This is a genomic window from Hydrogenophaga sp. GW823-FHT04C09, assembly GCF_058796355.1.
The window spans coordinates 1-54,459 of record NZ_JBXAIO010000003.1 but is presented as its reverse complement, the minus strand read 5'-3'; the positions used below and the strand labels follow the sequence as shown (position 1 = coordinate 54,459).

Here is a 54,459-nt window from a genome sequence, read left to right as displayed (position 1 = left end):
GCGGACACGCCCGGCTTCCGGGCCGACGTGGCCTTCAGCACCGCGCTCGCGACCCCCGGCTACGGCTACGACGACCGCCACATGAGCCAGCTCAACGCCGACGGCGTGAGCGCGCGCCACGGTGTGCTCAAGTCCACCGGCCGCGAGCTGGACGTGGCCGTCACGGGCGAGGGCTACTTCGCGGTGCAGCACCGTGGCGCGCAGGAGGCCTACACCCGTTCGGGCCAGTTCACCGTGGATGCCGACGGCACGCTGACGGTGAACGGGCGCCCCGTCGTCGGCGATGGCGGCCCTATCGTGTTGCCGGCCTTCACGCGCGTGGACATCGCGGGCGACGGCACGGTCTCGATCCAGCCGCCGGGCCAGGAGGACTTGCAGCCGGTGGACCGCATCAAGACCGTGCGGCCGCTGGGCGGCGAGGTCACGAAGAACGAAGCCGGCCTGATCGTGGCGCGCGACGGCCAGCCATTGCCGGCCGACGACACCGTGACCATGCGCTCGGGCCACCTGGAGGGCAGCAACGTGTCCGCCGTCGAGGAGATGGTGGCCACCATGACACTGAGCCGCGATTTCGAGGTGCAGATGAAGCTGTTCGGCTCGGCCGAGCGCATGTCCGAGGCGGGCAACCGCCTGCTGCGCGGCTGAGCCGGCCGCGCCCCCCCCCCGTTCAACCAACCAGGAAACACACCATGAATCCCGCCATGTGGGTCAGCAAGACCGGCGTGCAGGCGCAGGACGCCAAGCTGCAGGCCATCGCCAACAACCTCGCCAACGTCAACACCGTGGGCTTCAAGCGCGACCGCGTGATGTTCGAAGACCTGTTCTACCAGGTGGAGCGCCAGCCCGGCGCCGCGCGCGACGAGAACACCAACGCGCCCACCGGCGTGCAGCTGGGCAATGGCACGCGCGTGGTCGGCACGCAGAAGGTCTTCACCACCGGCAGCCTGCAGACCACCGGCCAGCAGCTGGACGTGGCCATCGTCGGCCAGGGTTTCCTGCAGGTGGAGCTGGCCAACGGCGACACCGCCTACACGCGCGCCGGCCAATTGCAGCCCAGCCCCGAAGGCCGGCTCGTGACCGCGCAGGGCTACCCCATCGTGCCGGACATCACCATCCCGGCCAACGCGCAGTCCATCGTCATCGGCGAAAACGGCGTGGTCAGCGCCAAGATCGCGGGCGAGACCGAACTCACCGAACTGGGCCAGATCACGCTCGCGGGCTTCGTGAACCCGGCCGGCCTGGTGGCGCTGGGCGACAACCTGTTCCAGGAAACCACCGCCAGCGGCGTGCCCACCGAAGGCGTGCCCGGCGAAGAGGCCTTCGGCAAGCTCAAGCAGGGCGCGCTGGAAGGCTCCAACGTGCAGGTGGTCGAGGAAATGGTGGAAATGATCTCGGCCCAGCGCACCTACGAGATGAACACCAAGGTGCTGTCCGCCGCCGACGGCATGCTGCAGAACCTGGCCCAGGCGGTGCGCTGATGCGCGCGCTGGCCGTCCTCACCCTGGCGGCGGCCACCGGGCTCGGTGGCTGCGCGGCCATCGTGCCGCCGGTGGCGCCGCCGCTGACCGACGCGCCCATGCCCCCGGTGCAGCCCATGGCGCGCAAGGGCCAGTCGGGTGGCTTGTTCAACCCCCAGTCCGCCTGGGTGCTGACCAACGACAGCCGCGCCTTCCGCTCCGGCGACGTGCTCACGGTGATCCTGGCCGAGACCACGCAGGCCAGCAAGCGCTCGGGCACCAGTCTGGACAAGCGCAGCAGCGCGAGCGTGCAGCCCCTGACCATCGCCGGCAAGGTGCTCGACACCAGCGTGGGCCTCTCGGCCGACCGCGAGTTCTCCGGCGGCTCCAGCAGCACGCAGCAGAACGCGCTGGAAGGCGCGATCACCGTGGTGGTGCACGAGGTGATGGCCAACGGCCTGCTGCGCGTCTCGGGCGAGAAGAGCCTGTGGCTCAACCAGGGCGAGGAGTTCATCCGTCTCAGCGGCTTCGTGCGCGCCGAGGACATCGACGCTACCAACCGCGTGTCGTCCCAGCGCATCGCGAACGCGCGCATCGCCTATTCCGGCACCGGCACGCTGGCCGATGCCAACAGCCCGGGCTGGCTCACCCGCTTCTTCACCAGCCCCTGGATGCCTTTCTGAGATGCCTGCCATGAACCTTGCCCCGATCCGCGCGCGCTGCTGCGCCGCCCTGGCCCTGGGCGCCGCCCTGCTGGCCCTCGCGCTGCCGGCGCAGGCGCAGGCGCCGGGCGCGCCGGCCCGGCCGCTGCACAGCCTGGTCGACGTCGAAGGCATGCGCGAGAACCAGCTGATCGGCTACGGCCTGGTGGTAGGCCTGCAGGGGTCGGGCGACAGCAGCCAGATCCGCTTCTCGGGCCAGACGGTGGAGAACATGCTCAAGCAGTTCGGCGTCAAGCTGCCCGAACGCAGCAACACCAAGGCGCGCAACGTGGCGACCGTGATGGTCAGCGCGGTGTTCCCGCCGGGTTACCGCAAGGGCCAGAGCATCGACGTGACCGTGTCCTCGATGGGCGATGCCAAGAGCCTGCGCGGCGGCGTGCTGCTGCTCTCGCCCCTGCGCGGTGCGGATGGCGAGGTCTACGCGCTGGCCCAGGGCAATGTGGTGGTGGGCGGCCTCTCGGCGCAGGGCGCCAGCGGGTCCAGCGTCACCGTGAACACGCCCACCGCCGGCCGCGTGCCCAACGGCGCCACGGTGGAGCGCGAGATCGAAAGCGACTTCGACACCCGAGAGACCGTCACGCTGAGCCTCAAGCGCCCGCACTTCCAGACCGCCACCAACATCGTCGAGGCCATCAACCGCAAGTTCGGCACGCTCGCCACCACGCGCAACGCCACCAGCGTGGACGTGGTCGCCCCCGCGAACCCGACCCAGCGCGTGGCCTTCGTGGCCATGCTGCAGGCGCTGCCGGTGGCCGTGGGCACGGAAACGCCCAAGGTGGTCTTCAACTCGCGCACCGGCACCGTGGTGATCGCCGACGGCGTGCGCGTGCGGCCGGCGGCGGTGTCGCACGGCTCGCTCAAGGTGGTGATCGGCGAACAACCCCTGGTGAGCCAGCCCGCGCCTTTCGGCCGTGGCGAGACCAAGGTGGTGCCGCAATCGAGCGTGGCGGTGGAGCAGGGCAGCGGCCGCATGTTCAGCTGGCCGCCGGGCACCAGCCTCAAAGGCATCATCGACACCATCAACAGCACCGGCGCTTCGCCCGACGACATCATGGCCATCCTGCAGGCGCTGGACCAGGCCGGTGCCATCGACGGCGAACTCGTCGTCATCTGAGGCGAGCCCACCATGCAAGCCATTGGACCTTCGGCCCCCGGCGCCGGGCAGCCGGCCGACATCGACCCGGTGCTGCGCGCCAAGGCGGTCGATGCCGCGGAAAAATTCGAGGCCTTCTTCATCGCGCAGAACCTCAAGGCCATGCGCCGCTCCACGCAGGCCCTGGCGAGCGAAGACAGCCCGTTCAACAACAAGATCAACCAGGACATGCTGGACCTGGCCGACAACGTGGTGGCCGACACCATGGCCCGCCAGCGCGCCTTCGGCATCGCCGACGTGATCCTGCGCCAGCTGTTGCCCGCGCCCGCCGTGCTTAAGCAAACGCCCGCTTCGGTCGCTATCCACGAGAAGACCCCGACCGTGCGCGGGGCCGCCACACCGCCGGAGCCCTGACCCATGACCATCCACTACACCGCGCTGACCGGCGCACTCGCCGCCCAGGCCGCGCTGGCCGCGGCCAGCCACAACATCGCCAACGTGATGACGCCGGGCTTCACCCGGCAGGGCGCGCTGTTCGCGGCGGTCGGCCCGTTCAAGGGCGGTGTGGCCGCCACCGGTGGCGGCGTCTCGGTGCCCGCGCTGCTGCGCTTCAGCGACGGCTACAAGAGCATGCAGATGTGGCAGGCCAATTCCGAACTGGGCCGCTACAACACCTCGCAGCCCTACATGCGCCAGCTCGAGCAGGTGATGGGCGACGACGGCTCCAGCCTCAACAGCGGGCTGGACCTGTTCTTCAACGCCCTCAACGCCGCCAGCGTCGACCCCACCTCCGCGCCCCTGCGCCAGCAGGTGATCACCTCGGCCGAGGCGCTGGCGCAGCGCTTCAACAACCTCAACCAGGTGCTCAACAACCAGCGCGCCTCGGTCGCGCAGCAGCGCACCGCCTCGGTGGCGCAGGTGAATTCGCTGAGTGCGGAGATCGCTGACCTCAACGAGAAGATCGCGGCCACGCGCGCCACCGGCATCAACCCCTCCAGCCTGATGGACGCGCGCGACCTCAAGATCGACGCGCTGTCCAACCTGGTGGGCCTGCAGGTGGTCGAGCAGGCCGACGGCAGCGCCAGCGTGTCCCTGCGCAGCGGCGTGCCGCTGGTGGCCGGCTCCCTGGCCGCCACGCTCTCCACCGTCAACAACCCCGACGGCTCGCAGACCCTGAAACTGGCCTTCGCCAGCGAGTCCTTCACCGTCACCAGCGGCAACCTCGGCGGCCAGCTCGGTGGGCTGGACGAATTCGAGCGCACGGTGCTCAAGCCGGTGATCGATGACGTGGCCGCGCTGGCCGAAGCCATTGCCACGCGGGTGAACACCCAGATGGCCGCCGGCTTCGCCATGGACGGCACGCCGGGCACCGACCTGTTCCAGTTCGACGCCGCCTCCACCGGCCTGCTCAAGGTGGTCGACGGCCTGCTGGGCGAAGACCTGGCGTTTTCCTCGGACCCGACCAAACCCGGCAACAGCGACAACCTGCAGGCCCTCATCGGCCTGCGCGACCAGCCGCTGACGGTGCCTTCGCTGGGCACGGTGCGCCTGGGCGACATCTACACCCAGATCGTCGGGCGCCTGGGCACGCAGAACCAGCAGGCGCGCGCGGCCCACGACACCGCCAAGACGGTGCGCAACCAGGCCGAGGAAAGCTGGAAGTCCACCAGCGGTGTGAACACCGACGAGGAGGCGATCAACATCGTGCAGTACCAGCAGATGTATCAGGCCAACATGAAGGTGCTGGCCGTCTCCAACGAGCTGTTCGACACCACGCTGGCCATGTTCGGCTGAAGGAGAAGAGACCATGCGCATCGCCAGTACCCAGTACCACACCACCATGAACACCTCGCTGCAGATGGCGTCGTTCAAGGTCGAGCAACTCATGCAGCAGATGGCCACCGGCGAGCGCCTGCTGGTGCCCTCGGACGACCCCATCGCCAGCGTGCGGCTGGGCCGGCTCGCGCGCGAGCAGGCCGCGCTGGACCAGTACCGCGACAACATCGGCGCCCTGGGCGGGCGCCTGCGGCACAGCGAGGTGCTGCTCGACAGCATGAGCCGCGACATGCTGCAGATGCGCGACCTGCAGATCTGGGCCGCCGACGGCACCAACACCTCCGAAGACGTGCGGGCCATGGCCACGCAGCTCATCTCGCTGCGCGACAGCATCTTCGCCACCGCCAACACCCGCGACCAGGAAGGCCGCTACCTGTTTTCGGGCACCGCCTCGAACACGGCCTCCATCACGCACGACCCGGCCGCCGCGCCCGGCGCGCGCTACAGCTTCACCGGCAACACCGACCTGCAACAGGTGGTGGTGGGCAACGGCATCACGCAGGCGGCCAACGTGCCGCTGGACGAGATGGCCGCCTTCCTGAACCAGCTCGACCTCACCATCCAGGACTTCCAGACGCCGGGCGTCACCGTCAACGACCCGGCCGTGCGGGCCCGCCTCAAGGCCACCACGGACCTGCTCGACACCACCTTCAACAGCGTGAGCTCGCGCATCGCGCGCATCGGCGGCGCGCTCACCACGCTGGACTCGCAGGACACCTCGCTGGCCAACGTGAGCCTGTCCAACGACCACGCCGTGCTCGCGCTGGGCAAGCTCGACTACGCCGAGGCCGCCGTGCACCTTACCGGCTACACCACCGCGCTGCAGGCCACGCAGAAGGCCTACGCCAAGGTGTCGGCGCTTTCGCTGTTCAACGTGCTCTGATCGACCGCTCACCCATGCAGGTCAACACGCTCCCGGCCCTTCGATCCACGGGCGGCAACGAACGCGCCTCCGGCACCGCGCTCGCGATCGGCCGGCCGGCGGCGGGTGCCACGGCCCCGGCCGCAGCGGTGCCCGGAGCGGCCAGCGCTCGTCCCCTGCGCGCCACGACCGGCGAGGCGGCGAAATCAGCGTCCGCCTTCAGCCCCTGGGACGGCGAACGGCATGGGCAGGTGGCCGCGGCCCAGATGGCCAAGGCCTACCTCGGCCAGTTGTCCGCCGGCCTGCACACCCTCAAGTCCGGCTACAGCGAGAACCTGGCCGACCCAGCCACGGCCCACCAGCGCGAGGGCGAACTCGCCTCGGCGCGACAAGGCCTGCAGACACTCTGGCGCCAGCGCGCCGTGGCCACCAGCGCCGCCATCGACCCGCAACTGCAGTACCAGGGCCATGGCGCGGCGCGCCAGGCGTTTCGCATCCGGGGCATCGACGCGGCCGCGCTGTCGCAAGGCGCGCGCGAGGTGCTCAGCATCGGCCTGCCGTCCAACCTGGCCGGCCCGCTGACCGTGACCATCGACCCCGAACAAGGGGTGAACAGCAACCTGCGCCGGCTCGACCACGCCCTGGCCACGGCCGATGTGCGCGTGCACATCGACGACCGGGGCGAACCCGTGTTCAGCGCGCCGGAAGCCACCTGGGACAAGGTGCAGGACCGCATCACCATCAAGGGCGAGGGACACCGCTTCGCCGACGGCGTCCCCCAGCGCGTGCGCACCCACACCGAAGCACCGGCCCTGCCGGCGGCGCTGTACGAACAGGCACCGGTGGAGCCGCACGAAATTCGCGGTGCGCTGCAGCGCGTGATCCACGCGCTGGACCGCGTGGGCTTCACGCAAGCCCAGGTGGCTGGCGCGCTGGCGCTGGCCTCGGCCGAGGCCAGCGCCGCCTCGGCGGAGATCCCGGCCGAGTCGGTGGAGCGCGCGGCCCAGGCCTTCCTGGCGCGCACGCAATCGATGCGCTTCGAGACCTATGCCGATGTGGCGCCGGCTTTGGCGGGCGTGAACCGCGCGCGGGTCATGGCGTTGCTGGGGTGAAGCGGGCGCAGGCGCTAGGCGTTGGCATAGATTTTCAGCAGCTTGGTTTCCTGCGACTCAACGGCAATGTGCAGAAGCAGCGTGTTCTTCAGGTCCACGGTGGGGTGAATGGCGCAGCGCTTGCTGAACCAGAACGTTTCCTTCAGAGACTCTTTCTCATGCCAAGTGGTGACGACCAATCGGTGATCCGGTGTCGCTTCACCGGGGCAGTCGTCGATATACGCCCAGTCGACCGAATCGTCCCACCTGCTGCATTCACGACCCCACGCCATCATGTAGAGGCAGCCTGATCGGACGAGCCATGCGCTCGTGGCGTTCTGCCAATGGCTGTCCACCTCCGCATCCACGATCACAACGGCTTGAAACGGCGCGAGATGCGCGATCTCAGGATGCCTCTCCCCAGGAGGGAGCAGCAGGTAGGTCACTGGGCGTTGTGGAGGGTGGATGTCTGGAGAGGTCATCTCGATGCGTGCTTTGGGCCGATGGGCGACATGCTAGCTGGGCACCTCGCTGTCCTGATTCAGAAAAAAATCAGCCTCCGCATTTAAGGACCCGCTCGAGCAGGTCGCTCTGTGAAGGTGAGGTCGTCGATACCCGGCGCCCCAACCGATCAAGGAGTACCCACCATGTTGAGCCTGCACACCAACTACGCTTCGCTGAGCACCCAGAACGCCCTCGGCGCCACGCAGAAGACCCTGACGACCTCCATGTCCCGCCTGGGCACGGGTTTCCGCATCAACTCCGCCATGGACGATGCCGCCGGCCTGCAGATCGCCACCCGCATGAACGCCCAGTCGCGCGGCATGGCCGTGGCGATGCGCAACACGCAGAACGGCATCTCGATGATGCAGACCGCCGAAGGCGCGTTCAAGGAAATGACGAACATCGTCACCCGCATGAAGGACCTGGCCACCGAAGCCGCCAACGGTTCGGCCACCCAGGAAGACCGCGACGCCCTGCAGTCCGAATTCGACCAGCTCGGCGAAGAACTCGGCAACATCATGACGAACAGCTCGTTCGCCGGTGAAGCCCTGTTCAACAAGGCCGGCGACGGTGGCAAGCTCGGCGCCGCCGCCGTGACCTTCCAGATCGGCGCGACGACCGCCGAAACCATGGAAGTGGACGTGACCGATGCCCTGGGCGACCTGGGCACCGACCTCGACGCCGTGGTGGCTTCCTACACCGCGGGCGTGACCGCCGGCACCCCTGGCACCGAAATCGCCACCGCCGCCGCCGCCAACACCGCGATCGACGACCTGGCCGACGTGCTGGACTCCATCGGTGCCGTGCGCGCCCAGCTGGGTGCTTCGTCCAACCGCCTGGAAAGCGTCTACAACAACCTGGGCAACCAGCGCACCCAGACCGACGCCTCCAAGGGCCGCATCATGGACGTGGACTACGCCGCTGAAACGGCCAACATGACCAAGAACCAGATGCTGATGCAAGCCAGCACCTCGATGCTCAAGCAGTCGTCGAGCATGTCCCAGCTGGTCATGTCGCTGATGCAGTAAACCGGCGACTTCGGCCGCCCTCCACGGCGGCTCGAGACGACAAAGCCAGCCGGTGACTCGGCTGGCTTTTTTTCATTTCACGCGCAAGGCGCCTGAACCTGGGTGGGTGGACGGAGGCCTCCATGAACATCGATCGTGTCACCGCCGCGAGCCTCGCGCCGCAGCGCCAGCCCGCCCGGGATGGTGCGCCGCGGCCGGCCGTGGGCGAGCACATCGCCCTGCGCTACGAGGGGCGGGACGAGCATGGCGTGACGCTGCGGCGCGATCGCGGCGCCACGCTGCGCCTGCCTCCGCAAGGCGCCTGGGCCCAGGGTCTTTCGGTGGGCGACATGGTGTGGATGCGGGTGCTGGCGACCGAGCCTTCGCTCGAACTCGAGTTCGTCGCGCCCCGGCCCGGCGTGCCGGGCGCCCCCGCATCACCCGACGAACTGCCCGCGATGCGCCTGGACCAGGCGGCCCTGCGGGCCTACCAGTGGAAGCTGCCGTCGCCCACCGAACTGGCCGCCGCATGGCGCGTCATCCTCACCTCGCGCCACATGGACCTGGGCCTGCAAGGGCTGGCGCTGCTGGAGCGGCCGCCGCTGGCGCTGCCCGGCCCGCACACGGCGCCCGGTGCGCCGCCGTCGGAGCGCGGCGAACCCGGCCACTGGAGTTTTCACCTGTACGCCTGGGGCGGCCTGAGCGTGGCGCTGCGCGTGGCCGCCGCGCCGCTGTGGGAGCGCCGCAAGCCCCGGCCGCGCGAGGAGGGGCCCGCCGGCCTGGAGGTGGCCCTGACCCTGCCGCAGGCTGGCCCGATCACGGTTCAGCTGTTGTGGCTGGGCGGTGGCCTGGCCATGGCCCTGATTCCGCGACAAGCGCAGGTGCTGCCCTTGCTGCGCGAGCTGATGCCGGAGCTGGCCGCGGCCCTGGGCCGCCTGGGCGCGCCGCTGGTCAAGGTGCAACTGGGCACGCCGCTCGCGCCCTTGCCACCGGGTGGCTTGAGTTACCGGCCCGACCCCGCATCGTCGCTGTTGCTGCACGCACTGGCCGAGGTGGTGAGTGGTGTGGCGCGGCACTGGCCGGTGCCGCCGGACGCGCAGGCCTGAGGGCCGCTCAGCCGAGCGAGCCGACGATGGCCACTTCCCGCTGCTCGGGCACCTCGTTGTAGGACAGCACGTGCAGGCCCGGTGCGAACAGCCGCGCGTAGCGCGCCAGCAGGGGGCGCACCTGGGGCATCACCAGCAGCAGCGGCGTGGCCGCCATCTGCTTCATCTGCTCGCGCGCGATGGGCATGTGGGACTGCAGCTGGTTAAGCAGGTTGGGGTCGATCGGGAAGTTGTCCAGCGCGACCTTGCCGGCGCTGCGCGCCTGGTTGAGCGCCCCCAGCAGCAGGTTCTCCAGCTCGCCGCCCATGTTGAAGGCCTTGATCTCGCCGGTCTGGCCGCACAGCGCGCCGACGATCTGGCGGCGCAGCGTGCAGCGCACCTCGGCGGCCAGCAGCAGCGGGTCCTTGGTCTGCTCCGCGTTCTCCAGCAGGGTGGTGGCCACGGGCACGATGTCCTTGAGCGAGACGTTCTCGGCCAGCAGCGTGCGGAACACCTTGAGCAGCATGCTGTGGGTGAAGGCCTTGTCCAGCGCGGCCGACAGCTTGGGCGCGAGCGAGGCCAGGCGCTCCATCAGCGCGTTGACGTCGTCGTGCTGGAACAGCTCGCCGAGGTTCTCGCGCATCAGCTTGGTCACGTGCGTGGCGATCACCGTGGGCACGTCCACCACCTGGTAGCCCATGCCCAGGGCGTGCGCCTTCTGCGCCGGCTCGATCCAGATCACCGGCATGCGAAAGGAGGGATCGGCGCCGGGGATGCCGTCGATGTCGCCGTACACCTGGGGCCCCGGGATGGCCATGAGCCGGTCGGCGAACACCTCGGCCTGCGCCAGCACCGTGCCGTGCATGAGCACCGAGTAGAAGTTGGGCTTGAGGCCGAGGTCGTCGCGCGCGCCGATGGGCGGCAGCACCACGCCCATGCCTTCGCTCAGGGTCTGTCGCACGCCCTTGAGGCGCTTGGCGAGCACGGCGCCTTGCCCGGGGTCGATCAGGCCCACCAGCTTGTAGCCCACCGACACGGCCACCGGCTCCACCACCGGCAGGCTCTTCCAGTCGATCTCGGGCTGGCTCTCGGTCAGCAGGGCCACCTGCACCTGGGCGGTGGGGTCCGGCGGGGCCACCACCACGCGCGACCCCATGCGCCACGCCACGTAGCCGAGCACGCCGGCGAAGGCGAAGAAGATGAAGGTGGGCATGCCCGGGATGGCGCCCAGCAGGGCCATCAGACCGGCCGCGCCGTACAGCACGCCGGGCGAGGCCAGCAGCTGGCCGGTGATCTGCTTTTCGATGTCGCCCGACTCGCTGGCGCGGGTGACGATGATGGCGGCCGCGGCGGAGAGCAGCAGCGCCGGGATCTGCGCGACCAGGCCGTCGCCGATGGTCAGCAGCGCGAACAGCTTGAACGACTCGCCCAGCGAGAGGCCGTGCATGAAGCTGCCGATGAGCACGCCGCCGATGAGGTTGATCAGCAGGATCAGGATGCCGGCGATGGCGTCGCCCTTGACGAACTTGGAGGCGCCGTCCATGGCGCCGTAGAAGTCGGCCTCGCCGGCCACTTCCTTGCGGCGCGCCTGCGCGCCTTCCTGGTTGATGAGGCCGGCGTTGAGGTCGGCGTCGATCGCCATCTGCTTGCCGGGCAGGGCGTCCAGCGTGAAGCGCGCCGACACCTCCGAGATGCGCTCGGCGCCCTTGGTGACCACCAGGAAGTTGATGATCATCAGGATCACGAACACCACCAGGCCGACCACGAAGTTGCCGCCGATCACCACGTGGCCGAAGGCCTCGACCACCTTGCCGGCCGCGTCCGTGCCCTGGTGGCCGTTGAGCAGCACCACCCGCGTCGAGGCCACGTTGAGCATCAGGCGCAACAGCGTGGCGCCCAGGATGACGGTGGGGAAGATGGAGAAGTCCAGCGGCCGGCGGCTGTTGACCGCGACCAGGATCACGATCAGCGAGAGCACGATGTTGAACGTGAACAGCACGTCCAGCAGCAGCGGTGGCAACGGCAGGATCACCATCGTCAGCATCGCCAGCAGGAAGAGCGGCGCGGCGTAGCGCATGCGCTGCAGATCGGACCAGAGTGACTTGAGGACGTTCATGGCGGGCTTGGTGTCAGGTCAGGTGGGCGGGGACGTGGAGGTCGGCGGGCAGCGCGGGCTGCGCCTTGCGGCCGCCTTCGCGGTAGGCGCGCAGCTGGAGCACATAGCGCAGCACGAGCGCCACGGCCTGGTACAGCGCGGCCGGGATCTGCTGCTTGACCTGGCTGGTGTTGTAGATGGCGCGCGCCAGCGGCGGCAGTTCCAGCACCTCCACCTTGTGCTCGGTGGCCAGGGCGCGGATGTAGAGCGCGAGCTCGTCCACGCCCTTGGCGATCACATAGGGCGCTTCGGCCTTCTGCGTGTCGTACTTCAGGGCCACCGCGTAGTGCGTGGGGTTGACGATCACCACGTCGGCGGTGGGCACGATCTTGCGCACGCTGCGCTTGGCGATCTGCTGCTGCAGCTGGCGGATGCGCTGGCGCACCTCGGGCCGGCCTTCGCTGGTCTTGTGCTCTTCCTTCAGGTCGCGCTTGCTCATGCGCTGTTCGCGCAGGAAGACGAAGCGCTGCAGCGGCAGGTCGATCAGTGCGAACACCACGAACACGCTGCACAGGGTGAAGATGCCGGTGATCGCCAGGCCCATGGCCTGCGCCAGCGCCTCGTGCAGCGGCAGGCCCTGCAGCCGCAGGAAGGCCGGGCGCGTGGAACTCGCGGTGTGCCAGAGCACGCCACCCAGGCAGGCCGCCTTGGCGGCGGTGGTGGCCCAGTCGATCAGGTGCTTGGGCTTGGTGATGCGGCTGAAGTAGCTCAGCGGGTTCAGCCGTCCCAGCTTGGGCATGAACTGGTCGGTGCTGAGCACCCAGCCGCTGGGGAACAGCGTGAACGCGGCCACGATGATGGGGATGAGCGCCAGGGGCAGCACCATCTTGCCCACCAGCAGGATCGCCGGCTTGAAGGCGTTGGACCACATGTTGTCCAGCGCGGCCTCGCCGTCGAGCATCACGAAGCCCAGGCCGAACAGGTGCTTGAAATCCGCCAGGTACGAGGGCGCCATGATGACGATGAGCTGCAGGCTGCAGACCAGGCCCACGGCGGTGGCCACGTCCTTGGAGCGGGCGACCTGGCCCTTCTCGCGCGCCTTGCGCAGCTTCTGCGCGCTGGCGTCTTCGGTCTTTTCCCCGGTGTCCTGCTCGGCCATGGCTTACCTCGCCACCATCATCTGTTCGAGCATGCCCAGCACGCGCGAGGTCAGGCGAACGTACTGCTCGGGGATGTAGCGCACCAGGCCGGAGAGCATGAACAGGCCGAACACGATGATCAGCGAGAAACCGAGCGAGAACAGGTTGAAGGCTGGCGCGATGCGGTTGAGCAGGCCGAAGCCGATCTGCACCACCAGCGCCGAGAAGATCACCGGCAGGGCCAGCAGCAGGGCGGCCGAGAAGACCCAGGCCACCTGCAGCGGCAGCATCTCCAGCGCCACCTGCGGGATGCCGCCGCCCACCGGCCAGGACTTGAAGCTCGACCCCATCACGCCATTGAAGACCAGGTGGCCTTCGACGGCGAAGAACACCAGGATGCTCATGACGTAGAGCAGGGTGGAGACCACGTCGGAGGACACGCCGCTCATGGGGTCGTTCATGACCGCCATGGACAGGCCCATCTGCGACGAGGCCATGAAGCCCAGCAGGGTGAAGACCGCCATGATGAGCTGGAAACACAGGCCGATGATCAGGCCGATCACCACCTGCTCGATGGTGGTGACGATGCCGAGCAGGGAGAAGGGGGTGATCGGCACTGGGGGCTGCGCCACCGGCAGCAGCACCACGGCCAGCGCCAGCGCCAGCAGCACGCGCACGGTGATCGGCACCATGTTCTCGCCCACCACCGGCATGAAGGACAGCATGGCCAGCAGCCGCACGAAAGGCCACCACATCGCCAGCAGCGTGGCCAGCAGTTGACCGAAGACCGGCTCCATGGGGCTCACGTCAGATCGCCAGCTGCGCGGCGCGTTCGAAGATGGCGATGCAGTAGTCCATGAGCTTGCCCGCCAGCCACTGCCCCATGAAGATGATGGCCAGCAGCGTCACGATCAGGCGGGGCAGGAAGCTCAGCGTCTGCTCGTTGATCTGCGTGGCGGCCTGGAACAGGCTCACCACCACGCCCACGACCAGGCTGGGGCCGATGAGCAGCGTGACCAGCACCACCACCAGCTTCAGGCACTCGGCGACCAGTTCGACGGCGATTTCGGGGGTCACGACGAAGTCCCTTCAGATGGCGCGCACGCTGGTCACCAGCGTGTTGACCGTCAGCGTCCAGCCGTCCACCAGCACGAACAGCAGCAGCTTGAGCGGCAGGGAGATCACCAGCGGGGACAGCATCATCATGCCCATGGCCATCAGCACGGACGAGACCACCAGGTCGATGACCAGGAAGGGGATGAACAGCATGCAGCCGATCATGAAAGCCGTCTTGAGCTCGCTGAGCACGAAGGCGGCGAGCTTGACGGTGAAGGGGTGCAGCGCGGGGTCGGTGACGGCCGGCGCGCCGGCCAGGGTGGCGATCTGTTCGAGCGCGGGCTTGCTGGTCTGCGCGAGCATGAAGCGCGAGAGCGGCGCCTCGGCGTTCTTCAGCGCCTGGGCCAGGGTGATCCTGCCCTCGTCGTAGGGCTGCAGGGCATCGGTCCAGATGCGCTCGCCCACCGGCCGCATCACCAGCAGGGTGAGGATGAGCGCGATGCCGGTGATGATGCGGTTGGGCAGGCCCTGCTGCAGGCCCAGCGCCTGGCGCAGCAGCGAGAGCACGATGACGAAGCGGGTGAAGCTGGTCATCATGAGCATCATGGCCGGGAGCAGACCCAGCAGCGTCATGATGATCAGGATCTGCGTGCGAACCGTGTAGTCGGTGGTGCCGCCGCTGGTGTTGCTGCTGAAGATCTGCAGCCCTTGACTCCCCGCCTGCGCCAGCGCATCGGTGGGCGCCAGCCCCGTGAGCGCGGCCAGCGTGACGGCGCCCAGGAGCAGGGCGCCGGGTCGAAGGGCGCGTGGCGTCATGCGGCCAGGCTGTCCAGGTTCAGGTCGGAGATCTCGACCACTTTCAGGCCGTAGTTTTCGCCGGAGATCACCACCACGGCCTTGCCGATGGACACGCCATTGACCTTGATGGTCAGCGGCTCGCCAGCCAGCGCATCGAGTTCGACCACGCTGTCGGTGCTCAGGTGCGCCAGGTCTTCCAGCGACACCCGGGTCGAACCCAGCTCCAGCGTGAGCGTGACCGGGATCTTGCGCATGAGGCTGCCCATGCCCAGCCGGGGCGCCGGGGCCTCGAAAGCCACCGGTTCCGCCGCGGGTTTCTCGGCCGGGCCGTCCATGTAGGACAGCAGTTCGTCGATGCCGCCGGCGGCGTCGGCTGGGAGGGGCGCGGTGAGGTTTTCCATGGCGGTTCAGACTTCTTGGAGGGAGGTTAGACAGAGCTTGCCGCCGTGCTCGACCACGCTGGCCTTGAGCACCGGGCTGTCCTGGATGCGCACGGTGGCCAGGCCGAGGTCGACCGGCAGCACGCTGCCAGGCCGCAGCGCCATTACGTCGCCCAGCGACAGCGGCTTCTCCAGCAACCGCACGTCGAGCAGCATGGGCAGCTGCCGGCGCAGGGTGGTCGGGTCGATGGGTTTTTTCGCGGGCTTGCGCCGGGGTGGCGCCAGGGCGCGCAGCAGGGCGTCCAGGGCGCTGTCTTCCAGCACCCAGTTCAGCCGGCCCATGGGGCGGCCCTGCGCGTCGAGCAGGTCGCAGCCCAGGAACAGGGCCTGGGCATCGGTGGGGCCGCCGAAGCCATGGCGCTCGGTGTCGAGCACGGCCGGTGCGGTGTCCGTGGCGGCGCGCTCCTGCAAGCCGCTGAGCAGGCGCGCCGAGAGGCACTGCACGAGGCGCTTGCCCACCTGCGCGGCGAGCCGCTGTTCGGTGGCGGTCTCCGAGCGCTGCAGCATTTCCTGATCCAGCTGGCTCCAGTTGCTCATGCCCAGGCGGCGGGCCAGCAGCGCGAGCGCGGCCTGGCGATCGATGGAGAAACCCAGGCGGCCGGCGGCCGTGTCGAACAGGAACCAGCGCAGGGGCCTGTGCGGATGGACCCGGCGCGAATGCTCGATGCGCCCCAGCTGGAAGCCCGGTGCGGTGCGGGTGGCGAAGAGGCTTTCCACGGCGGCCGCCAGGTCGGCGTGGAGGACCTGGCAAAAACGGTCGAGCACGTGAACGGGGCGGCCCAGCTCGCAGGTGTCGATCACCGTCATGAGCGCCCCGCGGGCGGGCCCGATGATCTTCGTGGTCGCGGGCATGCGGCTCAGATCGGCAGCTTGATGAGGTCGTCCAGGCCCGAAACGACCTTGTTGCGCACCTGCATCATCATTTGAAAGTTGAGCGAGGCTTCCTGGCTCTTGAGCATGGCGCCCACCAGGTTGTCGCTCTGGCCCGTCTCGACCGCGCTCACCATGGCCTGGGCCTCGTGGCCCTTGTCGTCCACCGAGCGGATCAGGCCGCCGATGTGGTCGGTGAACGAGCGGGCGCCCTGGCCCCCGCCGAGCGGCAACGCCTCGGCGATGTGCGACTCACTGGCCTTGATCTGCGCAAGGCTGCTCTGGATGTTCAAAAGCATGGAGCTGTTCATGGGCGCGGTGGCGTAAGGGCTTGGGGTGAAGAAAGTATCGAGGGGCGAGGGCGCGGCCGACCCAGGTCAACAGGCTGAAAACCCGGCGTTGAAGCCTCCTGCGGCGCCAGCGACGGCGCGTTTTCCGCGGGGAATGAGGCGAAAGGTATGCACCGCGACCGCACGGCGGATGAAGGCGCTTTCTTTCCTCAAGACGCCCGAAGCGGCGCCGATAGTTGGCGGATCAACTTCTGAATATCGGCGCTGACGGCGCTGCATCCACCGGCCGACTCTGGCCATCAACCCCGAGAAAAACGTGAATTTCATCCAGTCTTTGAAGGTCGGCCCTCGCCTGATCGCCGCCTTTCTCGTCATCTGCACCATCTGCGCCCTGGTGGGCGGCATCGGCATCCTCAACATGTCGAAGATCAACGACGAGGCCACCAAGATGTACACCCTTGAGCTGATGGGCCTCTCCCACATCAAGGAAGCCAACATCAACCTGATCTATGCCGGGCGCGCCCGCTCCAACTTCATGCTGGCCACCACCGAGGAAGAGCGCGCGGCCCACAAGGCGACCCTGGAAAAGAGCCTGACCGCCGCCGACGAGTTGCTGGACAAGGCCGCGCCCCTGTTCTATTCGCCCAAGGCCAAGGACATGTTTGCCGAGGCCGAAGCCTCGCTGGCCGCCTACCGCCAGCACCTGAACACCGCGCTCAGCCTGGCCGCGCAGGACGCCCTGCTGTCCACCCGCAGCGAGGCGTTGACCAAGGCGCTGGACGACGCCCGCATCGAGTCCACCAAGGTGGACAACCTGTTCACCGAACTCTCCCGCATGAAGGAAGGCGCGGCCAGCAAGGCCAACGACCTGACGGACCAGCTTTACGCAACGAGCCTGACGATGATGCTGGCCCTCATCGCCGCCGCCGTGGGCATCGGCATGGTGCTGGGCCTGGTGATCAGCCGCTCCATCACGCGGCCGCTGAACGAGGCCGTCCGCGTGGCCGAGACCGTGGCCGCCGGCGACCTGACCTCGCGCATCGAAGTCACCAGCACCGACGAAACCGGGCAACTGCTGAACGCGCTCAAGGCCATGAACACCAGCCTGCTCAACATCGTGAGCAACGTGCGCTCCAGCTCCGAGTCGATCGCCACCGGCAGCTCGCAGATCGCGATCGGCAACAACGACCTGAGCCAGCGCACCGAAGAACAGGCGAGCAACCTCGAACAGACCGCAGCCTCGATGGAAGAACTCACCTCCACGGTGCGCCAGAACTCGGAGACCGCGCGCCAGGCCAACCAGCTGGCCACGACCGCCAGCGAGGCGGCCGTGCAGGGCGGCGACGTGGTGGGGCAGGTGGTGGGCACCATGCAGGACATCACCGAGAGTTCCAGGAAGATCGCCGACATCATCGGCGTGATCGACGGCATCGCGTTCCAGACCAACATCCTGGCGCTGAACGCCGCGGTGGAAGCGGCGCGCGCCGGTGAGCAGGGCCGGGGTTTCGCGGTGGTGGCTGGCGAGGTGCGCAACCTGGCGCAGCGCAGCGCGGGCGCGGCCAAGGAAATCAAGCTCCTGATCAACGAGAGCGTGGAGAAGGTGGAAGCCGGCTCGCGGCTGGCCGACGACGCGGGCCGCAACATGGAGAACATCGTCTCGCAGGTCAAGCGCGTGACGGACATGATCACCGAGATCAGCGCGGCCGGCGTGGAGCAGTCGCAGGGCATCAGCCAGGTCAGCGACGCGGTGAACCAGCTCGATCAGGTCACGCAGCAGAACGCCGCCCTGGTGGAAGAAAGCGCCGCCGCGGCCGACAGCCTCAAGAGCCAGGCCAGCCGGCTGGCGGAGATCGTCGCGGTGTTCAAGGTCTGAGGCCCGCTAAGTGGTTGATGGATAACGACTTTTAAGAAATCCTCGCGGGAGCGCCGGCCCCGCCAACCCCGCGTTGGCGGGGCCGGCGTTTTTCAACCTGCCACAATTGGCCATTGGGCCTCGATGGTGAAATTGGTAAACACAGGGGACTTAAAATCCCCCGTCGCGAGACTTAGCGGTTCGAGTCCGCTTCGAGGCACCACCTCTAGGTTTTTTGCGGTTTCGCCGCTACAGTGAGTTTTCCATGACCCGATACAACGCGCCCTTCGAGATCCACGTGCACGGCGACGTGCCGTTGCGCGAGGATGTGGCCTACGGCCAGATCCAGGATGCGCTCAAACCCTTGTGGCAGTACGCGGGCGCCCGCTCGCTGGCGGCGGCGGCCGAGAGCAGCTACGAAGACGAGCCGGGCATCCGTTTCGACGCCGAGGCCCATGTGCTGCAGATCTGCTGGACGGTGCCGGGCGACGAGGATTTCCGCCAGGTGATCGAGGAGGCCTGCATGGGCCTGAACGACATCGCGTCGGCCGGGGCACCGCTGGAAGTGTCGTTCTACGACGCCGAGTACGACGAAGAAGAGGGTGCGCCCGACGAGGAAGCGCGCGACGACTTCCTGATGTGCTTCGTGGGCCCCACGCCGGCCGCCATCATGCAGGTGCAACGCGACCTGCTGGTGCAGGACGTGCTGCACGTCATGGAGCGCCACTTCGACCAGGCCGAACTGGGCGACGTCGTGGGCGCGATCGACAAGCTCTTCAACCAGCGCTTCGAGTCGCTGGTGAATTCGATGCAGCTGGGCAAACCGCCGCGCGGCCATGGCGGCCCCTCGCACGGTGGCCCGCGCAAGCCGCGCCACCTGCACTGACGGCCCGGTCACGGCCGCGTAATAGACTTCAGAGCGCGAGCACCTGGCCTCGCCCTCCGGAGTCCCCATGGCCTTTTTCTCCACCGATGCCCTGAATCCCGGCGTGCGCAAGCGCGAGGTGTTCGGCTGGGCGATGTTCGACTTCGCGAACTCCGGCTACACCACGGTGGTGATCACCGCGGTGTTCGCGGCCTATTTCGTGGGGGCGGTGGCCGGTGGCGCCGAATGGGCGACCTTCGCCTGGACGCTGGCGCTCAGCATTTCGCACCTGATCGTGATGTTCACCATCCCCGCCATGGGCGCGTGGGCGGACCGCCACGCGGCCAAGAAGCGGCTGCTCATGATGACCACGCTGGGCTGTGTGCTGGCCACGGCCGCGCTGGGCCTGGTGGGGCCGGGAGCGGTGGTGCTGGGCATGGTGCTCATCGTCGTGTCCAACGTGTTCTTTGCCTGGGGCGAGTCGCTCATTGCCGCGTTCCTGCCCGAGCTGGCGAAACCCGAGGCCATGGGGCGGGTGAGCGGCTGGGGCTGGAGCCTGGGCTACGTGGGCGGCATGCTGGCGCTGGGGCTGAGCCTGGGCTATGTGCTCTGGGCCCAGGCGCAGGGCCAGAAAGCCGAGCAGTTCGTGCCGGTGACGATGGGGATCACGGCGGCGGTGTTCGCCGTGGCGGCGCTGTTCACGCTCGGATTCCTGCGCGAGCGCGCCCAGCCCCAGACCGGGCCCGCCGGCGCGGCGGGGTGGCGCGAATCGCTGCGCCAGCTGCACCGCACCTTCCAGCAGGCGCGCCGTTACCGCGATTTCATGTGGCTGCTGGCCTGCGTGGCGGCCTACCAGGGCGGCGTGGCGGTGGCCATCACCCTGGCGGCGATCTACGCGGAGCAGGTGATCGGCTTCGTGCAGCAGGAGACCATGGTGCTGATCTTCGTGCTCAACATCGCGGCCGCGCTCGGGGCTCTGGCCTTCGGCTACTGGCAGGACCGCCTGGGCCACAAGCTGGCGCTGGGCATCACGCTGGTGGGCTGGGTGGCGACCTGCATCATCGCGGCGCTCACCACCACCAAGGGCGGCTTCTGGTACGCCGCGGCCATCTCGGGCGTGTGCATGGGCGCGAGCCAGTCTTCGGGCCGTGCCATGGCCGGCATGCTGGCGCCACCGGCGCAACTGGCCGAGTTCTTCGGCCTGTGGACCTTCGCCACGCGGGTGGCCAGCATCATCGGCCCGCTGAGCTATGGCGCCATCACCTGGATGACCGGGGGCAACCAGCGCCTGGCCATCGGCTTCACGGCGGTGCTGTTCGTGATCGGCCTGGCCTTGCTGGTGCCGGTGAACATGCAGCGCGGGCGCGCTGCCGCGCTGCAGGCCTAGAGGCTTCGCGCTTCGACCGCCAGGCCCAGCCAGCGCTGGGCGGCCTGGGCCAGGGCCGAGGGGTTGCCGCTGGACAGCAGCAAGGGCGGCACGGTGGGCGCGTCCGGGAGCAGGGGCAGGCCCAGCACATCGCGGGTGCGGCGCGCGACGGGGGCGCCCGTGTCCACCAGCGTCACATCGGGGCCGCACAGGCGGCCCAGCAGCTCGGCCGCGAACGGGTAGTGCGTGCAACCGAGCACCAGGGTGTCGATGGGGTGGTCGCCTTGGGGGCCTTGCAGCAGTTCTTGCACATAGCGCGTGCTCAAGGCCTCGATGGTGGGCAGCTCGTGTCGCTCGATGGCCGCCGCCAGGCCATCGCAGGGCTGACTGATGAACCGCAGGGGACGGGGCGCGGCGGCGATCAGCCGGTCGCGCAGCTGGGCGAAACGCGCGCTCTCGAGCGTGCCGCGCGTGGCCAGCACGCCGATGCCGCCGCTGCGGCTCAGGGCGGCGGCGGGCTTGAGGGCAGGTTCCACGCCCACGATGGGCATGTCAGGGTAGGCCTTGCGCAGGTCGTCGATGGCGTGGGCCGTGGCGGTGTTGCAGGCGACCACCAGGGCGTCGATGCCGTGCTGCTCGCGCAGCTGGGCGGTGATGCGGTGCGTGCGCGCCGACACGTCCTGCGCCGTGCGCTCGCCGTAGGGCGCGTGCGCGCTGTCGGCGGCGTAGACGAAGCGCGTGCCCGGCAGCTCGGCGAGCAGGGCGCGCAGCACGCTCAGGCCGCCGACCCCGCTGTCGAACACCCCGACGGTTTTCAAGCGGCGGCGACCTCGATGCCCTTGAACTCGCCGGTGGCGATGCGCTTCTGCCACTCGGCCGGGCCGGTGATGTGCGCGCTGGTGCCGCCCGCGTCCACGGCCACGGTCACGGGCATGTCGACCACGTCGAATTCGTAGATGGCCTCCATGCCCAGGTCGGCGAAACCCAGCACCTTCGCGGTCTTGATGGCCTTGGAGACCAGGTAGGCCGCACCGCCCACGGCCATGAGGTAGGCGCTCTTGTGCTTCTTGATGGCCTCGATGGCGACCGGGCCGCGCTCGGACTTGCCGATCATCGCGATCAGGCCGGTCTCGGCCAGCATCATTTCGGTGAAGCCGTCCATGCGGGTGGCGGTGGTGGGGCCGGCCGGGCCCACGGCCTCGTCGCGCACCGGGTCGACCGGGCCGACGTAATAGATCACGCGGTTGGTGAAGTCCACCGGCAGTTTCTCGCCCTTGGCCAGCATGTCCTTGATGCGCTTGTGCGCCGCGTCGCGGCCCGTGAGCATCTTGCCGTTGAGCAGCAGGGTGTCGCCGGGCTTCCAGCTGGCGACTTCTTCCTTGGTCAGCGTGTTGAGGTCGACGCGCTTGCTCTTCTGCGTGTCGGGCACCCAGTTCACGTTGGGCCAGAGGTCCAGGCTCGGCGCGTCCAGGTAGACCGGGCCGCTGCCGTCCATCACGAAGTGCGCGTGGCGCGTGGCCGCGCAGTTGGGGATCATGGCCACGGGCTTGCTGGCCGCGTGCGTGGGGTACATCTTGATCTTGACGTCGAGCACGGTGGTCAGGCCGCCCAGGCCTTGCGCGCCGATGCCCAGGGCGTTGACCTTCTCGTACAGCTCCAGGCGCAGTTCCTCGACCTGGTCGAGCTTCTCGCCCTTGGCCGACTTGGCCTGCAGCTCGTACATGTCGATGTCGTCCATCAGGCTTTCCTTGGCCATCAGCACCGCCTTCTCGGCCGTGCCGCCGATGCCGATGCCCAGCATGCCCGGCGGGCACCAGCCGGCGCCCATGGTGGGCACGGTCTTGAGCACCCAGTCGACCACCGAGTCGCCGGGGTTGAGCATGATCATCTTGCTCTTGTTCTCGCTGCCGCCGCCCTTGGCGGCCACGGTCACTTCCACGGTGTCGCCGGGCACCAGCTCGGTGAAGATCACGGCGGGCGTGTTGTCCTTGGTGTTCTTGCGGGCGAACTGCGGGTCGGCCACGACGGAGGCGCGCAGCGTGTTGTCGGGGTGGTTGTAGCCGCGGCGCACGCCTTCGTTGATGGCGTCTTCCAGGCCGCCGGTGAAGCCTTCCCAGCGCACGTTCATGCCGACCTTGAGGAACACGTTGACGATGCCGGTGTCCTGGCAGATCGGGCGCTGGCCGGTGGCGCTCATCTTGCTGTTGGTGAGGATCTGCGCGATCGCGTCCTTCGCGGCGGCGCTCTGCTCGCGCTGGTAGGCGCGGGCCAGGTGGGCGATGTAGTCGGCCGGGTGGTAGTAGCTGATGTACTGCAGCGCGGCCGCGATGGATTCGATGAGGTCGGCCTGGCGGATGGTGGTCGTCATGGTGTCGTGGGCGTAGGGGGCAAATCGCGTCGGCGGCCGGGGCAAGGCGTCAAGTGGCCATCAGATGAGAATTGCTTTTATTTGGAGCTATGCTGGAGGGCCTTGGGGCTTGGCTTTTCCAGCCCTCTATTTTGACAGGTCACGCCACACCATGAACACCCGCCCGGCCACCCGCTCCGAACGCGACACCTTCGGTCCCATCGACGTCCCGGCCGACCGCCTCTGGGGCGCCCAGACGCAGCGCTCGCTGCAGAACTTCGACATCTCGGGCGAGCGCCAGCCGCGCGAGATGATCCGCGCCCTGGCGCAGGTCAAGCGCGCCTCGGCCGTGGTCAACCACGCGCTGGGCCTGCAGGACGAGAAAAAGACCCAGGCCATCGCGAAAGCGGCCGACGAGGTGATCGCCGGCGGCCACGAGGTGGAGTTCCCGCTGGTGGTCTGGCAGACCGGCTCGGGCACGCAGACCAACATGAACGTGAACGAGGTGCTGGCCAACCGCGCCAGCGAGCTGCTGGGCGGCGAGCGCGGCGAAGGGCGCCTGGTGCACCCCAACGACGATGTGAACCGCAGCCAGTCGAGCAACGATGTGTTCCCGACCGCCATGCACGTGGCGGCGGTGGAAGCCCTCACGCACCGCCTGCTGCCGGCGCTGGCGCTGCTGCGCGGCACGCTGGAGAAGAAGGCGCGCGACTTCGACGGCATCGTCAAGATCGGCCGCACCCACCTGCAGGACGCCACGCCGCTCACGCTGGGGCAGGAGTTCTCGGGCTGGGTGGCGCAGCTCGCGCACGGCGAGGCGCATGTGCGGGCGGCCCTGCCGCACCTGTGCGAACTGGCGCTGGGCGGCACGGCGGTGGGCACCGGCCTGAACGCGCCCAAGGGCTATGCCGAGCAGGTGGCGGCCGAGCTGGCCCGGCTCACCGGCTTGCCCTTTGTCACCGCGCCCAACAAGTTCGAGGCCATGGCCAGCGTCGACGCCCTGGTGCACGCGCACGGCGCGCTCAAGACGCTCGCGGCCAGCCTCATGAAGATCGCCAACGACGTGCGCTGGCTCGCCAGCGGTCCGCGCAGCGGCATCGGCGAACTCAGCATCCCCGAGAACGAGCCCGGCTCGTCCATCATGCCCGGCAAGGTCAACCCGACCCAGAGCGAGGCCGTGACCATGCTGGCGGCACAGGTGTTCGGCAACGACGTGGCGATCAACTTCGGCGGCGCCTCGGGCAACTTCGAGCTCAACGTGTTCCGCCCCATGGTGGCGCACAACTTTCTGCAGAGCGTGCGCCTGCTGGCCGACGGCATGAAGAGCTTCAACGACCACTGCGCCGTGGGCATCGAGCCCAACCGAGCCCGCATCACCGAGCTGGTGGACCGCTCGCTCATGCTCGTGACCGCGCTGAACACGCACATCGGCTACGACAAGGCCGCGCAGATCGCCAAGAAGGCGCACAAGGAGGGCACCACGCTGCGCGAGGCCGCGCTGGCGCTGGGCCACGTGACGGCCGAGCAGTTCGACCAGTGGGTGGTGCCGGAGAAGATGACGGGGCGTTGACCGCTACCATGGCGCCATGATCCCGTTCCCCTGGCGCACCAGCTTCCTCGTCGATCCTTTCGCCAGCTTCACGCTCGCCATCCTGCTGCTCTTCGTCGGCAAGTGGCTCACTCAGCGCCACGCCTGGCTGCAGCGCTACAACATCCCGGAGGCCGTGGTGGGTGGGGTGGTGTGCGCGCTGGTCGTCTGCACCCTGTACTACACGCTGGATGTGCGGGTGGTGTTCGAGCTCGGCGCGCGGGACATGCTGCTGCTGTACTTCTTCGCCGCCATCGGCCTGGGCACGGACGTGCGCACGCTGCGCCAGGGCGGGCGCTCGCTGGTGGTGCTGCTGGTGCTGGCCATCGGCTTCATGCTGTTGCAGAACGGGGTCGGCATGGCGGCGGCCAGCGCGTTCGGCATGGACGCGCGCGCGGGCCTCATGGCCGGCTCGATCTCGCTCACCGGTGGGGTCGGCACCACGCTGGCCTGGACGCCGCACTTCGTCGACCGCCTGGGCATCGCCAACGCGGGCGAGCTGGGCCTGGCGGCCAACATGGTGGGCATGATCGCGGCCTGCCTGGTGGGCGGGCCGCTGGCGGCGTGGTTGATGCGCCGCCACCGCATCGTGCCCTCGGGCGCGGCCGACGTGGAGGTCGGCACGCGCTACCAGGACGAAGCCCACCTGCGGCTCGACTACCACGGCGTGCTGATGGCCTTGCTCTGGCTCAACCTGGCCCTGATGCTGGGGCAGGGCGTCAACGAGCTGGTCGCGCTCACCGGGCTGCACCTGCCGGCCTTCGTGGGCTGCCTGATGGCGGGCATCGGCCTGCGCAGCGCCGGGCAGTGGCTGGCCCCCGAAGGCGGTCGTCTGTGGAACTGGCCGAGCATGCGGCTGGGGGTGGCGCTGATCTCCGACCTGAGCCTCGGCCTGTTCCTCACCATGGCGCTCATGGGCCTGCGCCTGTGGGAGCTGGAACCGGTGCTGGGCTTCATGGCCGTGACCATGACGCTGCAGGTGCTGCTCGCGGTGGCGTTCACGGCTTTCGTCGTGTTCCGCTTCATGGGGCGCGACTACGAAGCGGCCGTCATCTGCTCGGGCTTCGGCGGCATCGCGCTGGGCTCGACCGCCACCGCCATCGCCAACATGAGCGCGGTGGTGCGGGCCTACGGCGCGGCGCCCCGGGCCTTCATCGTGGTGCCGCTGGTGTGCGGGTTCTTCATCGACCTCGCCAACGCGCTGGTGATCGGCTTGCTCGCGCGTTGAGCGCATGAAAAAGCCCGGCAGGCCGGGCTTTTTCAGGGGGTGTCGGCGCCTTAGCGTTTCGCAGCCGACAGGGCCTGCGAGATCCAGCCGTCAAAGGTCTTCTGGTGGGCCTTGATCCAGGCGTCGGTGTGGCGCTCCACGTCCTGCGGCTTGTTCTGGCCTTCGCGCATGCGCAGGTTCTGGGCGTTGATGTCGGCCACCGGCAGCGCCATCACCTCGAACAGCCGCGCGGCCGCCGGGTTCTGCTCGGTGAACTGCCGGTTGGCCACGATGCGCTGCGTGTTGAGCACGAAGCCGTAGTTCTGGCCGTTGGGCAGCTGGGTGTCGAGCTTGCTTTGCTCCCCCGGCAGTGAGGAGAACGGCACCTGCAGCCACACCACTTCCTGGCCGGGGCGCAGCACGCCGCTGACCCAGTAGGGCGTCCAGGTGTAGTACAGCACCGGCTGGCCCTGCTTGAGGCGCGTGATGGTGTCGGCGATCAGCGCGGCGTAGCTGCCCTGCTGGTGCGTCACCGTGTCGCGCAGCTTGTAGGCGTCGAGGTGGTGTTCGATCACCGCCTCGCAGCCCCAGCCGGGGTTGCAGCCGGTCAGGTCGGCCTTGCCGTCGCCGTTGTGGTCGAACAGCTTGGCGATCGCCGGGTCCTTGAGCTGGTCCACGCGCGTGATCTTGTGAGCCTCGGCGGTCTTGCGGTCGATCAGGTAGCCCTGGGCCGCGCCGGGCGAGTAGGCGCCCTGGCGGTAGAGCTTGGCGTCGCCGCCGGCGTTCTTGTAGAAGTCCGCGTGCAGCGGATCCCAGTGGTCGGCCATGAAGGTGGCGTCGCCGTTGGCGATGGCCACGTGGGCGGTCGGGTACTCCACTTCCTTGATCGGCTTCACGTCGTAACCCAGTTTGGCCAGCGCTCGCGACACCAGCAGGGTCTGGAAGGTCTCTTCGGCGATGGAGCTTTGCAGCGGCTGCACGGCAATGCCTTTGCCGGGCAGGTTCTGCGCCTGGGCCGGGCCCGTGAGGGCGAGGGCCATGAGGCCGCCGCCGAGCAGGGTGCGCCACAGAGGGGTGGGCGTGGGGAAGGTCATCGGTTTCCTTTCGATGGTGGGTGGGAGGGCCTGGGCGCGAAGGCTCAGGAGGTGGAAAGGGGGGCGGTGGCGGGCAGGGCGGCCGGGGCCGCCGCCTGGCGGGCGGGCGCGGGGCGCAGCAGCCGCACGACCAGGCCCGCGGGGCCTTGCTGCCACCAGTGGCGCGCGCCCCGGCCGGGCCGGCCCAGGGCCTGGGTGATGCGGTCCAGCGCGATCGCCAGCAGCACGATGCCCAGGCCGCCGACGGTGGCCATGCCCATGTCCAGGCGGCCAATGCCGCGCAGCACCATCTGCCCCAGGCCACCGACGGCGATCATCGAAGCGATGACCACCATGGACAGCGAGAGCATCAGCGCCTGGTTGATGCCCGCCATGATGGAGGGCAGCGCCAGCGGCAACTGCACCTTGGCCAGCATCTGCCAGCGCGAGGCGCCGTAGGCGCGCGCCGCTTCGATCAGGTCGGGCCGCACCTGGCGGATGCCCAGGTCGGTCAGGCGCACCAGCGGGGGCAGGGCGAAGACGATGGTGACGATGACGCCGGGCACGTTGCCGATGCCGAACAGCATCACCACCGGCACGAGGTAGACGAAGGCCGGCGTGGTCTGCATCGCGTCGAGCACTGGGCGAAGCAGGCGCTGCGTGCGGTCGCTGCTCGCCAGCAGGATGCCCAGCGGCAGGCCGATGGCGATGCAGAACACCAGCGAGGTCAGCACCAGCGAGAGCGTGACCATGGCCTCGGGCCAGATGCCCAGCATGCCCACCAGCAGCAGCGAGACCACGGTGCCGATGGCGATGGCGCGGCCGGCGAACTGCCAGGCCAGCAGGCCCATCAGCGTGACCATGGCCAGCATCGGCACGCTCAACAGCAGCTGTTCCACGCTGGTGAGCGTGGTGTCGATGGGCGCGCGCACGGTCTGGAAGAACGGGCGGAAGTGGTCCACCGTCCAGCTCAGGGCGTCGTTGATCCAGTTCTCGACGGGCAGCGAGCCGTCCCACAGCTGGCTGAGGCGAAAGCCTTCGTCGGCCATCGGGGTGGTGGTGTCGCTGAGCGCGGTGGTGTCGAGCCAGTTGTCGCTGGCGGCCGCGGTGGACGCGCCCCACGCGTCGGTGGTGGTGGGACTTGCGGTGATCTCGATGTCGGTGTCGTTCATGTTCTCTCCAGTGGGGGGCGGCCTCAGGCCGCCGCGCGGTCCAGGAACTTCAGCAGCGTGTTCTTGCTGATGGCGCCGCGGTAGCGGCCGTGGGCGTCCACGACGGGCAGCGGGTAGGGCGCGTTCGCGGCCTGGCCGAAAAGCTCAGCCACCGGGTGGGCGGCGTTGACCACTTGCACGTCGGGCAGGTAGGCGCGCGAGAGGCCCAGCGGGCCGTCGTGGTCCTGCAGCGCGTGGCGCAGGGAGTCCGCCGACACCAGGCCGAGGTAGCGCTGGTCGGGGCTGACGACGTAGGCCCAGTCGCGGTCCTTGTCTTCGAGCAGCTTGAGCGCGGCGCGCGCGCCCTTGTTCGGGTGCTCGGCCACCACGACCTGCGTCTGCCGGGCGATGTCGCCGGCCTTGAACACCGCCGCCGCGTCGACGCCGCGCACGAAGTTGCGCACGTAGTCGTCGGCCGGCTGGCGCAGGATGTCTTCCGGCGTGCCGACCTGCACCACCTGGCCGTCCTTCATGATGGCGATGCGGTCGCCGATGCGCATGGCCTCGTCGAGGTCGTGCGAGATGAAGACGATGGTGCGGCGGCGCACCTGCTGCAGGCGCAGCAGCTCGCTCTGCATCTCGGTGCGAATGATCGGGTCCAGCGCCGAGAAGGCCTCGTCCATCAGCAGGATGGACGGGTCCGAAGCCAGCGCGCGCGCCAGGCCCACGCGCTGCTGCATGCCGCCGGAGAGTTCATCGGGGTAGCTGTCGCCCCAGCCAGCCAAGCCCACCTGTTCGAGGGCCTGGTCGGCCAGCGCCAGGCGCTGCGCGGGCTTGACGCCCGCGAGTTCCAGGCCGAAGGCGGTGTTGTCGCGCACGGTCATGTGCGGCATCAGCGCGAACGACTGGAACACCATGCTGATGTCCTTGCGCCGCAGGGCGCGCAGGCCGGCGTCCGAGAGGTCGTTGATGTTCTGGCCGTTGACCAGGATGCGGCCGGCCGTGGGTTCGATCAGCCGGTTGAGCAGGCGCACCAGCGTCGATTTGCCCGAGCCCGACAGGCCCATGATGACGAAGATCTCGCCGGCCTCGATCTCGAAATGGGCGTCGAAGACCCCGATGGATTGCCCGGTTTCGGCGAGGATCTCCTGCTTGCTGCGGCCTTCGCGGACGAGATCGAGGGCGGCCTCGGGCTGGTCGCCGAACACCTTGAAGACGTGTTCGATGGAAATGGGTTGGGCCATGGGTGGTGCTGCCTCCTGTGCAAGTTGGACAAGGCACCGCGAACGGTCTTGAAGCAGGGGGCACGCGCGTGCCCGACCGGGTCATTCAAGACCGCAGACAGACACTGACAGCGACGAATCGGCAAACCCAGCGCCTGCCATCACGCAAGCCCGGTCAGCGGGCCCTGTCTGGGGGGCTGGCACGGTGCGGGAGTGACGCGGCGTCGAGGCCGGAAGACCGGCCATTGAAATCTCTGTGCCGCGACGGGATGCAGGGCGATCCGCGAGTAGCACATGAGCGCCACCCGGCCAGGGGCCGGATGGCTGAGGCGTCAATTATAACTTTTGTGCATGGATGGCCCATGCCGGGGCGCAGAAAACCCCACAAGGCGCCCGAAGGCGCGCGGTCAGTGGCCGTTGTCCGCCGGGTGGGCCATCAGCCGGTCGGTCATGGCGATGGCCATGGCGCTGAGCAGGAAGACCACATGGATGATGGTCTGCCACATCAGGACCTTCACGTCGTAGTTGGCGGCGTTGATGAAGGTCTTGAGCAGGTGGATCGAGCTGATGCCGATGATGGCCGTGGCCAGCTTCACCTTGAGCACCGAGGCGTTCACGTGGCTGAGCCACTCGGGCTGGTCGGGGTGGTTTTCCAGGTGCATGCGGCTCACGAAGGTCTCGTAGCCGCCCACGATCACCATGATCAGCAGGTTGGAGATCATCACCACGTCGATCAGCGCGAGCACCACCAGCATGATGATGGTCTCGTTCAGGCCGGTGAGCTGCACGTCGCTCTTGTAGCCGATGCTGGTGACCAGCTTGGCCAGCGCCACGTCGTTGCCGAACGCGGCCTCGATCAGGTGGACCAGTTCGACCCAGAAATGGAAGACATAGATGGCCTGTGCCGCGATCAGGCCGATGTAGAGCGGCAACTGCAGCCAGCGGCTGGCGAAGATCAGGTTGGGCAGCGCGCGGATCGGGGCTTGGACTTTGACGGGGTCGCTCATGGATGGTGACACAATGTACCGAGCCCCCGGGATGGGCGGCCAGACGGCAGGCGGTATTGTAGGTCTGCGCCCTTTTCTGTAAGAGACTCGTAAGAGCCCTTCAGCACAGTCCCGGCCTGTCATCTGCCCACAACATTTAGGAGACTTTCATGTCCGCGCCTTCGTCGACGATCGAATCCACCCTGGTCGAAAACCGCGTCTTTGAGCCCTCGGCCGCCACCGTGAAGGCCGCGCGGGTCTCGGGCATGGAGGCCTACCAGGCGCTGTGCGCCGAGGCCGACAAGGACTTCGAAGGCTTCTGGGCCCGGCTGGCGCGCGAAACCCTGAGCTGGCACAAGCCCTTCACCAAGACGCTCGACAGCAGCAAGGCGCCGTTCTACAAATGGTTCGAGGACGGCGAGCTCAACGCCTCGTACAACTGCCTGGACCGCCACATGGGCACGCCGGTGGAAAACAAGACCGCCATCATCTTCGAGGCCGACAACGGCGACGTGACCAAGGTCACTTACAAGGAACTGCTGGCCAAGGTCTCGCAGTTCGCCAACGCGCTCAAGGCGCGCGGTGTGAAGAAGGGTGACCGCGTCGTCATCTACATGCCCATGACGGTGGAGGGTGTGGTGGCCATGCAGGCCTGCGCGCGCATCGGCGCCACGCACAGCGTGGTGTTCGGCGGCTTCTCGGCCAAGGCCTTGCAGGAGCGCATCCAGGACGCGGGCGCCGTGGCCGTGATCACCGCCAACTACCAGCTGCGCGGCGGCAAGGAGCTGCCGCTCAAGGCCATCGTGGACGAAGGCATCGGCATGGGCGGCTGCGACTCGATCAAGAACGTGATCGTGTTCCAGCGCACCCCCACGGCCTGCAACATGGTCGCGGGCCGCGACACCTTCATGCACGACGCCATGGCCGAGCAGTCCACCAGCTGCCCGGCGGAAATGGTGAGCGCCGAGCACCCTCTGTTCGTGCTCTATACCTCGGGTTCCACCGGCAAGCCCAAGGGCGTGCAGCACAGCACCGGCGGCTACCTGCTGTGGGCGCAGCTCACCATGAACTGGACCTTCGACCTGCGGCCCGAAGACATCTTCTGGTGCACGGCCGACATCGGCTGGATCACCGGCCACACCTACGTCACCTACGGCCCGCTGGCCGCGGGCGCCACGCAGGTCGTGTTCGAGGGCGTGCCCACCTACCCGAACGCCGGGCGCTTCTGGCAGATGATCGAGAAGCACAAGGTCACGATCTTCTACACCGCGCCCACGGCCATCCGCTCGCTGATCAAGGCCGCCGAGGGCGACGAAAAGGTGCACCCCGCGCGCTCCGATCTGTCCAGCCTGCGCCTGCTCGGCTCGGTGGGCGAGCCCATCAACCCCGAGGCCTGGATGTGGTACTACAAGCACGTGGGCGGCGAGCGCTGCCCCATCGTGGACACCTTCTGGCAGACCGAGACCGGCGGCCACATGATTACCCCGCTGCCGGGCGCCACGCCGCTGGTGCCGGGCTCGTGCACGCTGCCCCTGCCGGGCATTGCCGCGGCCATCGTCGATGAGGCCGGCAACGACGTGCCCAACGGCGCCGGCGGCATCCTGGTGGTAAAGAAGCCCTGGCCGTCCATGATTCGCACCATCTGGGGCGACCCGGAGCGTTTCAAGAAGAGCTACTTCCCCGAAGAGCTCAAGGGCTACTACCTGGCGGGCGACGGCGCGGTGCGCAGCGCCGACCGGGGCTACTTCCGCATCACCGGCCGCATCGACGACGTGCTCAACGTCTCGGGCCACCGCATGGGCACGATGGAGATCGAGTCCGCGCTGGTGGGCAAGACGGACCTGGTGGCCGAAGCCGCCGTGGTGGGCCGCCCGGACGACCTCACGGGCGAGGCCATCGTGGCCTTCGTGGTGCTCAAGCGCAGCCGCCCCACGGGCGAGGAGGCCAAGGCCATCGCCAAGCAGTTGCGCGACTGGGTGGGCAAGGAAATCGGCCCGATCGCCAAGCCCAAGGACATCCGCTTCGGCGACAACCTGCCCAAGACCCGCAGCGGCAAGATCATGCGCCGCCTGCTGCGCTCCATCGCCAAGGGCGAGGCCATCACGCAGGACACCTCGACGCTGGAGAACCCGGCCATTCTCGAGCAGCTGGCCGAGACCAACTGAACGTCCCATGCCGGCGCCGTGCCGGCAACAAAAAACCCGCTGGACTCCAGCGGGTTTTTTTGTGGGCGAGCAGGCAGGTGGCTTACTTGATGCTCAGCACCCAGGCCGCCAGCTTCTTGGCCTCGGCTTCGCTGACCTGCGGGTTGGGCGGCATGGGCACAGCGCCCCAGTTGCCCTTGCCCACTTCGGAGCCCTTGACGATCTTGGCGGCCAGCGCGTCCACGGCCTTGGCGTCGCCCGCATACTTCTTGGCCACGTCCTTGTAGGAGGGGCCCACCAGCTTCTTGTCCACGGCATGGCAGGCCATGCAGTTCTTGCTCTTGGCGAGGGCTTCGTCGGCGATGGCCGGAGCGGCCAGCGTCGTCATGGCGGCCATAATCAGGAGAGCGCGTTTCATGGGGTGTCCTTGTCGATGAATGCGGGAGAGTGTCACGCGATCGATTCTACCGAGCCGCACCCGCCCAGAAACGAACGCTTACAGTTTCTTGCCCGCTTCACGGGGCCTTTACCGGAGTTTGTGATGTATTTGCTGATCGCAGGCGTCGTGCTGTCGTTGTTGAAGTACCTGGAGTTCGGCGTGGTGGCCGAATGGTCCTGGTGGTGGGTGCTGTCGCCGTTCGCCCTGGCCGTGGCCTGGTGGGCCTGGGCCGACGCCACCGGCTACACCAAGCGCAAGGCGATGGAGAAGATGGATCAGAAGAAGAAGGACCGCATCGACAAGCAGCGCGAGGCGCTGGGCATCAAGCCCAAGCGCCGCTCGCGCTGACCGATCCGCGCGGGCGGATCAGTAGTTGTCGAGCACGGCGCCCTTGCTGGCGCTGGCCGCGTTGAACGCGAACTTGGCCTGCACGCCGCGCGTGTAGCGCGGTGCCGGGGGCGTCCAGCCTTCACGGCGCTTGGCGATCTCCGCTTCGGGCACGTTGAGTTCCAGCACCAGTTGGTGGGCATCGATGGTGATGGAGTCGCCTTCCTTCACGAAGGCGATCGTGCCACCTGCGGCGGCTTCGGGCGCCACGTGGCCCACCACCATGCCCCAGGTGCCGCCGGAGAAGCGGCCGTCGGTGATCAGGCCCACGCTCTCGCCCAGGCCCGCGCCGATCAGCGCACCGGTGGGGGCGAGCATCTCGGGCATGCCGGGGCCGCCCTTGGGGCCCAGGTAGCGCAGCACCATCACGTCGCCCGCGACGATCTTGCCGTCCAGGATCGCCTGGAGCGCGGACTGTTCGTCGTCGAACACGCGCGCCGGGCCGGTGATGACGGGGTTCTTCAGACCGGTGATCTTGGCCACCGCGCCTTCGGGCGACAGGTTGCCCTTGAGGATGGCCAGGTGGCCTTCCGCGTACATGGGGTTGTCGATGGGGCGGATCACGTCCTGGTCGGCGCGCGGCGCATCGGGCACGTCCTTGAGCACCTCGGCCACGGTCTGGCCGGTGATGGTGAGGCAGTCGCCGTGCAGCAGGCCGGCCTTGAGCAGCACCTTCATGACCTGCGGGATGCCGCCGGCCTGGTGCAGGTCGACCGCGAGGTACTTGCCCGAGGGCTTGAGGTCGCACAGCACGGGGGTCTTCTTGCGGATGCGCTCGAAATCGTCGATGGACCATTCCACGCCGGCCGCGTGCGCGATGGCCAGGAAGTGCAGCACCGCGTTGGTGGAGCCGCCGGTGGCCATGATCACGGCCACGGCGTTTTCCAGCGACTTCTTGGTCACGATGTCGCGCGGCTTGATGTCCTTCTTGATCGCCTCGATCAGCACCTTGGCCGATTCCTTGGCCGAGTTCTGCTTCTCGTCGTGCGGGTTGGCCATGGTGCTGGAGTACGCCAGCGACAGGCCCAGGGCCTCGAAGGACGAGGACATGGTGTTGGCGGTGTACATGCCGCCGCACGAGCCGGAGCCGGGGATGGCGCGCATCTCGATCTCGCGCAGGTCTTCGTCGCTCAGGTTGCCGGCGGCGTTCTGGCCCACGGCCTCGAACACGCTGACGATGTTGAGGTCCTGGCCCTTGTAGCGGCCGGGCAGGATGGTGCCGCCGTACACGTAGATGGCCGGCACGTTGGCGCGCAGCATGCCCATCATGCCGCCGGGCATGTTCTTGTCGCAGCCGCCGACCACGACCACGCCGTCCATCCACTGGCCCTGCACGCAGGTCTCGATGCAGTCGGAGATCACCTCGCGGCTGACCAGCGAGTACTTCATGCCTTCGGTGCCCATGGCCATGCCGTCGGAGATGGTGGGCGTGCCGAAGATCTGGGCGTTGCCGCCGGCTTCCTCGATGCCGGCCACCGCCGCGTCGGCCAGCTTCTGCAGGCCGCTGTTGCAGGGGGTGATGGTGCTGTGGCCGTTGGCCACGCCCACCATGGGCTTCTTGAAGTCGCTTTCCTCGTAGCCCATGGCGTAGTACATGGAGCGGTTGGGCGCGCGCGACTTGCCTTGCGTGATGTTGGCGCTGCGGCTGTTGATGGGCTTGATGGAGATGGTTTTGTTGTCGGCCATGGAGGTCTCTTCGTGGGGAGGGTGCGGGAAGTATGCGTCAGGCCGGCGGCCGTTTCCAATTGCTTTGGCGGCTTCCATTAATATGCTGGACATATGAGTGATGCCATGAAAACGCTGCGCATTGAATTGCGCCAGTGGCGCCAATTCGCGGCGCTGGCCGAAGAGCTGCACTTCGGCCGGGCCGCCGCGCGCCTGCACATGACGCAGCCGCCGCTCACCCAGGCCATTGCGGGGCTGGAGCAGGCGCTGGGCGTGCGCCTGTTCGACCGCACCAAGCGCAGCGTGGCGCTCACGCCCGCGGGCCGGGCCTTGCTGCCCGAGGTGCGCGACCTGCTGGGCCGGGCGCAGGCGCTGCCCGAGCTGGCGCGCGCGGCCGCCGCGGGTGAACTGGGCCGGTTGCGGCTGGCCTTCGTATCCACCGTGGGATTCGAATTGCTGCCGCGCTGGGTGCGCGCCTTTCGCCAGCGCTGGCCGCAGGTGGCGCTGGAGCTGATCGAGGCCACGGGCGACGTGCAGCTGGAGCTGCTCGCGCGGGGCGAGGTGGACGCGGGCATGGTGCTGCATTCCCCGGGGTTCCAGGCGCCGGGCCTGGCGCACGCGCGCATCGCCAGCGAGCCCTTCGTGGTCGCGCTGCCCGAGTCGCACCCGCTGGCCGCGCGGGACCACCCGGGGTTGGCGGCGCTGCTGGCCGAGCCGCTGGTGATCTTTCCGCGGCGCATCCTGCCGACCTTGCACGACGCCATCTTCGCGCTGTACCACGCGGCGGGGCGCGCGCCGCAGGTGGCGCAGGAGGCGATCCAGATGCAGACCATCGTCAACCTGGTGTCGGCCGGGCTGGGGCTGGCCTGGGTGCCGCAGAGCGTGCGGCAGTTCCAGCGCCCTGGCGTGGTCTACCGCAGCCCCAGGCCCTCGCGGGGGCGGGCCGCGCCGGCGTGCGAGACCAGCCTGGTCTGGCGCGCCGACGCGGTCACGCCGGCGCTGGCCCACTTCATCGAATTCGCCCGCACACAAGCTGGACCACAATAGAACCATGCTTCAACATCCCCAGATCGACCCCGTCGCCCTCCAGATCGGCCCGCTGGCCATCCACTGGTATGGCCTGACCTACCTGCTGGCCTTCGGCCTGTTCCTGCTGCTGGCCAACGCGCGCCTGCGCCATCCCCCGTTCGCCAGCGTGACCCAGCCGCCCTGGACGCGCCGCGACGTGGAGGACATCCTGTTCCTCGGCGTGCTGGGCGTGGTGGCCGGCGGGCGCATCGGCTACTGCCTGTTCTACAAACCCGCGTACTACCTCGCCAACCCATTGGAGATCTTCGCGGTGTGGCAGGGCGGCATGAGCTTCCACGGCGGCCTGCTGGGCGTGATGCTGGCCATGGTCTGGTACGCGCGCAGCCGCCGGCGGCCCTTCATGCAGGTGATGGACTTCGTGGCGCCCTGCGTGCCCACGGGCCTGGCCGCGGGGCGCCTGGGCAACTTCATCAATGGCGAGCTCTGGGGCCGCGTGGCCGACCCCTCGCTGCCCTGGGGCATGGTGTTCCGCGGCGCGGGCGATCTGCCGCGCCACCCCTCGCAGGTGTACCAGTTCCTGCTCGAAGGCCTGCTGCTGTTCGTGCTGCTGTGGTTCTACGCGCGCAAGGAGCATGCGCGTGGCCAGGTGTCGGCCGTGTTCCTGTTCGGCTACGGCGTGTTCCGTTTCATCGCCGAGTTCTTCCGTGAGCCCGACGCCCACCTGGGCCTGCTCTCGCTGGGCATGAGCATGGGCCAGTGGCTGTGCGTGCCCATGATTCTGGCCGGCGCGTTCATGTGGTGGTGGTTCGGTCAGCGCAAGACCTGAACGGTCGGTCAATACACGAGGTGCGCGCGCGCCTGGCAGTTGAGGGTCCGCAGGTGCACGTCGATCTGGCCCAGGTGCAGGCCCAGCACGTCGTGCAGGATGGGGGTGAGCACGCTGCTGCCGATGCCGTCGAGCAAGGGCCGCAGCACCTGCAGCAGGTAGCCGGTGAGCGCGGTGATGGCGTTGGGCACGCTATCGCCGCCGCCGGACGAGTTGCCGTTCAGGCTGTTGGCGATCTCGTTGACGCAGGCCGCGTCGTTGGAGCCGATGAGCGCGCTGCAACCTCCGATCACGCCGCCGAGCACGGCCCCCAGGATGTCGCCCACGCTGGTCAGCAGCCCGCCGACCAGGTTGCCCACCCCGGTCAGCAGGCCTTGCAGGTTGAGTGTCAGGGTGTGGCTCAGCAGGGCCAGCACGTCGCTGCTCAGTCCGCCCAGGAATCCACCGAGGCCGTTGGTGGTGTTCTCGATGCCGGCCTTGACGTTGGTCAGGCGGGTCACGCGGCAGGCCCGGCTGCCGCAGGCCGCGCCTTGCGCGTTCCACAGGTTCTGCGCTGAGGCCTGGCGCTGCGCCAGGGTCAGGGCCGGCCCCCGATCGAGCGTTTCCACCAGCAGGGTGGCCAGCAGCGCGTCGGTGATGTTCTTGACGGTGCTGCCCAGCAGCAGGTCGTTGCCCACCGTGCCGGTTTCGCCAGCCGCCAGGGTCACGCTCGCCTGCAGCGGCAGCGCGTCCATCTTGAGGTGCGTGCGCAGGCTCACCAGGTTCACGGGCCCCAGGCCCAGGCGCAGCAGGTCTTCGTCGGCCAGGTTCTGGTCGCAGCTCGCGCTGGTGGAGAAGATTTCATTTTCATTGGCCGGGTTGGCGCCCGGCCGGCCCACGCAGACCTTGACGATGGAGGCGTTCACCGCGATGGATGCGCGCTCCGTGCCGTCGGGTTTGCGCAGCGCGGGTGTGCACATCTCGGTGAGCGTGCCCCGGCCGTTGACCAGGTCGACCATGATGGGCAGCTTGATCTGCGCGAACTGGTTGATCACCGGCAGGTTGCTGGTGCTGATCTCGATCCAGGTGCGCAACTGGGCGGTGTAGGCCGTGGCGCCCACGCCGCCGATGGCCACGGAGGGCGGCTCGATCAGCACGGTCTTCGCGCTCACCAGGCCGGCCAGGCTCAGGCCGTTGACGGCCACCGCGTGCTTCTGCGTGGCCACACCGATGGCCGAGTACAGCAGGTCCAGCGCGTTCACGCCCACGTTGAGCGCCGAGGCGGCGTTGGCGCCGGGGGCGATGATCTCGGCGAACAGGCCCGAGGGCCCGCTGGCCAGGCTGCCGAGCTGCACTTCCAGGTTGGGCACGCCCAGGCGGGTGGCCACGGCGTTGAGCAGCGCGGCGTTGCTCGCCAGCAGCGTGTCCTGCCCACCGGCCGTGACGATGGCGTTGAGCAACGGCCCCAGCTGCACGGTCTCGGCCGCGAGCAGGGTGTTGAGTTCGCCCACGCCGATGTCGGTGGCGACCGGGATGCCCAGGGCTTGCAGCAGCCCGGCGGGGGTGATCTGCACCTGCGCCAGGCCGTCGTAACCCACCAGCGAGGTGCCGGTGAGGTCGAGCCCGATGCCCTTGAGCAGGTCGCCCAGCACCGAGTCTCCGGTGCGCAGCAGGGTGCTGCCCACCGAGAACGAAGCCAGCGGGTCGGTGGCGGCGGCGATCGCTTCGGCCCGCAGGCTGCGCTCGCCCGGAAAGAAGGCGAGCAGGGGCGGTGGCGTGCCTTCGATCACCACGTGCATGGCGTTGAAGGCGGTCTGACCAGCGGTGAAGTGGCGTTCCGTGCCCTGCGCCGGGTCCCAGCGGCCGCAGGCCACCACGGGCGTGAAGCCGGCGAGGTTCTGGCCGGCGTTGGTGAGAGCCGCCGCGCGGGCCGCGGTGCAATCGGCCGGCAGCACGGCCGAGGCGCCGGCGATGGCCGCCAGGTCGGCCGTCTTCTGCAGCTCGCGCTTCATGAAAAACAGGTAGCCCAGTTCGGTGCCCACGAGCGCGATCACGATCAGGCTGAGCGCGATGGCCGTGTTGATGACGATCGAACCGGACTGGCGGCGTGACATGGTCAGAGCGCGGCGATGGCGCGGCTGGTGAGCGTGCCGGGCAGCCACTGGCTGGTGTCGAGCAGCGGCACCCAGGGCAGCAGGCGGCCGGCGGTGTAGGGGAAGGACACCGTCACGGTGAGCGTGGTGTTGGGGGTGGCGACGTTCACGCTCGCGGTCTGCGTGAGCCAGGCGCGGCGCGTGGCCGGCGTGTTGCTGTGCGCCAGCGGCACGATCACCGAGCCGCTCAGCGAGTCCCAGACCACGCTCTCGATGTGCGACTTGGCCGTGGCGAGCTCGGGGCCGGTGGCGGTGCGCAACTGGGGAAACATCTGCGCCGCGCGCGCACCGTCCGCCGCCGCGCGCGACAAGGCCTGCTGTGTGTAGAGCACGACGCCGAAGGTGGCGATGCCGTAGAACGCCAGCAGCAGGCCCAGCAGCACGAAGGCGAATTCGATCGCCGCCACGCCGCGCTGCCGGCGGTTCACAGCGCGCTCCCGTCGAGCAGCACGCTGGCCCGGCCCACCAGTTCGTTGGGCAGGGCAAAGGACGGGAAGGGTGGCAGCACCTGGTGCAGGTCGCCCAGCCGCACGGTGACGCTCACCTGGCAGCGCAGCGCCCACGAGGTGCCGCAGGGCAGTGTGCCGGCGGGCTGCAGGCAGGTGCCGGTGGCGGTCTGGCAGACCTCGGGCAGCGGGATGGTGAGCACCGCGGCCGTGGGCTTCCAGCCCAGGGAGCGGTCTTCGGCCACCTGCTGTGCCTTGAGCTGCCGCGCGGCCAGGCTGTTCTGGTGCCGCAGGGCCGCGCGCGCGCCGTCTTCGGCCGCGTTCTGCAGCCCGAAGCGGAAGGTGAACAGGATGCTGTAGCAGACGATCGAATAGACCAGGCCGAAGAAGAGCAGGAAGGCCATGGCGTACTCGATGGCGTACACACCGCGCTGGCGCCGGTGTCGGCGAAGGAGGGCCTGGACCGGGCGCATGGCCGTGAACCGCTGGCCTTACTTGGTCTGCAGCCGCGAACCGAACCAGACCGGCAGTGGCTGCTCGAAGCTCTTCATGTAGCGCTGGTGGCTGGCCTCGGCCACCGCACCGTCGATGGGCCGTGGCGTGGCCGAGGCCTCGCGCCCCTCGCGCTGGCGCTGCAGCAGCTCGTGGGTGGCGTCCCCCACGCGCGCGGAAGGCGCGGCCGGGGTGGCTGGCGCCGGGGCCGATTGCGCCCACAGCGGCGGCGCCACCGCGAGCGCGGCCCACAGGGCCAGGCATCGCAGCGGGTGTGGGTGGTGCGTTCTTGTTTTCATGGAACCTCCTGAGGGTGTGACAGCGTGAGAGATCAGGGCGTGGCCAGGGCCGGGGGCGTGGCGAGCATCGGGCTCAACCGCAGGCCGGTCTGCACCGCCAGGGTGCCCGCCTGCGGGCGTTGCGGCGCGAGTTCCTGGGCCAGTTGTTCGATCGCCTGGCGCGTGGCGCCGCTGAAGCGGGCTTCGTCCATCACCTGGCGGGCCTGCTCGGTCTGGCCCTGCGTGAGCAGGTACAGCGCGAGGTTGCTGCGCACCCTGGGGTGGGTGGGCAGCAGCTGCGCGGCCTGTTGCACCGGCAGGCGCGCGGCGTCGAAGCGCTGCGCGCGCAGCAGGGCGTAACCCAGGTCGCTGAGCAGCAGGCCGTCGGCCGGCAGCACCTGGCGCGCGCGCTCGAACATCTCGGCCGCGCGCGTGTAGTCGTCGCTGGCGCCGGCGAGCAGGCCCAGGCCCCGGTAGGCGGCGGCGCGCTCGGGGGTGTCGAGCAGCTTGTCGTACAGCGCCGCGCTGGGCGCGGGCTGGCCGGTCTGGCGCAGGGCGTCGGCGCGCAGCAGGCGGGTTTCGGAACTGACCCCCCAGCGCTGCTCCAGCGCGTCGATGTGGGCGAGCGAGGCGAACCACATGCCGTTGCCCTGCATCTGGCGCACCAGCGACAGGTAGGTGGGCCGGTTGTCCAGCGTGGGTTCGCGGGCGGCGGCCTGCGCGGCTTCGAGCTGCGCCGCGTCGGGCAGCGAGGCGCAGGCGCCCAGCGCCAGGGCGCCGGCACCGAGCAGCAGGCTGCCGCAGGCGCGGCCGAGCGAAGAGAGGCGGGTGGAGGCGGTGGTGTTCATGATCCGGTCATGCTCCCGACGGAGCGGATGATGGCGAGGAAACCGGGACCCGCGGTGATGATCACCAGCGCGGGCAGGAGGGTGGTGACCATCACGACGGTCATCTTCACGGTGATCTTTCCGATAAGCGCCTTCATGCCGGCCTTGCGGTGCACGCGCAGGCGCTCGCTGAACTGGCGGATCGGTTCCTGGATGGCACCGCCGTGTTTGTCGACCTGGTTGATCAGGGCGACGAAGTCCATCAGGTGCTGGTTGTCGTGCAGGCCGGCCATGCGCTGGTAGGCCTGCTCGCGCGTGCGGCCCTGGCTGTACTGGCGGTTGGCCTGCGCCACTTCCGCGCCGAGCACCGGCAGCACGTGCTGGAAGTCGCTGGCGATCACCTGCAGGCTCTGGTCCAGGCTCAGGCCCACGCTCTGCAGCAGGCCCAGCATGTCCACGAACAGGGGCAGTTCGTGCGCCACGCGCTCGCGGCGCTGGCCGGCGCGGTGCTTGAGCAGCCACTTGGGGCCCATGAAGCCGACGGCGAAGGCCGCCGCGGACCACAACAAGGCGTTGCCCGAATGGCCCCAGGCCAGGTGGACCAGCACCGGCAGGCCCAGCGCCAGCACGGCGCGCGAGATCAGCAGGGTGAGCTGGGCCCGCACCGGCGGCAGGCCGCATTGCTGGATGAGGCGGCGGTCTTCATCGGCCACGAGCAGCCGGCCCAGGCGGCTTTCCAGCCAGCGCGCGGGCCAGTGGCTGCCTTGCAGGAAGGCCAGTTCGTCGGGCAGGGCATGGGCCGGTGTGGCGTTCTCGCCCAGGGCCCGCTGGATGACCTGCGCCGTGGTCTGGCGCTGCGCGTGCTGGTGCAGCAGCAGGCCGGCGGCCATCGCCAGGGCCAGGGCCAGCAGCAGCACGGCCAGGATGGACAGGGGCAGGGCGCTCATGGTGGGTTGCCTCGGATCAGGACAGCCGCGCCAGCCGGTAGAGCAGCAGCGCGCCGAATGCCTGCAGGCCGATGGCGCCGAACACCATGGCCTGCCCCGTGGGATCGCTCCACATGCGCGCGAAGTAGTCGCCGTTGGTGGTGACGATCGCCCCCCCGACCACCACCGGCAGCAGACCCAGGATCCAGGCCGAGAAGCGCGTTTCGGCCGACATCGCCACCAGCTCCTGTTCGGCCTCCTCGTGGTCGCGCATGAAGTGGGCGACGCGTTCGAGCAGCACATCGGATCGGCCGCCGTAGCGCATGCCCAGGCCGAGGATGGAGGCCAGCAGGAAGATCTCTTCGATGTGCACCTTGCGCGCGATCTGCAGCAGCGCCTGGTCGATGTTCACGCCGGCCTTGATCAGGCCCATGGCGTTGTCCATGTGGCCGCGCAGCGGCTGCTTGGTGGTGGCCACGGCGGTCTGGAACGCGGCCTGGGTGGAGTGGCCCATCACGATCAGGCGCACGATCACGTCGAGAAAGCCGGGCAGTTGCCGGATGATCTGGCGCCGCATGCGCTGCACCCGAAGCCAGATGAAGAAGGCGCCACCGATGAGCAGCACCGCGAGCAGGCCCAGCGCGCTCACGGCGCCCGAGCTCAGCGCGGTGACGCCGACCGAGACGGTGGTGGCGGCCAGCCCGCCCAGCAGCGCGCCGGGCGGCACCGCGCCCAGCAGCCAGCCCGGCAGGCGCACGGCGGGCTTGCGGGCGGTGGTCGAGGAGGGCAGCGGCACCACCGGTGGGGGCGCGCCAAACCGAAGCGAACCCGAGGGCAGCGGGTTGGCGGCCACCGGGTCGATGCGGTCGGCCAGGTGGCGCTGGGCCAGCTGGCGGCGCTGGCGCCGCACCGAAGCGGCCCACAGCAGCACGCCGACGGCGGCCAGCAGCAGGGCCACGGCGAGGGCGACGGCGCTGCGTTCAGGCATGGCCGTGCTCCGTGAGCTGGGCCTGCAGGCTCTGGCGCAGGCGCGCGATCTTGGGGGAGTGCGGCACCACGCCCATGGCGATCCAGCGATCGCCTTCCTGGCCATCGGGCTGCGTCACCGGTTCGTGGCGGAACAGTTCCTGCATCGCGACCACGCTGTCGTTCAGGCCGGTGATCTCGCTGATGGAGAGGATGCGGCGCGTGCCGTTGGGCAGGCGGCCGATCTGCACGATGAAGTCGATCGCGTTGGCGATCTGGCGGCGCAGGCTGAGTTCGCTGCCCTGGTAACCCCCGAAGCCCGCGAGCATCTCCAGGCGGTACAGGCATTCGCGCGGCGAACTGGCGTGGATGGTGCCCATGGAGCCGTCGTGCCCGGTGTTCATGGCCTGCAGCATTTCGATCACCTCGCCGCCACGCACCTCGCCCACGATGATGCGGTCGGGCCGCATGCGCAGGCTGTTGCGCAGCAGGTCGCGGATGGCCACGCTGCCCGAGCCGTCGTAGCCGCCGGGGCGGCTCTCCAGCCGCACCACGTGCGGGTGGTTGAGGGCGAGTTCGGCGGTGTCCTCGATGGTGACCACGCGCTCGGTGTCCGGCGCGAAGTTGGCCAGCGCGTTGAGCAGTGAGGTCTTGCCCGAGCTGGTGCCGCCGCTGACCAGGATGTTGCAGCGCGAGCGCACCGCCATCTCCAGCAGGTGGCCCATGGCCTGGTCGAAGGTGCCGAGCTCGAACAGCTCCTCGGGGCTCAGCGGGTCCTTGCGGAACTTGCGGATGGACACCGCCGGGCCGTTGATCACCAGGGGCTCGATCACCACGTTGATGCGGCCGCCGTCGCTCAGGCGCGCGTCGACCATGGGGTTGGACTCGTCGAGCCGGCGGCCGATGGGCGCGAGGATGCGGCGGATGATGCGCATCAGGTGCTCGTTGTCGGTGAAGGCCACGTGCTCCTTCTGCAGCATGCCGCGGCGCGACACGTAGACCAGCTTGCTGCCGTTGATGAGGATGTCCTCCACGCTCGGGTCGTTCAACAGGTCTTCCAGCGGGCCGAAGCCGGCGAATTCCTTGGTGAGGGCATCGGCGAGCAGCTGGGTTTCGCGCGCGTTGATCGGCACGCGGTGCAGGCGCACCTGGCTCTCGCATTCGAGGTTGACGAACTGCTGCACCGAGCTGCGCGACCAGCGTCCGAACTCGGCACCGAGTTCCTCGATGCGGTTGAGCAGGTGTTCGTGGATGAAGGTCTTGACGGTCTGGAACTCGTTGGAGTTCAGGAAGGCCTGCTGGTTGTCGGAAAACTCGACGTGGTTCGTCATGGCCTGTTACCTCCGGTGGATCCACTTGTTGAGCATCTGCGCCACGCGCGGCGTCCACGGTGGGGGCTCGCCGCCGTCGGGCGGCGCGCTGCCATCGATCCACGGCAGCAGGCCGCGCACCATCTGGCCGACCGCCTGCACGTAGGGGTCGTTGCGCGCGGATCGCGCCAGCAGCTGGCCCTGGCACGAGGCCGCCAGCAGGGCGCTGGCGCGCGCCGGCAGCACGTGGCTCAAGGGCAGGCCGAGCTGGTGGGCGATGTCCAGCGCGGGCAGGTTCACGAACGGCTCGAACTTGTTGACCACCAGCGAGAGCCGCTGCATGTTGACGTCATGTTCCCGCAGCTCGCGCAACAGCGCGGCGGTGGAGACGATGCCGCCGATGCTCTGGTCGCAGACCACCCAGACCTGGTCGGCGTTGCGCGCGACCTGGGCCACGAAGTCGACCGACGAGAAGCCGCCGAGGTCGGCGATCTGCACGTCGAAGAAATCGGTCAGGCGCTGGACCAGCGAGACCGACTCGGCGTGCGAGATCTCGCGGATCTGCGCCAGGCTGGCCGGCAGGGGCAGCACCGCCGCGCCGCTGGCGTGTTGCACCAGCGCGGTCTGCAGCAGGGTCGGGTCCAGGCGGTGCAGGTTGTGCACGCCGTCCACGAAGCTGAACTCGCTCTTGAGCCCGAGGTAGAGCAGGGCGTCGCGCGCGGGCAGCCCCAGGTCGAGCAGGGCCACGCCCTGGCGGTGGACCACGCGCCCGGGCACGCGGGCCAGGGCGGCCGCGCGCTGCTCCTGCAGCATCGCGGCGAGGTTGCAGGCCAGCGTGCTGACGCCCAGGCCGACGCGCGCGCCGAGCAGGGCGATGCTGCGGCCCTTGACCTGCGGCGAGCGCTGGCCCTGGCGCCGCGCCATCAAGTCCTGCAGCACCGCCAGCACCTCGGTGGTCGGGCCGTCGAGGTCGAGGAAGTCGTCCACGCCCGCGCGCAGGGCGGCGAGCGTGGTGTTGGTTTCGTTCGCGTGGCCGGTGCCGATCAGCAGCAGCTCCGGCCAGTCGCGCCGCAGGGCAGTGGCCAGGCGCGTGCTGCGCAGGGCCTGGGCGCCCGAAAAGTCCAGGAACAGGGTGCGGGGCTGGGCCGTGGCGATGCGTTCGCCCAGCGCGGCTTCGTCGAGCGTGACCACCGTGACCTGGCCGAGGTGCCCCAAGGCCGCGTTCAGCCAGCCTGTGTGTTCGCCGTTGTCCGACGCGTACAGGTAGACGTTGCGGCTCTGGACCGTGGTGTGCAGGGGGGTGGGCATGGTGCTCATGGCGGGTGGCCGGGCGTCACCGGGAAAAACCGGGCAGGGCGTCGTCGGCGCCGTTGCCCACGAGGAAACCGCGCCAGAAGGCGGGGTCGCGCTGCTCGGTGCGACCGGGCAGGGCCGCATCCACCTGGGTGCCTTGGGCGAGCGGCTTGACGAGGTGGGGCGTGACCACGATCACCAGCTCGCGTTCGTTCTGCTGGTAGTCCTGGCGCTTGAACATCGCGCCCAGCACCGGCAGGTCGCCGAGCATGGGCACCTTGTCCAGGCTGGAGGTGGTGGTGCGGCTGACCAGGCCACCGATCACGAAGCTCTCACCGTCGCCGAGTTCGACGGTGGTGTCGGCGCGGCGCGTGGTGATCGCGGGCACGGCGACACCGCTGAGCGTGACGGCGTTGGTGTAGTCCAGGTCGCTGGCCTCGGGCGCCACCTTGAGCACGATGCGCTGGTTGGACAGCACGGTGGGCGAGACGGTCAGCCCGATGCCGAAGGGCTTGTATTCGATGCTGGTGGTGCCCAGGCCTTGCGCCACGGGCACCGGAATCTCGCCCCCGGCGAGGAAGTTCGCGCTCTGGCCCGAGAGCGCGACCAGCGTGGGTTCGGCCAGCACGCGGGCCAGGCCGTTGCCTTCGAGCAGGCCCAGGTTCACGCCGATGTTGGCCTTGCCGAAGCTCAGCAGCAGGCCGAAGGCCTGCGCGAGAGGCGAGGTTATCTCGCCTTTGATCACACCGTCGCGCTCGAACCCGAAGGACTGGAGCGAGCTGGGCGAGAACACGCCGAAGCTGAAGCCGTGCTTGTTCGGTGCGGTGCTGAAGATGTTCAGCCCGGCCTGTTTGAGCACGCGCTTGTTGAATTCCACGATCTTGACTTCGACCTGCACGGTCTGGCTTTTCACGCTCAGGGTGGAGCGGTCGGCCAGCGGTGCCTTGTCGGGCTGCTGCGCCAGGGCCGCCTCGCGCGCCTGCTGGTGCTCGGCGGCCGTCGGGAAGGCGCCTTGCAGCACCGCGCCGTCGCGCTGCACGTGCAGGGTGTAGGTGGTGGCGGCGTCGCTGCCCCGCTCCCACACCAGCAGCGAGGTGCTGCCCGGGGCCTTGCCGGTGATGATGAGGCGGGCGCCCGGTGCACCCGATGCCGCGCGCGCCTTGCGCGTGACCATGACCGAGGCGACCTGCTCGTTGGCGATGGCGATGCGGTCCACACCCTTGTCGATCACCAGTTCCTGCTGCGTGCCCGCGGTCAGCCGCAGGAGCCGGTCGGTGCTCGCGCTGGCCGATGCGTCGCTCGCCGGTTGCGCGAACAGGCCACCCGAGGTGGCGGTGATCAACAGGCCGGCCAGCAGCGCCAGGCGGGGCCAGCGCGACGGCCGGGGAAGGGAGCGGGGTGTGGGCTTGAACATCATGCGGAGCACCTGGTGGGTTGACGCGCGTGGTCTCAATAGCGCACGGTGTCGCGGCGGTCGCCGCGGATGATCTCGACCTCATGGCCCGTGGGGGCCGCGGTCGCCAGCACCGCGCGGGGCGCGGCGCCCGGCTGTGCCGGCCGGCGGGTGCCCGCCGCGCCGCCACCGGCCGCGAGGTCCTGCGTGGTCAGGCCGGCGAGCGCGCGGTCCATGCCGGTGAGCGCGCCGCCGCTGCGGCGGGCCGGCTGCAAGGCGGTCTGCAGCTCGGCGAACAGGGTGGTATCGGGTTCGGCGGTGTCGTTCGGGTGGCGCAGCGCCAGCAGCAGGCGGCCGTTGGCCTCGCCCAATGCGAGCCGGTTCACGTCTTCCACCGGCACGGCGAGCACGGCGGTGCGCGCGGGTTGCTGGTTGCCTGCCTGGGGTTTCTGGTTGCCGCGGCCCTCGCCGCTGGTGGGCATGCCGTCCACCGAGGCCGTGCCGAAGGCCAGCACGCGCTTGCGCGCCAGCAGCAGGCGCGACTGGCTGCGGTCCACGTCCCGGCCGTCGGCCTTGAGGGCGAAGAACACATCGACGAAATCGCCCGGGCGCACGCTGTTGGCCACGCCCATGACCTCGTCGGCCTTCACGGCCACGGCGCGCTCGCCGGGCTCCAGGCGCAGGGCCAGGCCGGACACCAGCTGGTTCTCGAGCAGCGGGGCGCCGGTGCCCAGGTCGAACACCGGCACGCGGCCGACGGCCTCGGCCACCGTCATGAAGGCGCCAGCCGGGTTGATGGGAAGTTGCGCCACGCGCAGCGCGCCGGCTTCGATGGCCTGGCCCGCCGGCAGCGGTTTGGTGGCCACCACCACCGGGAAAGTGGCCTCGGCCGGCGCGAGCTGCGCAACCGGCTGCGGGGCGGCCACCGGCGGGGGTGGTTTGCGGCTGAGCATCCACGCATAGCCGATCAGCAGGAGCGCCAGCAACACCAGGACGCCAGCGATGATTTGGGTGAATCGGATCATGGTGTCGGGCCTTTGAAGGGATGGGTCGGTGTCCGCGGCGCTTCAGCCGCCAGCGCGCCAGGCCATGAAGGCGATGGTCGAGACGGCGAGATAGGCCGCCAGGGGGATCGGGCGTGTGCGCGACCCGGTGCCACGCGGCCGGCCCGAGAGCGCCAGCGCCAGGCGCGGCGCCAGGGGCCAGCGCTGCAGCGCGAGCCAGAGCAGGCCGTGCAGCCCGGCCAGCAGGCTGGCGGCGACCCAGATGGGCAGCAGCGGCTGCAGACCCACCCACAGGCCCAGGGCGCCCGCGAACTTGACGTCGCCCGCACCCATGAGTCCGAAGGCATAGAAACAGAGCAGGCCGCCGAACGCGGTGGCACCGCCCAGCAGGGCCTGCGGCCAAGTCAGGCCGAAGGGCTGCAGGTCCAGGGCCAGGGCGGCCAGCGCCAGTGCGATGCCCGCCAGCACCAGCCCGTTGCGCACCCGGCGCTCGAGGCCATCGTGAACGATGGCGATCAGCAGCCAGAGCAGCAGGACCAGTTTCATGGCGGGCAACCTCGGCCAGGGGGTGAGGTCAGGGGGTGGCCGCGCCGGTGGTGGCCACCGTTTTCACGTGCGCAAAGATGGCGTTCAGCGTGCCCTTGACGCCGGCGTCGCTGTTGAAAACGGCGAGCAGGATGACCGCCATCAGGCCGGCGATGATGCCGTATTCGATTGCGGTGGCGCCTTCTTCGTCGCGCAGGAAACGGGTGATAGCTGCTTTCATGATGAACTCCTGTAGGGAAAACTGGATTGAGAACTTTGGATCGACTATCAATTGATCGGTCTTGCCGATCGGCTGGAAATGAGGCCCTTGGTTTTCATCACCGAGCGGTTAATCGGTGAGGGCAGATGGGTGGTTTCGATAATTCAACCTCCTTGCATGAAAGCCAATCCGATGCGACACCGGAAAGGCAATCCAACATTCCCTACACGCTTTGGGTTGTTGGCCCGAGAGCGCGCTGTGGTACTGCGTTTCCGCGGTGTTCAGCCCGTTGAGGTGATTTCCAGACGGATTCGCTTCGATCTGGCAATCGTATCGACGGGGCGATTGGATAATGAAGGGAAGTTAGGGGTTTGCACCGCCTATTAATTCGGTTTGATGCAATTGCCGTGAGGTATTTCGCAGGCAATGCAAAGTAATTGGGTCTTGTATTTTGACCAAATGGTCTTGTTTTTAAACAGGAGTGGGGCGCGGCGTGTCCCGGCATGCAAAGATTTGCATGGGGACGGGCATTCGATTGCATCGATGGGCGAAATGGCTGGCAACCCGGGATGCCGATCCGCAGCCGCCCATGCCCGGCCTCGGCGGTACTTCGGGTAAGTCCGGGGTGTCGGGGGCGCGGTGGATGGTCTTAGAATTACGCGTAATTACAGATAATTTTGCAAACGACCGATGCTCAACTCCCTGCATGACGAAGTGGCCACGAAGCTGCGCGAGCGCATCTTCGCGGGGGTGCTCGCCCCGGGCAGCTTCGTCGACGAACCTGCGCTGTGCGCGGAACTGGCCATCTCGCGCACGCCGCTGCGCGAAGCCCTGAAGGTGCTGACCGCCGAAGGCCTGGTGCGGCACGAACCCCGGCGCGGCTGTTTCGTGAGCGAGGTCACCGAGCGCGATCTCGACGAGATCTTTCCCGTCATCGCGCTGCTCGAAGGGCGGTGCGCCTTCGAGGCCGCGAACAACGCGAGCGATGCCGACCTCGCGGCCCTGGAGCAACTGCACGACCGGCTCAACCGCAGCGCCCGGGCCCGGCTCATCAACGAGTACTACGACGCCAACTTCAAGATCCACGAGGCCATCATCACGCTGGCGAACAACCGCTGGCTGGCCCAGGTGATCGGCGACCTGCGCAAGATCGTCAAGCTCGCGCGCCTGCAGCAGCTGCACGCGCCGGGGCGGCTGGACCAGAGCCTGTCCGAGCACATGGCGGTGTTCGCCGCGCTCAAGGCGCGCGACGCCGAGGGCGCCGAAGCCGCCATGCGCACCCACCTCACGCGACAGCGCGTGGCCTTGCGGGAACTGGCCCGCAATCAGACATCGAGGCTTTCGGCATGACCCCACCCGACTGGTTGGCGCAAGGCGTCTCCCTTCTGCGCCCGACGGCGAAAGCCGCCGGCCCACGCTCGACCCAGGAGCGGCTCGATGCCACCTTGCGGCAGGACGAAGAGGCCATGTCGCCGCGCATGCTGCGCCAGTCCCTCAGGGACCTGCAAGCCATCGTGGACCCGTTGGTGAGCGAGGTCGAGGGCGGGCGCCGCGCGCAGGCCATGATGGACTGGTACGCCAGCGCTTCGCCGCCGCACCGGCGCGACCTCTGGCTGCTCATGAGCGAGCGCTTCGTGGCCGACCCCCAGCGCGTCAAGAAGGCGCAGGCCCAGTTCGCCGCCGCCGTGGGCACGCCCGACGAGGCCGCGGCCGAGGTGCTCTACCGGCGCGCCACCGTCTCGCCCCGGCGCCGCCTGCTGCAGCGCTTCAGCGCCAACCCCGAGGGCGTGCGCTTCCTGGTGGACATGCGCGCCGAGCTGCAGCCGCAGTTGCGCAGCGACAAGCGCCTGTTCGCGCTGGACGTGGAGATGGAGTACATGTTCTCCACCTGGTTCGACGTGGGCTTTCTCGACCTGCGCCGCATCACCTGGGACTCGCCGGCCTCGCTGGTGGAAAAGCTCATCAAGTACGAGGCGGTGCACGACATCCGCAGCTGGGCCGACGTGAAGAACCGGCTCGACAGCGACCGCCGCTGCTACGGCTTCTTCCACCCGCGCCTGCCCGAGGAGCCGCTGATCTTCGTCGAGGTGGCGCTGATGAACGAGATCGCCGCCAGCATCACGCCGCTGCTCGACGAGGCGGCCGCGCCGGCCGACCTGGGCAAGGCCACCACCGCCATCTTCTATTCGATCAGCAACACGCAGACCGGCCTCAAGGGCGTGAGCTTCGGGGACTCGCTCATCAAGCGCGTGGTCGAGACGCTCAAGCAGGAGTTCCCCCGCCTCAAGACCTTTGCCACCCTCTCGCCCATTCCGGCCCTGCGCGGCTGGCTCACGAAGAACGCCCCGGCCGAGATGCTCAAGGCCTGGGAGCGTGTGGACGAGCTGGCCGAAAACGCGCCCGAGCGCCGCGCGCTCATGGGCTGGGCCGCGCGTTACCTGGGCGACGAGTTGAACGAGGGCAAGCCGCTGGACCCGGTGGCGCGCTTCCACCTGGGCAACGGCGCGCGGGTCGAGCGCCTGAACTGGGCCGCCGATCCGTCGGCCAAGGGGCTGAAACAGTCCTACGGCCTGATGGTGAACTACCTCTACGATCTCAAGCGACTGGACAAGCACCGCGCCTCGCTCGCGCAGGGAAAGATCCCGATAGCCGCGGCCATCAAGGACCTCTATCTTTGAAGCCGCCATTTCAACCACAAGGAGACAACAGCATGACCGAGAGCCTGAATCGACGAGACATCCTGCGCGCGGCCGTGGCCGGCGCCACCCTCTATGCCACGGCGGGCCATGCCCAGTCGACCTGGCCCACCAAGCCGGTGACCCTGATCGTGCCGTTCCCGGCAGGGGGTGGCACCGATGCGTTTGCCCGGCCCATGGCCGCGCAGTTCGCGCGGCTCTCGGGCAAGAGCCTGGTGATCGACAACCGGGGCGGTGCGGGTGGCACGCTGGGCGCCAGCATCGCGGCCAAGGCCGCGCCCGACGGCTACACCCTCTTCATGGGCGCGGTGCACCACGCCATCGCGCCCAGCATGTACCCCAAGCTCGACTACGACATCGACAAGGACCTGGTGCCGCTGATCCTGGTGGCCAGCGTGCCGCAGGTGGTGGTGGTCAACCCCAAGCGCGTGACCTCCGCCAACTTCAAGGAGTTCCTCGCCATGGCCAAGGCCAACCCGGGCAAGCTCAACTACGCCTCGGCCGGCAGCGGCACCTCGCACCACCTCGCGGGCGAACTCTTCAAGCAGCAGACCAAGACCTTCATCACCCACATTCCCTACCGCGGCGCGGGCCCGGCGCTCAACGACCTGATCGCCGGCCAGGTGGACGTGATGTTCGACGGCCTGGGCTCGTCGGCCGCGCACATCAAGGGCGGGCGCATCAAGGCACTGATGGTGTCGGGCAAGCAGCGCAGCCCGGCCTTGCCGGACGTGCCCTGCGCGGCCGAGATGGGCCTGCCGGACTACAACGTGACCACCTGGTACGGCGTGTGGGCGCCCAAGGGCACGCCGGCGGACGCGCAGAAAGGCGCGATCGATGAAATCCGCAAGGCCGTGAGCACGGATGAAGCGAAAGCGGTCTGGGCCAACCAGGGTGCGGAATTCGCCAACGTGAGTGGCCCGCAGTTCGATGCCTTCGTCAAGGGCGAAATCCAGAAGTGGGCGCAGGTGGTCAAGGCCTCGGGCGCCACGCTCGAATGAGCGGCCGGGTTCACCTGGCCATCGATCACGCGCTGGCGCGCGTGACGCTGTCCCACCCGGGCAAGTTCAACGCCATGTCGCGCGCGATGTGGCGCGAGCTGAAGTCGGTCTTCACCGAGCTGCAGGCGCGCACCGAGTTGCGCGGCGTGATCGTGGCGGGCGAGGGCGGGCACTTCTGCGCCGGTGGCGACATCGCCGAGTACCCGGGCTTTCGCTTCGATGCCGACGCGCTGCGCGACTTCCACGAGAACGACGTGTGGGGCGGCCTGGGCGCCATGCTGGCCTGCGACCTGCCGCTGCTGGCGCAGATCGAGGGCAACTGCATGGGCGCGGGCGTGGAGATCGCCAGCTGCTGCGACATCCGCGTGGCCGGCGAGGGCGCGCGCTTCGGCGCGCCCATCGCCCGCCTGGGTTTTCCCATGGCCCCGCGCGAAGCCCAGTTGGTGGCGCGCGAGGCCGGCCTGGCGACCGCGCGCGAGATGCTGCTGGAAGCCGCCGTGCTCGATGCGCACGAGATGAAGGCGCGCGGTTTCCTGCAGGCGGTGCGGCCCGATGCCGAGCTGAGCGCCGAAGTGCAGGCCCGCGCGCAGCGCATCGCGCGCCTGGCGCCGCAGGCCGCGCGGCAGAACAAGCAGACCCTGCGCGCGCTCGGCGCGGGCCAGCCGGTGCAGGCCGTGGTCGAGCAGGCCTACCATTACGCCGCCCAGGCCGAACACCGCGAAGGCATCGCCGCCTTCCTGGCCAAGCGCCAACCCGTTTTCTGAATCCCTTTTCCTCCGTTGCGTTCCCACACCATGAACCACAACCTGTACGCCGCGTTGCGCGCGGCCTTTCCCGCCGATCTGGACAGCACCGCCGTGGAGACGGTGGGCGGCGCCCATGCCGGCCTGCGCTACTCCTGGCGCGACCTGGACCGCGCCAGCGCCATGATGGCCAACCTGCTCGATTCGATGAAGCTGCCCGAAGGCTCGCGCATCGCGGTGCAGGTGGAGAAGTCGGTCGAGGCCCTGGTGCTGTACCTCGCCACCTTGCGCGCGGGCCACGTGTTCCTGCCGCTCAACACGGCCTACCAGGCCGGTGAGATCGAGTACTTCATCGGCAACGCCGAACCCGCCGTGGTGGTCTGCAGCCCGGCCAACTTCGGCTGGGTCTCCAAGATCGCCTTCAAGGCCGGCACGCGCCACGTCTTCACGCTGGGCGACGACCGCACCGGCAGCCTGCTGGAGCGTGCCGCGCACCACAGCGCCGAGCACACCCCGGCGCACAGCCGCGCCGAAGACCTGGGCGTGATCATCTACACCAGCGGCACCACCGGCCGCAGCAAAGGGGCGATGCTGTCGCACGGCAACATGCTGAGCAACGCGCAAGTGCTGCGCGAATACTGGGGCTGGAAACCGGGCGACGTGCTGATCCACGCGCTGCCGATCTTCCACGTGCACGGCCTGTTCGTGGCCATCCACGGCGCGCTGATCAATGGCAGCCCGATGTTGTGGCTCAACAAGTTCGAGCCGCGCGCGGTGCTGGAGCTGTTCCCGCGCGCCACGGTGTTCATGGGTGTGCCCACGCTGTACGTGCGCCTGCTCGCCGAACCGGGCCTCACGAAACAGCAGGTGGCCCACATGCGCCTGTTCATCTCGGGCTCCGCGCCCTTGCTGATCGAGACCTTCGAGGAGTGGAAGACCCGCACGGGTCACACCATCCTGGAGCGCTACGGCATGAGCGAGACGGTGATGATCACCTCCAACCCCTATGCGGCGGACGCGCGCTTCGGTGGCGAGAGCGAGCGGCGCGGCGGCACCGTGGGCTTTCCCCTGCCGGGCAACGAGCTGCGGGTGGTGGACGAGGACACGAAGGCGGTGCCGGTGGGCGAGATCGGTGCGATCCAGGTGCGCGGGCCCAATGTGTTCAAGGGCTATTGGCGCATGCCGGAGAAGACGGCCGAGGAGTTCACCGCCGACGGCTTCTTCAAGACGGGCGATGTGGGGCGCATCGACGAGCGGGGCTATGTGAGCATCGTCGGTCGCAGCAAGGACCTGATCATTTCCGGGGGGTACAACGTCTACCCGGCCGAGATCGAGGGCTACATCAACGAGATGCCGGGCGTGGCCGAGAGCGCGGTGGTGGGGGTGCCACACCCGGACTTCGGCGAGGTGGGCGTGGCGGTGGTGATCACCAAGCCCGGGGCTTCGGTGAAGCCTGATGAGGTGGTGTCCGCGCTCAAGGCGCGGCTGGCCAACTTCAAGATTCCCAAGCGCTGTGTGGTGGTGGCGGAGTTGCCGCGCAATACCATGGGGAAGGTGCAGAAGAACCTCTTGCGGGATCAGTACAAGGGCTTGTTCGCCTGACTGTTTTCTCCGGCTGCAGCGGTCCTCGGTGACCGGGGTGGCCGGCTCCGCTCATGTCCCCCGAACCGGCTTCGCCGGTTCTCCTCCTTTACTTCGCTGCGCCGGCCACCCC

The 54,459-nt window shown here is 68.8% G+C and carries 55 protein-coding genes and 1 tRNA gene (1 of these 56 only partly in view); 25 read left to right on the top strand and 31 right to left on the bottom strand.

From position 1 onward, the window contains the following. The 8 genes in view from AC1Q9M_RS09290 to AC1Q9M_RS09255 are tightly spaced (at most 44 nt apart) and all read left to right on the top strand, a layout consistent with a single transcriptional unit that may run on beyond the window. Nucleotides 1-645, top strand: partial view of a flagellar basal body rod protein FlgF gene (locus tag AC1Q9M_RS09290; RefSeq protein ID WP_444686767.1) — the 3' portion only. The gene continues 84 nt to the left of window position 1, outside the view; 645 of the gene's 729 nt are visible here — the last part of the coding sequence; its start codon lies off the left edge, out of view; the stop codon is at nucleotides 643-645. Between the two features lie 44 nt (nucleotides 646-689). Then, a complete protein-coding gene (gene flgG, locus AC1Q9M_RS09285) occupies nucleotides 690-1,478 on the top strand; it encodes a flagellar basal-body rod protein FlgG (RefSeq protein WP_382325336.1) in 789 nt (262 codons plus the stop codon). Further along, complete coding sequence (gene flgH, locus AC1Q9M_RS09280; RefSeq protein ID WP_492433458.1) at nucleotides 1,478-2,140, top strand: flagellar basal body L-ring protein FlgH; 663 nt, start codon at nucleotides 1,478-1,480, stop codon at nucleotides 2,138-2,140. The genes flgG and flgH overlap by 1 nt, the downstream gene beginning before the upstream one ends. A 10-nt stretch (nucleotides 2,141-2,150) precedes the next feature. Then, nucleotides 2,151-3,293 carry a flagellar basal body P-ring protein FlgI gene (locus AC1Q9M_RS09275; protein ID WP_444686766.1) on the top strand — a complete coding sequence of 381 codons (1,143 nt, stop codon included), beginning with the start codon at nucleotides 2,151-2,153 and terminating at the stop codon, nucleotides 3,291-3,293. A gap of 12 nt (nucleotides 3,294-3,305) precedes the next feature. Continuing rightward, complete coding sequence (locus AC1Q9M_RS09270; RefSeq protein WP_492433456.1) at nucleotides 3,306-3,686, top strand: rod-binding protein; 381 nt, start codon at nucleotides 3,306-3,308, stop codon at nucleotides 3,684-3,686. A gap of 3 nt (nucleotides 3,687-3,689) precedes the next feature. Further along, entirely contained in the window at nucleotides 3,690-5,066 is a 1,377-nt protein-coding gene (flgK, locus tag AC1Q9M_RS09265) for a flagellar hook-associated protein FlgK (protein WP_492433454.1), read from the top strand. Between the two features lie 13 nt (nucleotides 5,067-5,079). Further along, entirely contained in the window at nucleotides 5,080-5,991 is a 912-nt protein-coding gene (gene flgL / locus AC1Q9M_RS09260; RefSeq protein WP_492433452.1) for a flagellar hook-associated protein FlgL, read from the top strand. A 14-nt stretch (nucleotides 5,992-6,005) separates the two neighbouring features. Then, on the top strand, nucleotides 6,006-7,082 hold the full coding sequence (locus tag AC1Q9M_RS09255) for a hypothetical protein (RefSeq protein WP_492433450.1): 1,077 nt from the start codon (nucleotides 6,006-6,008) through the stop codon (nucleotides 7,080-7,082). Between the two features lie 14 nt (nucleotides 7,083-7,096). On the opposite strand, the gene AC1Q9M_RS09250 is transcribed toward AC1Q9M_RS09255, so the two are convergent. After that, on the bottom strand, nucleotides 7,097-7,507 hold the full coding sequence (locus AC1Q9M_RS09250; protein ID WP_492433448.1) for a DUF7684 family protein: 411 nt from the start codon (nucleotides 7,505-7,507) through the stop codon (nucleotides 7,097-7,099). A 201-nt stretch (nucleotides 7,508-7,708) separates the two neighbouring features. On the opposite strand from AC1Q9M_RS09250, the gene AC1Q9M_RS09245 reads away from it, so the two are divergent. After that, nucleotides 7,709-8,593 (top strand): flagellin N-terminal helical domain-containing protein, encoded by an 885-nt coding sequence (locus AC1Q9M_RS09245; RefSeq protein ID WP_444686761.1) that lies wholly within the window; start codon nucleotides 7,709-7,711, stop codon nucleotides 8,591-8,593. 122 nt (nucleotides 8,594-8,715) lie between these two features. Next, nucleotides 8,716-9,678, top strand: coding sequence for a hypothetical protein (locus AC1Q9M_RS09240; protein WP_382325322.1), 963 nt, complete (start codon nucleotides 8,716-8,718; stop codon nucleotides 9,676-9,678). Nucleotides 9,679-9,685: 7 nt separating this feature from the next. On the opposite strand, the gene AC1Q9M_RS09235 is transcribed toward AC1Q9M_RS09240, so the two are convergent. The 9 genes from AC1Q9M_RS09235 to AC1Q9M_RS09195 all read right to left on the bottom strand — a co-directional run bounded on the left by AC1Q9M_RS09235 (nucleotide 9,686) and on the right by AC1Q9M_RS09195 (nucleotide 16,672). Further along, nucleotides 9,686-11,773 (bottom strand): flagellar biosynthesis protein FlhA, encoded by a 2,088-nt coding sequence (locus tag AC1Q9M_RS09235; RefSeq protein ID WP_492433445.1) that lies wholly within the window; start codon nucleotides 11,771-11,773, stop codon nucleotides 9,686-9,688. Between the two features lie 13 nt (nucleotides 11,774-11,786). After that, nucleotides 11,787-12,911 carry an EscU/YscU/HrcU family type III secretion system export apparatus switch protein gene (locus AC1Q9M_RS09230; RefSeq protein WP_492433443.1) on the bottom strand — a complete coding sequence of 375 codons (1,125 nt, stop codon included), beginning with the start codon at nucleotides 12,909-12,911 and terminating at the stop codon, nucleotides 11,787-11,789. Nucleotides 12,912-12,914: 3 nt separating this feature from the next. Further along, on the bottom strand, nucleotides 12,915-13,688 hold the full coding sequence (fliR, locus tag AC1Q9M_RS09225; protein WP_444686757.1) for a flagellar biosynthetic protein FliR: 774 nt from the start codon (nucleotides 13,686-13,688) through the stop codon (nucleotides 12,915-12,917). A 10-nt stretch (nucleotides 13,689-13,698) separates the two neighbouring features. Next, a complete protein-coding gene (fliQ, locus tag AC1Q9M_RS09220; protein WP_382325318.1) occupies nucleotides 13,699-13,968 on the bottom strand; it encodes a flagellar biosynthesis protein FliQ in 270 nt (89 codons plus the stop codon). A gap of 12 nt (nucleotides 13,969-13,980) precedes the next feature. Then, the gene (gene fliP, locus AC1Q9M_RS09215) at nucleotides 13,981-14,763 is read right to left on the bottom strand and encodes a flagellar type III secretion system pore protein FliP (protein WP_382325316.1); all 783 of its coding nucleotides are present in this window, start codon (nucleotides 14,761-14,763) and stop codon (nucleotides 13,981-13,983) included. Beyond that, entirely contained in the window at nucleotides 14,760-15,146 is a 387-nt protein-coding gene (locus AC1Q9M_RS09210) for a FliM/FliN family flagellar motor switch protein (protein WP_382325314.1), read from the bottom strand. The genes fliP and AC1Q9M_RS09210 overlap by 4 nt, the downstream gene beginning before the upstream one ends. A 6-nt stretch (nucleotides 15,147-15,152) precedes the next feature. Beyond that, nucleotides 15,153-16,037 (bottom strand): FliM/FliN family flagellar motor C-terminal domain-containing protein, encoded by an 885-nt coding sequence (locus tag AC1Q9M_RS09205; RefSeq protein ID WP_444686756.1) that lies wholly within the window; start codon nucleotides 16,035-16,037, stop codon nucleotides 15,153-15,155. Nucleotides 16,038-16,042: 5 nt separating this feature from the next. After that, the gene (gene fliE, locus AC1Q9M_RS09200; protein ID WP_291112553.1) at nucleotides 16,043-16,366 is read right to left on the bottom strand and encodes a flagellar hook-basal body complex protein FliE; all 324 of its coding nucleotides are present in this window, start codon (nucleotides 16,364-16,366) and stop codon (nucleotides 16,043-16,045) included. Nucleotides 16,367-16,432: 66 nt separating this feature from the next. Further along, nucleotides 16,433-16,672, bottom strand: coding sequence for a hypothetical protein (locus tag AC1Q9M_RS09195; RefSeq protein ID WP_382157231.1), 240 nt, complete (start codon nucleotides 16,670-16,672; stop codon nucleotides 16,433-16,435). Here AC1Q9M_RS09195 and AC1Q9M_RS09190 point away from each other — a divergent pair. From AC1Q9M_RS09190 to AC1Q9M_RS09175, 4 genes are all read left to right on the top strand, one after another. Then, entirely contained in the window at nucleotides 16,662-18,218 is a 1,557-nt protein-coding gene (locus AC1Q9M_RS09190; RefSeq protein WP_382325309.1) for a methyl-accepting chemotaxis protein, read from the top strand. The two genes, AC1Q9M_RS09195 and AC1Q9M_RS09190, sit on opposite strands and share 11 nt — an antisense overlap. 117 nt (nucleotides 18,219-18,335) lie before the next feature. Continuing rightward, nucleotides 18,336-18,420 (top strand) — tRNA-Leu (locus tag AC1Q9M_RS09185). A 42-nt stretch (nucleotides 18,421-18,462) separates the two neighbouring features. Continuing rightward, entirely contained in the window at nucleotides 18,463-19,083 is a 621-nt protein-coding gene (locus AC1Q9M_RS09180) for a DUF6806 family protein (RefSeq protein ID WP_382157245.1), read from the top strand. A gap of 67 nt (nucleotides 19,084-19,150) precedes the next feature. Next, nucleotides 19,151-20,449 (top strand): MFS transporter, encoded by a 1,299-nt coding sequence (locus tag AC1Q9M_RS09175; RefSeq protein WP_444686753.1) that lies wholly within the window; start codon nucleotides 19,151-19,153, stop codon nucleotides 20,447-20,449. Here the strand turns inward: AC1Q9M_RS09175 and murI are convergent. Both murI and AC1Q9M_RS09165 read right to left on the bottom strand, forming a co-directional pair. Continuing rightward, nucleotides 20,446-21,246 carry a glutamate racemase gene (murI, locus tag AC1Q9M_RS09170; RefSeq protein WP_444686752.1) on the bottom strand — a complete coding sequence of 267 codons (801 nt, stop codon included), beginning with the start codon at nucleotides 21,244-21,246 and terminating at the stop codon, nucleotides 20,446-20,448. The genes AC1Q9M_RS09175 and murI overlap by 4 nt on opposite strands. Then, entirely contained in the window at nucleotides 21,243-22,796 is a 1,554-nt protein-coding gene (locus AC1Q9M_RS09165; RefSeq protein WP_444686751.1) for a fumarate hydratase, read from the bottom strand. The genes murI and AC1Q9M_RS09165 overlap by 4 nt, the downstream gene beginning before the upstream one ends. 151 nt (nucleotides 22,797-22,947) lie before the next feature. Between AC1Q9M_RS09165 and fumC the strand changes: the two genes are divergently transcribed. Together fumC and gltS are read left to right on the top strand one after the other, a co-directional pair. Beyond that, a complete protein-coding gene (gene fumC, locus AC1Q9M_RS09160; RefSeq protein WP_382325303.1) occupies nucleotides 22,948-24,345 on the top strand; it encodes a class II fumarate hydratase in 1,398 nt (465 codons plus the stop codon). A gap of 16 nt (nucleotides 24,346-24,361) precedes the next feature. Further along, nucleotides 24,362-25,591, top strand: coding sequence for a sodium/glutamate symporter (gene gltS / locus AC1Q9M_RS09155; RefSeq protein WP_382325301.1), 1,230 nt, complete (start codon nucleotides 24,362-24,364; stop codon nucleotides 25,589-25,591). A 50-nt stretch (nucleotides 25,592-25,641) separates the two neighbouring features. Here gltS and proX read toward each other — a convergent pair whose 3' ends face one another. From proX to AC1Q9M_RS09135, 4 genes are all read right to left on the bottom strand, one after another. Further along, nucleotides 25,642-26,664, bottom strand: a complete 1,023-nt coding sequence (gene proX, locus AC1Q9M_RS09150) for a glycine betaine/L-proline ABC transporter substrate-binding protein ProX (protein ID WP_444686750.1) — start codon at nucleotides 26,662-26,664, stop codon at nucleotides 25,642-25,644. A gap of 44 nt (nucleotides 26,665-26,708) precedes the next feature. Next, nucleotides 26,709-27,815, bottom strand: a complete 1,107-nt coding sequence (gene proW, locus AC1Q9M_RS09145) for a glycine betaine/L-proline ABC transporter permease ProW (protein ID WP_444686749.1) — start codon at nucleotides 27,813-27,815, stop codon at nucleotides 26,709-26,711. Nucleotides 27,816-27,838: 23 nt separating this feature from the next. Further along, nucleotides 27,839-29,038: a glycine betaine/L-proline ABC transporter ATP-binding protein ProV gene (proV, locus tag AC1Q9M_RS09140; protein ID WP_382325295.1), complete on the bottom strand. Its 1,200-nt coding sequence runs from the start codon at nucleotides 29,036-29,038 to the stop codon at nucleotides 27,839-27,841. A gap of 386 nt (nucleotides 29,039-29,424) precedes the next feature. Continuing rightward, complete coding sequence (locus AC1Q9M_RS09135; protein ID WP_382157262.1) at nucleotides 29,425-30,024, bottom strand: YqhA family protein; 600 nt, start codon at nucleotides 30,022-30,024, stop codon at nucleotides 29,425-29,427. 149 nt (nucleotides 30,025-30,173) lie between these two features. Between AC1Q9M_RS09135 and acs the strand changes: the two genes are divergently transcribed. Beyond that, nucleotides 30,174-32,168: an acetate--CoA ligase gene (acs, locus tag AC1Q9M_RS09130; RefSeq protein WP_444686748.1), complete on the top strand. Its 1,995-nt coding sequence runs from the start codon at nucleotides 30,174-30,176 to the stop codon at nucleotides 32,166-32,168. An 82-nt stretch (nucleotides 32,169-32,250) separates the two neighbouring features. Here acs and AC1Q9M_RS09125 read toward each other — a convergent pair whose 3' ends face one another. After that, a complete protein-coding gene (locus tag AC1Q9M_RS09125) occupies nucleotides 32,251-32,565 on the bottom strand; it encodes a c-type cytochrome (RefSeq protein WP_291118289.1) in 315 nt (104 codons plus the stop codon). 123 nt (nucleotides 32,566-32,688) lie between these two features. Between AC1Q9M_RS09125 and AC1Q9M_RS09120 the strand changes: the two genes are divergently transcribed. Continuing rightward, nucleotides 32,689-32,934, top strand: a complete 246-nt coding sequence (locus tag AC1Q9M_RS09120) for a TIGR04438 family Trp-rich protein (protein WP_382325289.1) — start codon at nucleotides 32,689-32,691, stop codon at nucleotides 32,932-32,934. Between the two features lie 18 nt (nucleotides 32,935-32,952). Here the strand turns inward: AC1Q9M_RS09120 and ilvD are convergent, their stop codons facing one another. Then, nucleotides 32,953-34,659, bottom strand: coding sequence for a dihydroxy-acid dehydratase (ilvD, locus tag AC1Q9M_RS09115; protein WP_444686747.1), 1,707 nt, complete (start codon nucleotides 34,657-34,659; stop codon nucleotides 32,953-32,955). Nucleotides 34,660-34,764: 105 nt separating this feature from the next. Here ilvD and AC1Q9M_RS09110 point away from each other — a divergent pair, with 105 nt between their 5' ends. Continuing rightward, nucleotides 34,765-35,685, top strand: a complete 921-nt coding sequence (locus AC1Q9M_RS09110) for a LysR family transcriptional regulator (protein WP_382325287.1) — start codon at nucleotides 34,765-34,767, stop codon at nucleotides 35,683-35,685. 4 nt (nucleotides 35,686-35,689) lie between these two features. Further along, nucleotides 35,690-36,493 (top strand): prolipoprotein diacylglyceryl transferase, encoded by an 804-nt coding sequence (lgt, locus tag AC1Q9M_RS09105; protein ID WP_382325285.1) that lies wholly within the window; start codon nucleotides 35,690-35,692, stop codon nucleotides 36,491-36,493. 8 nt (nucleotides 36,494-36,501) lie between these two features. Here lgt and AC1Q9M_RS09100 read toward each other — a convergent pair whose 3' ends face one another. The 13 genes from AC1Q9M_RS09100 to AC1Q9M_RS09040 are packed head-to-tail and all read right to left on the bottom strand — an operon-like array spanning nucleotide 36,502 to nucleotide 48,326. Further along, a complete protein-coding gene (locus tag AC1Q9M_RS09100) occupies nucleotides 36,502-38,586 on the bottom strand; it encodes a TadG family pilus assembly protein (RefSeq protein WP_492433434.1) in 2,085 nt (694 codons plus the stop codon). 2 nt (nucleotides 38,587-38,588) lie between these two features. Next, nucleotides 38,589-39,053 carry a TadE/TadG family type IV pilus assembly protein gene (locus AC1Q9M_RS09095; RefSeq protein ID WP_382325277.1) on the bottom strand — a complete coding sequence of 155 codons (465 nt, stop codon included), beginning with the start codon at nucleotides 39,051-39,053 and terminating at the stop codon, nucleotides 38,589-38,591. Further along, complete coding sequence (locus tag AC1Q9M_RS09090) at nucleotides 39,050-39,544, bottom strand: TadE/TadG family type IV pilus assembly protein (protein WP_492433432.1); 495 nt, start codon at nucleotides 39,542-39,544, stop codon at nucleotides 39,050-39,052. The genes AC1Q9M_RS09095 and AC1Q9M_RS09090 overlap by 4 nt, the downstream gene beginning before the upstream one ends. A gap of 18 nt (nucleotides 39,545-39,562) precedes the next feature. Next, nucleotides 39,563-39,862, bottom strand: coding sequence for a DUF3613 domain-containing protein (locus tag AC1Q9M_RS09085; protein ID WP_444686744.1), 300 nt, complete (start codon nucleotides 39,860-39,862; stop codon nucleotides 39,563-39,565). A gap of 32 nt (nucleotides 39,863-39,894) precedes the next feature. Continuing rightward, complete coding sequence (locus tag AC1Q9M_RS09080; RefSeq protein ID WP_492433430.1) at nucleotides 39,895-40,689, bottom strand: tetratricopeptide repeat protein; 795 nt, start codon at nucleotides 40,687-40,689, stop codon at nucleotides 39,895-39,897. Then, nucleotides 40,686-41,615: a type II secretion system F family protein gene (locus tag AC1Q9M_RS09075; protein WP_382325271.1), complete on the bottom strand. Its 930-nt coding sequence runs from the start codon at nucleotides 41,613-41,615 to the stop codon at nucleotides 40,686-40,688. Before AC1Q9M_RS09075 ends, AC1Q9M_RS09080 begins: the two co-directional genes overlap by 4 nt. Nucleotides 41,616-41,631: 16 nt before the next feature. After that, on the bottom strand, nucleotides 41,632-42,582 hold the full coding sequence (locus AC1Q9M_RS09070; RefSeq protein WP_444686741.1) for a type II secretion system F family protein: 951 nt from the start codon (nucleotides 42,580-42,582) through the stop codon (nucleotides 41,632-41,634). Next, complete coding sequence (locus tag AC1Q9M_RS09065; RefSeq protein WP_382325266.1) at nucleotides 42,575-43,891, bottom strand: TadA family conjugal transfer-associated ATPase; 1,317 nt, start codon at nucleotides 43,889-43,891, stop codon at nucleotides 42,575-42,577. Before AC1Q9M_RS09065 ends, AC1Q9M_RS09070 begins: the two co-directional genes overlap by 8 nt. Nucleotides 43,892-43,897: 6 nt before the next feature. Further along, complete coding sequence (locus tag AC1Q9M_RS09060) at nucleotides 43,898-45,178, bottom strand: histidine kinase (protein WP_492433427.1); 1,281 nt, start codon at nucleotides 45,176-45,178, stop codon at nucleotides 43,898-43,900. Nucleotides 45,179-45,203: 25 nt separating this feature from the next. Then, complete coding sequence (locus AC1Q9M_RS09055) at nucleotides 45,204-46,577, bottom strand: type II and III secretion system protein family protein (RefSeq protein WP_492434006.1); 1,374 nt, start codon at nucleotides 46,575-46,577, stop codon at nucleotides 45,204-45,206. A 35-nt stretch (nucleotides 46,578-46,612) separates the two neighbouring features. After that, nucleotides 46,613-47,581 (bottom strand): Flp pilus assembly protein CpaB, encoded by a 969-nt coding sequence (gene cpaB / locus AC1Q9M_RS09050; RefSeq protein ID WP_492433425.1) that lies wholly within the window; start codon nucleotides 47,579-47,581, stop codon nucleotides 46,613-46,615. A 42-nt stretch (nucleotides 47,582-47,623) separates the two neighbouring features. Next, entirely contained in the window at nucleotides 47,624-48,106 is a 483-nt protein-coding gene (locus AC1Q9M_RS09045) for an A24 family peptidase (protein WP_382325259.1), read from the bottom strand. A 28-nt stretch (nucleotides 48,107-48,134) separates the two neighbouring features. Next, complete coding sequence (locus tag AC1Q9M_RS09040; protein WP_382157298.1) at nucleotides 48,135-48,326, bottom strand: Flp family type IVb pilin; 192 nt, start codon at nucleotides 48,324-48,326, stop codon at nucleotides 48,135-48,137. A gap of 669 nt (nucleotides 48,327-48,995) precedes the next feature. Here AC1Q9M_RS09040 and AC1Q9M_RS09035 point away from each other — a divergent pair. From AC1Q9M_RS09035 to AC1Q9M_RS09015, 5 genes are read left to right on the top strand one after another with little or no spacing between them, the layout of a single operon-like run. Beyond that, the gene (locus AC1Q9M_RS09035) at nucleotides 48,996-49,655 is read left to right on the top strand and encodes a GntR family transcriptional regulator (protein WP_382157300.1); all 660 of its coding nucleotides are present in this window, start codon (nucleotides 48,996-48,998) and stop codon (nucleotides 49,653-49,655) included. Beyond that, entirely contained in the window at nucleotides 49,652-50,983 is a 1,332-nt protein-coding gene (locus AC1Q9M_RS09030) for a malonyl-CoA decarboxylase domain-containing protein (RefSeq protein WP_382157302.1), read from the top strand. Before AC1Q9M_RS09035 ends, AC1Q9M_RS09030 begins: the two co-directional genes overlap by 4 nt. Nucleotides 50,984-51,015: 32 nt before the next feature. After that, a complete protein-coding gene (locus AC1Q9M_RS09025) occupies nucleotides 51,016-52,002 on the top strand; it encodes a Bug family tripartite tricarboxylate transporter substrate binding protein (RefSeq protein ID WP_382157304.1) in 987 nt (328 codons plus the stop codon). Next, entirely contained in the window at nucleotides 51,999-52,766 is a 768-nt protein-coding gene (locus AC1Q9M_RS09020) for an enoyl-CoA hydratase/isomerase family protein (RefSeq protein WP_382325250.1), read from the top strand. The genes AC1Q9M_RS09025 and AC1Q9M_RS09020 overlap by 4 nt, the downstream gene beginning before the upstream one ends. A gap of 30 nt (nucleotides 52,767-52,796) precedes the next feature. Next, nucleotides 52,797-54,347 (top strand): malonate--CoA ligase, encoded by a 1,551-nt coding sequence (locus AC1Q9M_RS09015; protein ID WP_492433422.1) that lies wholly within the window; start codon nucleotides 52,797-52,799, stop codon nucleotides 54,345-54,347. Nucleotides 54,348-54,459: the final 112 nt, after the last annotated feature.

Excerpts from the sequence above, each read along its gene's own strand:
- AC1Q9M_RS09210 (WP_382325314.1), bottom strand. The coding sequence starts at position 15,146 with ATGGAAAACCTCACCGCGCCCCTCCCAGCCGACGCCGCCGGCGGCATC.
- AC1Q9M_RS09275 (WP_444686766.1), top strand. The coding sequence starts at position 2,151 with ATGAACCTTGCCCCGATCCGCGCGCGCTGCTGCGCCGCCCTGGCCCTG.
- proW (WP_444686749.1), bottom strand. The coding sequence starts at position 27,815 with ATGAACGACACCGACATCGAGATCACCGCAAGTCCCACCACCACCGAC.
- proX (WP_444686750.1), bottom strand. The coding sequence starts at position 26,664 with ATGACCTTCCCCACGCCCACCCCTCTGTGGCGCACCCTGCTCGGCGGC.
- AC1Q9M_RS09100 (WP_492433434.1), bottom strand. The coding sequence starts at position 38,586 with ATGTCACGCCGCCAGTCCGGTTCGATCGTCATCAACACGGCCATCGCG.
- flgK (WP_492433454.1), top strand. The coding sequence starts at position 3,690 with ATGACCATCCACTACACCGCGCTGACCGGCGCACTCGCCGCCCAGGCC.
- AC1Q9M_RS09255 (WP_492433450.1), top strand. The coding sequence starts at position 6,006 with ATGCAGGTCAACACGCTCCCGGCCCTTCGATCCACGGGCGGCAACGAA.
- ilvD (WP_444686747.1), bottom strand. The coding sequence starts at position 34,659 with ATGGCCGACAACAAAACCATCTCCATCAAGCCCATCAACAGCCGCAGC.
- AC1Q9M_RS09270 (WP_492433456.1), top strand. The coding sequence starts at position 3,306 with ATGCAAGCCATTGGACCTTCGGCCCCCGGCGCCGGGCAGCCGGCCGAC.
- AC1Q9M_RS09235 (WP_492433445.1), bottom strand. The coding sequence starts at position 11,773 with ATGAACGTCCTCAAGTCACTCTGGTCCGATCTGCAGCGCATGCGCTAC.
- AC1Q9M_RS09060 (WP_492433427.1), bottom strand. The coding sequence starts at position 45,178 with ATGCCCACCCCCCTGCACACCACGGTCCAGAGCCGCAACGTCTACCTG.
- AC1Q9M_RS09125 (WP_291118289.1), bottom strand. The coding sequence starts at position 32,565 with ATGAAACGCGCTCTCCTGATTATGGCCGCCATGACGACGCTGGCCGCT.
- AC1Q9M_RS09090 (WP_492433432.1), bottom strand. The coding sequence starts at position 39,544 with ATGCGCCCGGTCCAGGCCCTCCTTCGCCGACACCGGCGCCAGCGCGGT.
- AC1Q9M_RS09015 (WP_492433422.1), top strand. The coding sequence starts at position 52,797 with ATGAACCACAACCTGTACGCCGCGTTGCGCGCGGCCTTTCCCGCCGAT.
- fliP (WP_382325316.1), bottom strand. The coding sequence starts at position 14,763 with ATGACGCCACGCGCCCTTCGACCCGGCGCCCTGCTCCTGGGCGCCGTC.
- flgH (WP_492433458.1), top strand. The coding sequence starts at position 1,478 with ATGCGCGCGCTGGCCGTCCTCACCCTGGCGGCGGCCACCGGGCTCGGT.
- gltS (WP_382325301.1), top strand. The coding sequence starts at position 24,362 with ATGATCCCGTTCCCCTGGCGCACCAGCTTCCTCGTCGATCCTTTCGCC.
- AC1Q9M_RS09110 (WP_382325287.1), top strand. The coding sequence starts at position 34,765 with ATGAAAACGCTGCGCATTGAATTGCGCCAGTGGCGCCAATTCGCGGCG.
- AC1Q9M_RS09045 (WP_382325259.1), bottom strand. The coding sequence starts at position 48,106 with ATGAAACTGGTCCTGCTGCTCTGGCTGCTGATCGCCATCGTTCACGAT.
- AC1Q9M_RS09025 (WP_382157304.1), top strand. The coding sequence starts at position 51,016 with ATGACCGAGAGCCTGAATCGACGAGACATCCTGCGCGCGGCCGTGGCC.
- AC1Q9M_RS09230 (WP_492433443.1), bottom strand. The coding sequence starts at position 12,911 with ATGGCCGAGCAGGACACCGGGGAAAAGACCGAAGACGCCAGCGCGCAG.
- fliE (WP_291112553.1), bottom strand. The coding sequence starts at position 16,366 with ATGAACAGCTCCATGCTTTTGAACATCCAGAGCAGCCTTGCGCAGATC.
- AC1Q9M_RS09240 (WP_382325322.1), top strand. The coding sequence starts at position 8,716 with ATGAACATCGATCGTGTCACCGCCGCGAGCCTCGCGCCGCAGCGCCAG.
- flgL (WP_492433452.1), top strand. The coding sequence starts at position 5,080 with ATGCGCATCGCCAGTACCCAGTACCACACCACCATGAACACCTCGCTG.
- AC1Q9M_RS09205 (WP_444686756.1), bottom strand. The coding sequence starts at position 16,037 with ATGCCCGCGACCACGAAGATCATCGGGCCCGCCCGCGGGGCGCTCATG.
- AC1Q9M_RS09030 (WP_382157302.1), top strand. The coding sequence starts at position 49,652 with ATGACCCCACCCGACTGGTTGGCGCAAGGCGTCTCCCTTCTGCGCCCG.
- AC1Q9M_RS09035 (WP_382157300.1), top strand. The coding sequence starts at position 48,996 with ATGCTCAACTCCCTGCATGACGAAGTGGCCACGAAGCTGCGCGAGCGC.
- AC1Q9M_RS09165 (WP_444686751.1), bottom strand. The coding sequence starts at position 22,796 with ATGACGACCACCATCCGCCAGGCCGACCTCATCGAATCCATCGCGGCC.
- AC1Q9M_RS09180 (WP_382157245.1), top strand. The coding sequence starts at position 18,463 with ATGACCCGATACAACGCGCCCTTCGAGATCCACGTGCACGGCGACGTG.
- fumC (WP_382325303.1), top strand. The coding sequence starts at position 22,948 with ATGAACACCCGCCCGGCCACCCGCTCCGAACGCGACACCTTCGGTCCC.
- acs (WP_444686748.1), top strand. The coding sequence starts at position 30,174 with ATGTCCGCGCCTTCGTCGACGATCGAATCCACCCTGGTCGAAAACCGC.
- AC1Q9M_RS09070 (WP_444686741.1), bottom strand. The coding sequence starts at position 42,582 with ATGCCTGAACGCAGCGCCGTCGCCCTCGCCGTGGCCCTGCTGCTGGCC.
- AC1Q9M_RS09065 (WP_382325266.1), bottom strand. The coding sequence starts at position 43,891 with ATGACGAACCACGTCGAGTTTTCCGACAACCAGCAGGCCTTCCTGAAC.
- AC1Q9M_RS09135 (WP_382157262.1), bottom strand. The coding sequence starts at position 30,024 with ATGAGCGACCCCGTCAAAGTCCAAGCCCCGATCCGCGCGCTGCCCAAC.
- flgG (WP_382325336.1), top strand. The coding sequence starts at position 690 with ATGAATCCCGCCATGTGGGTCAGCAAGACCGGCGTGCAGGCGCAGGAC.
- AC1Q9M_RS09120 (WP_382325289.1), top strand. The coding sequence starts at position 32,689 with ATGTATTTGCTGATCGCAGGCGTCGTGCTGTCGTTGTTGAAGTACCTG.
- AC1Q9M_RS09175 (WP_444686753.1), top strand. The coding sequence starts at position 19,151 with ATGGCCTTTTTCTCCACCGATGCCCTGAATCCCGGCGTGCGCAAGCGC.
- AC1Q9M_RS09245 (WP_444686761.1), top strand. The coding sequence starts at position 7,709 with ATGTTGAGCCTGCACACCAACTACGCTTCGCTGAGCACCCAGAACGCC.
- proV (WP_382325295.1), bottom strand. The coding sequence starts at position 29,038 with ATGGCCCAACCCATTTCCATCGAACACGTCTTCAAGGTGTTCGGCGAC.
- AC1Q9M_RS09085 (WP_444686744.1), bottom strand. The coding sequence starts at position 39,862 with ATGAAAACAAGAACGCACCACCCACACCCGCTGCGATGCCTGGCCCTG.
- lgt (WP_382325285.1), top strand. The coding sequence starts at position 35,690 with ATGCTTCAACATCCCCAGATCGACCCCGTCGCCCTCCAGATCGGCCCG.
- fliR (WP_444686757.1), bottom strand. The coding sequence starts at position 13,688 with ATGGAGCCGGTCTTCGGTCAACTGCTGGCCACGCTGCTGGCGATGTGG.
- AC1Q9M_RS09055 (WP_492434006.1), bottom strand. The coding sequence starts at position 46,577 with ATGTTCAAGCCCACACCCCGCTCCCTTCCCCGGCCGTCGCGCTGGCCC.
- cpaB (WP_492433425.1), bottom strand. The coding sequence starts at position 47,581 with ATGATCCGATTCACCCAAATCATCGCTGGCGTCCTGGTGTTGCTGGCG.
- AC1Q9M_RS09075 (WP_382325271.1), bottom strand. The coding sequence starts at position 41,615 with ATGAGCGCCCTGCCCCTGTCCATCCTGGCCGTGCTGCTGCTGGCCCTG.
- AC1Q9M_RS09195 (WP_382157231.1), bottom strand. The coding sequence starts at position 16,672 with ATGAAATTCACGTTTTTCTCGGGGTTGATGGCCAGAGTCGGCCGGTGG.
- AC1Q9M_RS09080 (WP_492433430.1), bottom strand. The coding sequence starts at position 40,689 with ATGAACACCACCGCCTCCACCCGCCTCTCTTCGCTCGGCCGCGCCTGC.
- AC1Q9M_RS09040 (WP_382157298.1), bottom strand. The coding sequence starts at position 48,326 with ATGAAAGCAGCTATCACCCGTTTCCTGCGCGACGAAGAAGGCGCCACC.
- AC1Q9M_RS09020 (WP_382325250.1), top strand. The coding sequence starts at position 51,999 with ATGAGCGGCCGGGTTCACCTGGCCATCGATCACGCGCTGGCGCGCGTG.